A 57,671-nucleotide genomic window follows, 5' to 3' on the forward strand; every position below is an offset into this window, starting at 1 on the left:
AATTACTCGTTTGATGAAAGAAGGAAAGCTACGGGATGATGCGAAGCAGCGGCAAGTCAAATACCTGAATAATCGTATCGGGTCTGACCATGCACCCATCAAAAAATTGGTAAAAGCGGCCTGGGGGTTCAAACGGCCAAATCGAGCCTGGTCAACGCTTCAGGGATTTGAAACATTGCGACGACTGAATAAAGGTCAATTTGATATTTGGCTATGCCGTGACGAACCTGAATGTCGAGTGCGGGAAAGATCCGTCTTTATGAATCGGCTCTTTAACATTGAGACGGTTTTAGCCTAATTATTCCACCCATCAATGAGTAAAATTACCGACTCTCATTATTTGCAACAAGCCCTGTTAAACAAGGGACAGCTTCAGCATCTACGCGGGAACGGTCTGTCCCCAGCGCAACAGTTTTATTTTCTGGTTGAGTAGATTGCAATCTATACCAGGTTTTCGGGCAAACCGTCGCTGTTAATGTGACAGAGCCATAAATTCTGCCGCTACAAAAGATAAGCTTATTACCCTACATTTTTCAAACATGCATAATTTTATTATAGATAATTATTCCTGCCTTTATGGGTAAAACATCATGACGAGCATAAACAATCTTACTTATATATCATCATCCATTGCTGGCTACGGAACCTTGTCGAGCATGCATAAAGCCACATCCCCACGTGGCATACTTCAATACATTATAAACTTTTTTACCTGCGGCGGCGTTCGCAAAGATAATGAGAAAATGTATGCGAATTTGATGGAATCTATGGCTAACACTCTGGCAAGGTCTGCCAGCGAGGGCGTGCCGTCACCAGAGAAACTCATACTGGATGACATTAACGGATGCACAGTGACATTCACTATGCCGGGAATGAATAACTATACGGGCGATGTCACTTTGGAAGTCCGTCGGGGGAATGATGTTGCTCTCGAATATATCCCAAAATACACATACGTAAACGTGTGCAAGGTACTACAGTTCAGGAAGGAGTTTAACTTAATCCAGTTGGTGCCGTTAACAGAGGAAAGAAAGATGAATCTCTGTGGTTGTTACTTGAGTAATGCTGACTTGAGTGGCCTTGACCTCTCGGCTGCTGACCTGTCTGGAGCTAATCTGAAGAATGCTAATCTTTCTGGCGCTGACCTGAGTGGGTCAACCCTCTCAGATACCTATTTGTCTGGGGGTAATCTTTGTTTTGCTAAGTTAGCATGTGCTGACCTGAACGGAGCTGACTTGAGTGGTGCTAATCTGAACGGAGCTGACTTGAGTGGTGCTAATCTGAACGGAGCTAACTTGAGTGGCGCTAATCTGAACGGAGCTAACTTGAGTGGCGCTGACCTACCTGACGAATTCCGGTACCGTAAGGAATAGCGGCTCTGTCGCATTAGTGACATGAAATGATACCGTTGGCAACCAGGCGGCCACACTGGTTGCTGATCTCGATTTCAATATCGGTACGCCCCGTTAGCTCTTTCCTGCCGCCGATTTTGGCTATAGCCGAACGGAGCTGGTGATAAGATTCGACACGGTTTTGAGAAAGATGGGAATTACGCTCTATTTGAGGATCGCGCAGGTAACGCAGCGTATAAATACTGTGAATGAACCGGTTGAATTCAAACGCCCCATTCAGGCGATCTATAGAGAAAATGTGTTTTCCTGATAGAAAACTATTTCAGCCGAGATAAAAATATGTTCTGGGCAGAACATGCTGTCTGTCATCGCCCAAGATACCAGAAACCAGGGCAAAAAATGGCTCCTATTCTCGAAGGAACTGGATAAATCAATCCTGGTACTCGCGAGTTGGCGACACTGAAATGTACAAAATCATATTGGGTATCAACATGAAAATTACCTCTCTCCAGCCCAGCTTCAACTTTTCCGCTCAAGAAGGATACTCTGCTGCCGTTGCCCCTAATCATTCGGACAATGCCTATGCGGATTACGTGTTGGATATAGGCAAGCGAATACCATTTTCTACCGCCGATTTAGGCAACCTATACGAAAATGTCATTCACGCCGTCCATGACAGCCTTAGCAGGCTCATAGATCAGCATACGGCCGATATGATCGGTAACACTGTACTTGATGCTTTGAGCCGATCACAGACCTTTCGTGAAGCCGTAAGCTATGGCATTCATAATAATGAAGTGCACCTTGGTTGCATTAAATACAGAAACGAATACGAACTCAACGGAGAATCCCCCGTCGAAGTTGATGATATTCAATCACTGACGTGTACCGAATTATATGAATACGATGTCGGGCAAGAACCCGTTTTCCCCATTTGCGAGGCGGGAGAAGACGATCACGAAGAACCTTATGTCAGTTTTAGTGTGGCACCAGATGCTGACTCTTACGAGATGCCATCGTGGCAGGAAGGGCTGATTCACGAGATCATTCATCATGTTACAGGAGCCAGCGATCCATCCAGAGATAGTAATATAGAGCTAGGACCCACTGAGATTCTCGCGCGTCGTGTAGCTCAAGAGCTGGGATGGCCTATTCCCGACTTCATAGGATACGCAGATCCAGACCGTGAAGCTCATCTTAGGGCACGCAACCTGAATGCCCTTCGCCAGGCGGCAACGCGGCATGAAAGTAATGAGGGGGCTTTCTTCGAAAGGCTAGATATGATCAGCGATAAATATGAGGTGAGTCCTGATTTCACAGAGTATGCGGTTGTGTCTAACATAGAATACGGTCTGATCCAACAACATGATTTCCCCGGGTTGGCTATCGATGATAATTTACAGGATGCAAATCAGATCCAACTGTATCATGGTGCACCTTATATCTTCACGTTCGGAGGGGCGGACAGACACAACCAGCGCTGACGAGTCTTTGCAGTGACACAAGGTCACTGCTCATGCATTTTAACGGAATTCATGATGTGAAATCGTGCGACATTGTATGTAAAGGCGAAAAACCAAATTTTACGGTAATGAGTACAGATAAAGCGCTGATGGTCAGCTATTACGAGAGATGCCATAAATAAGCAGAGAAGAAATGGCAAACAGCGTACGCCAAGCTCAAAAATGCACCTCAAAACCATCTTTATGACTAATTCAGTAAGTGGTATGCATAACCGATTTATGGTTGAAATTTGGCCTTAACGTACAATAATTTTCGATATCCAAGCTGACCCCAATAACAGCGATGTCTTCCAGCAGATTTTTGACCACATTGTAGAGCAGGCTCTCAGCCGCAGTATGGCTAACGGGCGGGTTCTCTACACCGACAGCACCCACCTGAAAGCCGATGCCAACCCGCGCAAGGCGGTGAATGAAGAACACCCGGTCAGCGTCAGTGAATATCTGGAGCAGCTTAATGCTGCGGTGGAGGCTGACAGAAAGAAACACGAAACAAAGCCGCTGCCCGCGGTAAAAAAGACAGCCGAAAACGCCACCGCCGTTAAGAATACCAAGGTCAGCACCACCGACCCGGAAAGTGGCTTCATGCACCGGGATAACAAACCGAAAGGCTTCTTTTACCTAGACCATCGCACGGTGGATGGGAAATACGGCATCATAATGGATACCCATGTCACGCCGGGTAATGTGCATGACAGCCAGCCGTTCATCGGCAGGCTGGCGCGGTTCAACCTTGATACGGTCGCGGTGGGCGTGGATGCAGGCTACTTCACCCCGGCGGTCTGCCACCTGACGCAGGAGAGGGGTATCGCGTTGGTTCCCGGCTATCGCAGGCCACACAAAGGCCAGAATGACTTCCAGAAAAAGCACTTCAGGTATGACGAGGGGCGTGATGTGTATGTGTGTCCGGCGGAGGAACTACTGATATACGGCACCACGGACCGCAACGGTTATCGGCATTACCGTTCAGACCCGGGCGTGTGTCAGCGGTGCGAGCAGAGAGGGCAATGCACGCAGAACCGCTGGGCGCAGAAAACAATCACGCGGCACGTATGGGAAGCGTCGAAAGAAGAAGCCAACAGGTTGCGGCTGACGAAATGGGGCAAGAAGGTCTATGCGCGGCGCAAGGAAACGGTGGAAAGAAGCTTCGCGGATGCGAAACAGCACCATGGTCACAGGTATGCCCGGTTCCGAGGGTTGATGAAAGTGCAGATGCAATGCCTGTTGGCGGCAGCGGCGCAAAACATCAAGAAGATAGCGCTGCTGGCGCTTCTTTATCATGTTTAGGGGTTTGAGGGCCAACGGAACGAAAACGTACGCTAAGAAGATAATTCATTGTTTGTGCTGAAATACTTTCAGTCATCAGTCGGTACTCCTCCGGCGTCAGATTAGCTGGGATGTTTGCGCTAATGCGACAGAACCATCTTTAATAGATAGTTCAGCCATTTCTCTATAACCGTATTCATTATTAAAAATAACGCACATCGGCTTCCCATTTGCTCTACCTGAAAGTTCCAATAGTGCGTTTGAGTTTTCAAAAAGATACCTATTGATATCACTTTTTGAGCATTTTTCAAAACCACTTGAAAAATCAACATACATAGCTAAAGCAGAAGAGTTATAATTATTTTTTGGCAAAAACAAAATCTCACTTAAATTTGGATTGTAAGTAATAGAACTATTTATATGTGCTTGGTCTGCCAATCTTCCCTTTTCAATGTGTTTTTTAACGGCATCAAGGTCATCCTGCCCTCGTTCTCTTTTTAAAAATTCACCTTCACTGCCAATCTTAAAATGTTTATCTCTAAACAGGACATTCTCTGTAATACCTTTAGTATATGCCTTGTTTGAAATATCATGAACTTCCCTATGAGAGTGGTTTATTGTATTATGCATGCTTGGAAACGAGTTTTGGATATCAATTAACTCAGGATTAATAATACACCCAAAGGATAATTTGCTTAGCTTCATGGAGCTAATATGTTGGTTGCCAACATCTATCATTTCTTGCAACTCTTCAATCTCATATTTATCTGTACATGTATTCAACTGCTCTGAAAGATCAGCAATATATGCCTTTATGTTGTGATTGTTTCTTGGAGAAAGGTCTGTTCCGAACAATTTGTCGTTACACGAAGGGAAAATAACTGAACCAGAAAAGTTCTGGCACCCTTTTTCATCCCCTGAAAAGAGTCGACATCTCCGTTCAAGATTATCATTTTCAATGTGCTCAAAATTAAAATTAAATGCATCAATTTTTCCAGTGAAAGATACAACAAGAATCGGCTTGTTATGCAAGTTAAAATCATTTACAACCAAGCCAACATCACCGATTTGGTTTGCAGAAGCTTCAGAAGTCTGCTCAATTTTTCTAAATAGAAATGCAGGACTATGATCATTAACCTTCATTATTTATCTCATCCTAAATTCAAATTTTTCAAAAAATATACATACCAAGAAAACCCCGTAATAATATACTCACATCTTACAAAAATTCTTTCTGTTTTCAACTGAGGAAGAATACTGAATTTGGCCACCTGACTCGCTGTAATTAGCTGATTCAGCTGCTAAATGTGGCTCCGCACGCATCTTCTGGAAAAGTTTCATTTGATATTTAAAACCCTTTTTATCAAGATGTTAATCTATAAATTAAGATCTAATTAAGCTAACTTTCCATCTTCCAGAATTTTATAAACCGTGGAGCGGGCAATGTTAAGCTGGCGGGCAATTTCTGTTGCCCCACAGCCTTTCCTGTGAAGCGTCAGTACGACGCTTCTGTCCACAGTGCGCCTACGACCAAATTTGATGCCTTTCAGCTTAGCTTCCTGTCTCCCCTCATTCGTGCGTTCCAGAATCCTCGTGCGTTCAGCCTGCGCCACAGCTGACAGGATGGTGACCACCATTTTTCCCATTTCACCGTCGGTGCTTATCCCGTCGTCAATAAACCGGACGGCGATCCCTTGGGAGTCGAATTCCTTTATCAACTGGGTATTTAAAATCAAATGTCAATCGAGGTCCTGAGTGACACAGTTTCGTTGGTAGCAAATCCCGGCAACACTGGCTTTGGGATACGCAAAGGACAACTTCATCATTCTGCTGGCGACGGATTGTCACCAGCAGAACAATTTTATCTGTTGGCAGCTTGAAAAGTAGATAGTGCTATTTTGTCGACCTCGATCTGTTAATGCGACAAAACCCTGTTATCCCTCTCCCCCCCACTCTCCATCATCTATAGGGCCACAATATGTTTGACTTGTCACCTTGTCTTTAATACAGACATGTACTGTGCCCGCATAAGAAAGTGAGGAAAACATCAGACACAAAGGCAACAATAATAACGTGTATTTTTTCATGGTTAACGACTCCTAGTCATTGGGGATTTCTATTAGTCCAACAACAATATAGTCACATACTTCAATTCGGTGATTAACTATCGGAGTATTATTGAGCTTATGTTTAACAATAAGGCCCAGTTGGTGACAGAAGGTGCGACCAGACAAGACTCGGCTCAGGGTATGGCTCTCTGAGAAAGCCCCTGTTTAAGAGAAAGCCTTCTGACTTTAAGTATGGTTTGCATGCACAGCATCCAAGGAAATCTCCGTAAAAACGGAGAGTTTATCAATAATCAGGGCGGTGCACTTTTACACCATAACTCCCCGATCCCTTGGTCTACTTTTGCACAATATTTAACGGCCATCGAATCGCTGAACAGCGTGATCCGTGCGGCTATCAAAAAGTGCAAAGCGTTCCCGACAGACGACTCGGTGCGAAAAGTTATTTATCTGGCGGTCAAGGATGCTTCAAAAAAAGGAATATGCCGATCCAGGACAGGCGGTTGGCAATGAGCCGTTTTATTATCGAGTTCGGTGACCGTCTCAACGATCACCTTTAATACGCTGGCCGTTACACAGAATTACGGACAAGCTCCCACCCTCCAGCATCACACACTCTACTGCGTCCCTATAGCCTCGCAAAATTGTATGCAAATGCTCAGATAAGACAGTTATTTGTGAGTTAAGGTTTTATAGTCATTGAAGGTGTACTGACATGAGGTTTCCGTACTTTAGCTTTATGGATACCTGGCTTCTCAATGTGAGACTTTTCCACTTTAACGCCGTTGATACCGACTTTCACACTGGGTCCTGATATATGTGGTCTTGTAATATAGGGCTTTTGTACACTAAATCCATCAATACCCCCTTTGTTAACAACAAGTTCGGCTTTTGCAGTAAGGGAAATGGAACATAAACACAACAATGGGACACCGATCAATGCAATAACTTTCATATCTCACTCTTAATCTTTCCTACTATAATGGATTGCATTATATGCTCACAGATAGCAATTTACTTATAACTTTCTATGTATGTCTCATTTTTAGGATATATTCAGATGAGCTATATTGTATAACGTCAACACATATTAGTCATATTTAATGCAAGGAAAATCTCATTGTATCGATACCCAAATAAAAACATGAGTGCAAAGTAAAGAATACTTCATCACTGATGATGATATTTTATTAAATAAAAAGTTCCAAATAAATGGGGTTGTATATGAAAAAAAACATTATTAGTTCTATCATATGTGGGTGCATCTTCTCAATTTCGATAAATTCGTCAGCTTGTACACGTACCCTTTATGTCGGTGAGGATAATACTGTCATTACTGGACGAAATATGGATTGGAAAGAGGATATGTCCTCTAATATATGGGTGTTTCCAGCTGGCATACATCGAGACGGTGCCGCGGGTGAACACTCCATCAAGTGGATAGCAAAATATGGAAGTGTCGGCGTATCAGGGTATGATGCAGGCACAACTGATGGAATGAACGAAAAAGGCTTAGTCGCCAATTTACTTTACTTGGCAGAAGCTGACTACGGTGAAACAAAAGATGCGCCAATGCTCATGTCAATCTCGGTATGGCCACAGTATGTATTAGACAATTTTGCGACAGTTACAGATGCTGTAGACGCTTTGCGCAAAGAACCCTTTAAGATTGTTGCTCCGACACTGCCTAATGGCTCCAAGGCTTCACTGCATTTATCTATTTCAGATCGGTCTGGTGATTCTGCTATTTTTGAGTATATCAACGGTAAGCTAGTGATACACCATGGTAAGCAGTATACAGTAATGACCAATTCACCAACCTACGATGAACAGCTAGCATTGAATAAGTACTGGACGGAAATAGGTGGTCTAACATTCTTACCCGGAACAAATCGCGCAGCTGATCGGTATGCTAGAGCTTCATTTCTCATTAACGCAATACCGAAAAAACGTGATAACAACTACATCAAAGGAGTACCTAATCAATCGTTTAGTTATCAGGCGGTTGCTGGCGTATTAAGTGTTCAACGCGCGGTAAGTGTTCCTCTCGGAATAACAACACCAGACCAACCTAATATTTCATCTACGATATGGCGTACTGTTGCAGATCAAAAAAATCTAATGTACTACTTCGACTCGGCGACAAGACCGAATACATTTTGGGTCGATCTTAAGAAGCTAAACCTTGCTATCGGGGCAGAGGTTAAAAAGCTTACCATTGAGCATGGCGAAATATTTACCGGCGAAGTATCTGCTGATTTTAAAAATTCAAACCATTTAAATTTTTATCTCCTGAGTGACAAGAAAGTTGCGTCGCTACACTGAAGGGACGCAATTTTTTTATTATTAATATCTAACAGTTTTGTATCGAACTATGGAAGCTATGTTTCTATCATTCAAAAACATTTGAGATCCAGACTGAATTATTTATTTTATCTTTATGAAATTCGCCACAACTTATTTACAAAAATGTTTATTTTAATTTATTCGAAGGTTATTACTGCACAACTTAGTGTCGTTATAAAAGGAAGTAATGAAGTGGATGTAGTGGCACACTAAATTTGGCCACCTGAATAGAGGTGATATCATCGCCTCATAGTCAAAACAGGGGACACAATGACCAGAAGTAACAAACGTAATTTCAGCCCAGAATTCAAACTTGAAGCCGCACAATTAGTCCTCGATTATGAAGATGTATACCTTTATAGACATCAGTCAACGACGGCGATCCAGCCAGATCACTTCCGGTTCCAACGCTGGTGATTCGAGATTGAGTTTGCTCAGCTGCTTATTAATTTTGTTGCGGTTGAACCGGACTGCATCCAGGCCATCAATAAAAACCCGGATATCACCGACCGTTATTGCATCATTCGCATTAACGATGGCCTCCAGAAACACCCACGTCTTATCTGCTTCATCCTCGGGGGTTGCTCCGGGCACAAGCCATGACCGCTAATACAAAATAGTGCTTTCAGCGTTGAGTCTTCATGAATAGCCTCAACACGAACGTCATGAAGCCAGTGCTCAAAGAAGTTGTATTCGTAGGTAAAGCGATCGCCGACATTAAAACTAAAATCATCAATCACGATCCTGAACAGGTTATCCGGAAAGCCAATTCCACCGTCGTAAGAGATACAGTAATCTTTGCCGTAAATATGAAACTGATGAAGGTAGTCATCACCCCAGCCCTGCACGATCTGGAAAATGAACTGAAGCGCGGTCTGCAACGTATCAGCAGCGATTTTGATGACGTAGAACTTCATAGTTGGATAACGGGGATTGTTATGAATGCAGGTTATTCTAGCCCCAGTGGGCGACTCATTTGGTGACTGCCCCACGGTTTTTCATGCTATCTTACTACGACTGGTTACAGTATAAACTGTCGAACAGAAAACAGGGTGATGAACGTCTAATGCGGGCTGAAAATCAGGGGTAAATGCAGGTCGGATGATTTATAAACGCGGGTTACTACACATAGCCTGCGCTGGAAAGAAAAACCACTGCAACCAACGGTGGTTTTCAATATTATCTGGGCTACCAACTTATTGAACTGTGGTAACTGGCTTTAAGTCGGATAAATTCCGCCGGTTTGGGTTCAGAACCCCTTATTGCGGGCGCTTAGCCAGATGTGGGCACTGCGAAGTCCATTTTACGAATTTGGCGTTATAGACAGAGTCATCGTCACTGACGAACGAGACTTTACCCTCTTTCACGCCTTCCTTTAGCGTTCCCAGTAGGTCAGCTTGAACCGTCCGCTCATTAAACTCTTTGCCTTTTTCATCGAACGCTTTATAGCAGCCGACAAAACCGGTTAATTCAATTGGCTGTTTCATTCCATTATATACAACAACTTTAAATGTTTTTTCATACTTCGGCTGCCCTTCAACCACCACCGTACCTTCTGAGGAGGGAATGGCCTGGATGATTAGTTTATTATGTAAATCTTCTGCTGCTACGGCAGAAAATGAAAGTAAAACAAGCGAAGAAAGAAGAACCGTATATAATTTTTTCATTACAAACTCCTTTATGAACAACGGGTGATTTATCCCGCAACCAGATTACGGGATAAAACTTAAACCCAGTCTTAATGAATATTACTCAACGCTTACTGCAATTATGGGGTTCAATGCCGTAACTGCCGAAAACGTTGTCACGCTTATCACTTTTTAAATGAAAGAGGCTGGCTGGTTTCTTTACTCAGGGGCGATACAGGAACCGCCAAAACTCATAGCGCAAGAATCATCAGGCTTCTGATCTAGCATCCAGGTTGTGCCTTCGAAAAGTATGTTGCCCACAGCCTCCTCCCAAGGTTCTGTTACTACCAGTCTCGTGTTCACTGATAAAAATCGGCTTGATGGTTAGGAGACTCAATCAACTTTTTTATCTGAGCTGACATATTGTGATGACAGCCCTTGGTTTATTCAGATATCACATAGATAATCATCAGATTTGTTTATGATTCATTGAGGTCAGATGTGACGTTATATTGACGTAGGAAATTATTCCTTCTTTTGTCGCACAAGGATGTATTGATATGAAAAAGCTTTTCATGACAGCTGCATTAACCGGTTTATTAGCCAGTAATAATTCGTATGCCGGAGAAAGTTATCTGGTCTATAACCCGCAAAATATTGCTGTATTTCAGGTGAGTTTCTTTAATGTTGGCGACGGCCCGTTTATGCCGGATTGGCCACAACCTTCTGAGTCAACCTGGAATCTGGATCAGCAAAAAAAAAGAAAAAATACTCGATGCTATGCGTTACTGGGCTGAAGTTATCACCCCCAAGCTAGGGCAATTGCCCTCCATTATCAATGTCGGTACGTTTGATGATGATAATGCCGCGGGATCCAGCGATTCAGTATCCAATGGCATTATCAGCCTGACGCAGTTGCAGGGGGCTTTGAACGGCATTGATTCCGGAGAGTTGGCCTTCGGTTCTCATGCCCAGTTCATCATGGGGAAACTGGATTTTGACGACGTTCCCTATGTTCCTGCGCAATCGCCACGCACTGGAAGGGTGGATCTGGTCAGCGTCGCTGTTCATGAACTGGCCCATGGCTTGGGCATCTCCAATATGGTTTCCGATCCGCATGTGAGGGATACATTCACCCCGGTCTTCGATACTCAGCCTTTCGGTTCCTGGGCCAGCCATCTACGGGATGATCACGGCAATCCGGCCCGACCAGGGCAGGTAATACTGTGTCATGGATGCAGTAACCCATGGGATCCGCAAGGCTTTGATGTACGGTTAGATAAAGGCTATTTCACCGGTAGATACGTAGATGAAGTACTCGCTGGTGCCATGCCTGGCGTACCGGTGAAAACGTTGGTGGACGATGGCTCGGTCGATAATAACTATATGAGCCATATCGAGTTGAAGAACAGCATGATGAGCCACCAGAACTACCGCAATTACACAACTTTTATGGAAGCGGAACTGGCTTTGCTGCAGGACATGGGGTATCAGATTGACCGACGTAACTTCTTCGGTTTTTCGCTATATGGCGATGGACAAACGCTTACTAACCGAAATGGCTACTTTTTGCGTAATCAGCAGGGCGATGGCTATCTGGCGGGCCAATATAATACCGCGATGCTAGGGCTAGGGCTGCATGTTTATGGCAGCAATAACCGCATTTTTCAGCAAGCGGATCTGTTGACGCAAGGGGCTGGCGGTGCCGGTATCCGTATTGATGGGCAAAATAACACGCTGAACATAGAACCAGGAACACGCGTTTACGCCGATGGGCTTAATGGCCGTGGTATCATTTTTGCTTACGGCAAACAGCATAACCTTATTCAGCGCGGCGATATTCAGGCACTGGGAGCCAATGGCGTCGCCATCAGCTTTGATTTTGGCAATAACCTCTTAGGTAATAAGGCGGACTATCGTGGCTCCTGGATCCATACTGTGGGCTGGTATGTCGCCGCATTATTACCCGAGTTGCAGGGTGCCCTGGTAGATAATGCCGATATTAGCGGGCGGGTTGCCGGTAAAGGCGCGGCGATTTATATATCGCCAAATGCACTGGTCGGCAATATCAATATATTAAATGGTGCCCGACTGGAAGGTGATATTTACTCGGATTATAACCAGCGGGATGCCTATGGCCAGCAGCGATTGACGCAGCTTTCTTTCGGGCGGATGGCCAATGCGCAAGGGCTGGCGACGGATCAGTCGGACCCCAATTTCAGCTTGAATTACCGCGGGAATATTGAAGGTATCAATAATCTGGCGTTGAGCGCTCGCGGGGGGAAGACCTCACTTAACGGCGAACATCAGATTTACAGCATGTATATCGCTCCCGGGGCCACATTATCCGGCAACGGCGGCTACACCCTCAATCAGGAAGGTCGCTTTGTAAATGACGGCATTCTCGCGCCGGGCAATTCACTCGGGAAAATCAATGTAACAGGCGCTTATCAACAGAGCGATAACGGGCAGTTGTTGTTGGAAGTCGATGGGCGCGGTGGGCATGACACCCTGGTGGTTGACGGTCACGCACAATTCAACGGCCAACTGACGTTTGTGCCACAGTCGGATTGGTATGCGGCAAACTGGCGACTGGATTCGCAAGATTTGCTAAAAACCGCCTCGCACAGCGGTGAATTCAGTGTGGTGAACAGCTTGCTCCGCTCACCCACGTTGACGCTACAGACAACGTCTTTGGGAGAGGAGGGCTGGCAGCTCTCGATGCTGCGCGCCTCTAACGCTTACAGCCAGTATGCGCCGAATGACAATGCGCGGCAGGTGGGTCAGGCGTTGGATAAAATTGTGTCGATAGCCGATTCGGATATACAGCCGTTGTATCGTACGCTGGATTTCTCATCCGCCGATGGCGGGAGTATCAGCAATGTCTTGCAGCAACTTTCCCCAGCAGCTTACAGCGCCATGTTCGGCAGTTCCCTTAATCGTGAACAGCAGATAACGCGGATCATCAGTGGGCCTAATCCTGTCGCTACGCCGACACCGTTGGCGGAAGGCGAATGGCACAGCTTTGCCATCCCCTTTGGCGGCAGCTTCTGGCAACAGCGCCAGGGTGGCAGTGTAGGGTACGACGCTCGCAGTTATGGCATGGTGTTTGGCGCCGAAAAACAAAACGAGCAGGACCGCAACTGGGTTTATGGCCTTCATGGTGCAGTCAGCGGCCAATCGGTGACGGTGAAATCACCAGAAACCGCAAATGGGAAAACCACCGCTTTCAATCTGGGCATCCAGGCGCGTTATGGTGTTGAAAGGCCCGAAGGGATGTATTTATTCGGCAATGGTCGATTCGGCATTGAAGACAGCTGGCTGGATCGAAGCATTCATGTCGAAACCTATGGAGCAAGCCACCATGCCAGTTGGACTGGATTGACAGGCTCCCTTATGGCCGGCGGGGGCTATCGTTGGGCGCTGAATGATAATGCGAGCGCCGGGCCGGTAGCTTCATTAAATTACACCACATTACATCGCCCAGGCGTGACGGAAAGCGGCAATGAAGGTAGCCGGCTGATGCTAGGCTCGGAGACCTTCGATTCTTTGCGATCGAGTATCGGGGGGAATGGTCACTGGATTTTACCGCTCGCTTCAGGGGCTGCAATCGCAGCCGATCTGCAGATTACTTGGGATCATGAACTGCTGGATGGCGATGTGATGCAACAAGCCTCTTTTGCCAACTACCGTAGCACAGGGTTTAGTGCCAAGAATAAGGTATCTGGACGTGACTCACTGGGGATTAAGGCTGGAATGAGCTATAAAATCAACACCGATGTCGAGCTGGGCATCGGGATTGAAAGCGACGTATTTCGTTCTGGCTATGACTCGGTCGCGGGTAATCTTTCAGTCGCCTGGCGTTTCTGATATCTGAGGATTATTCGGCTGGCTGTAATTAAATCTAGTAACTCCCCGCTTTGCCGGGGTATGCCGGGGTATGCCGGAAGAATGGGGCTTTGTCGCATTAAGGTGCAGGAAGATAACATGCTGTTTTTTGATGTTGCCTACCTCTGTCTCTTATCCGAAAAGCCTTTAAGCGTCTGCATTATCCCGTCGATATTATTGCCCAGAGTGTTCACTGGTATCTCACCTATTCACTGAGTTTACGCAACCTGGAAGAGATAATGGCAGAGCGCGGGATTGTCGTTGACCATTCAACGCTGCATCGTTGGGTTATCCGTCTGGTTCCCTTGCTGGATAAGGCTTTTCGCCGACACAAGCGCACAGTAGGTCGGCGGTGGCGAATGGATGAAACCTGCATCAAAATCAAAGACCAGTGGAAATATCTCTACCGCGCGGTGGATACTTCAGGCCAAACCATCGACTTTTTGCTGACCACCAAACGGGATGCTACAGCGGCATTACGCTTCTTTCGCAAAGCCATTCGACACCACGGCAAACCTGAAGTGGTCACTATCGATAAAAGTGGTGCCAACAGAGCAGCGCTGACTACACTCAACACCGACAAACCCGATGAAGAAATCATCACCATCAGGCAGAACAAATATCTGAATAATTTGGTTGCGCAAGGTCACCGGAATATCAAACGACGGACGCGACCGATGCTGGGGTTCAAACCGTTTCGGCGGACACAGACGCTCCTGGCCAGCATCGAGCTGATCCACATGATACGCAAAAGGCAGCTTGCTCACCCAACTGGATCCGCATTGTCACCGGTGGAACAATTTTATCTGTTGGTTGCCTACGCTAATGCGACAGAATCATCACTACGGAAACAATGAACATTAACGCTGGCCATGAGCACACCTCAAAAGCCTATATTATGCATCAAATCCAACTAATTGGACGCACTACCAAAACTAGGGTGCCTTTATCGAAAAGTATATGTTCTACTAATTGGAGTCATTACCACTTATATCATAACATTTTAACTGGATATATATCTGGAAAATGGCTGATCAGATTTTACTGGAAACATGCTAAAACAGTCCTCAAGTCAGTTTGACATGCAACAGTCAGATGAAATAAAACACATAAAATACATAATATTCAAATACATATTCAACACAAGCCAATAAGGGTAATTATCAATATCGAAATGATAATTATTTGCATCAAAAAATTTATAATGCTATATATATCCCGCCTTGGACGGAATAATAATCGTTTTTCTTTTAACGTTAGCCAAATGACAAATAGGAATACCTAGAGCATGGATATTAATCCCTCAGGTATATCTGGGCTTATTATTCGCTGGAATTCTACTCTTCAATAGGGACACTATAGAGATGGCTTCAATGCGGAAATTCAATGATAACTATATCCAACATCTTAATGGCGAGAACTGGTCTCGTGCGAATACCCATTTAGTTGGGAAAATACTGCGTGAATTAAGCCATGAGAAATTGATCACACCAACCCGTCTGGAAACGCAGGCGAATGGCCTTTTTCGCTATAGTTTTTGTCCCGACAGCGTTAGTTCCAATCACAACAAAATAGAATATCGCTTCAGTGCCTACCCTTATCAGCTAGATCATCTGGATATTGAAACAGATACGTTAATCAAAACCGTGGAGGGTAAACAGCAACCGCTGGATGCGTTACAACTTATCATTGAATTAAATAGCCTGCTTTGTATTTCCGAAAAGATGCTGCCACTCTATTTAGATGAGATCTCCAGCACTCTTTATGGTCACGCATTTAAATATCACCATAATAATCTGAGTTCGACACAGTTGACTCAGGCAGACTACCAAAGCGTAGAAACAGCGATGAGCGAAGGGCATCCGGTTTTTATTGCTAATAATGGTCGCATTGGGTTTGATATTGCAGATTATGCTCACTTTGCGCCGGAAAGTGCTCATTCGATCAAACTTATCTGGATTGCGGTACACAAAAATAAAACCGTTTTTGCCAGCTTAACTGGTCTCAGTTATCAGCAGTTAATGCAGGAAGAACTGGGGAATTACCAGACAGAAGATTTCCTCCGTCAGTTAACTTCTCGTGGCCTGAACGCTAACGACTATTTCTTTATGCCATTGCATCCGTGGCAATGGTACGAAAGAATTGCCACTAGCTTTGCCGCCGATATAGCACGCAATGACATTGTTTATCTGGGTCAAGGGCAGGATAGCTACCTAGCTCAACAGTCAATTCGCACATTTTTTAATATCTCTAATCCGCAAAAAAATTAACGTTAAAACGGCGCTGTCGATTCTGAATATGGGCTTTATGCGTGGGCTTTCCCCACACAGTATGACCACCACGCCGCGAGTGAATGAATGGCTGGCAACGCTGGTTTCCCAAGACCCATTCTTTCAACAGAAAAAATTCACCATACTGCGGGAACGCGCAGCAATGGGCTATTTCAATGATTATTTTGAAACCGCGCTGATTAAAGACAATCCGCATAAGAAAATGCTTTCAGCGCTATGGCGAGAAAGCCCAATTCCCTTACTCGCCAACCATCAGCGTTTAATGACCATGGCCTCTCTGTTGCACCGAGATAATACCGGTAACTCGGTCGTGGCCGCATTAGTTCATTCTTCTGGTTTAGCCACAGATAAATGGATTGCACAATATCTGGATGCCTATCTTTCTCCATTATTGCACGCCTTCTTCACCTACGATCTGGTCTTTATGCCTCACGGGGAAAACCTGATGTTGGTACTGGAGAATAACGTTCCAGTACATGTGTTAATGAAAGATATCGGAGAAGAAATTGCCATTCTTAACGGCGATATAATACTGCCCGAGGAGATTAAAGATCTGCATGTCACTATCGAGGACGATATGAAGATCAATTATATTTTTCTGGATATTTTTGACTGTTTCTTCCGTTATCTCACGCCAATTCTACAAAAAGACCTGGGACTGCCCGAACACCAATTCTGGAAATTGATAGCGGACTGCATTTATGCCTATCAGGCCCAGTATCCGGCACTGGCCGATAAATATAACCAATTCGATCTGTTTAAAGCCGACTTTGTTCGCACCTGTCTGAATCGCCTGCAAATGGCCAATAACCAGCAAATGATCGATCTCGACGATCGGGAGAAGAATCTCAAGTTTGCCGGCACCTTAGCAAACCCGATTCATGCCTTTAAAACGGCAGGTTAATTAATTACGGCAGCGGCGTGGGTCGCAGCCCACCCCAGTGGCACAACCTTATATTTGGCGAAAAGAATAATGAAAAGAAGTGACGGCAAGAATCAGATTCACCTGCAATCTTCGCACAGAGTTAAACCCGTGGCATGGTTTTTTGTCGCTAATTTATCGCTATTGGGTAGCGCTTATGCCGCCAGCGATAATAATAATGACAGCGAGAAGTCATCGCCGAAAAACAACGCTGAAGAAACGACCATGACCGTAATTGCCTCGCCGCTAAACCACGCTGGCGTAACGGAAGACAGCGGCAGTTATAATACCTCTTCAATGTCTACGGCCACCGGCCTGAATATTTCTGCTCGCGAAACGCCACAGTCGGTCAGTATTCTGACGAAACAGCGTATGCGCGATCAAAACCTGACCAGCGTAGAAAGCGCGGTCAATAATATTACCGGCCTGAACGTTCGCCAGTTTGATAGCGATCGCTTCGGTTTTACCTCACGCGGCATGAGTGTGAATAATATTATGCGCGACGGCGTCGCAACTTTTTACGATACCCGTTTTAATTACGGCGATAATACGCTGGATACCGATATGTTCGATCGGATTGAAGTGGTACGAGGCGCGGCAGGTTTAATGACCGGGCCGGGAAACCCATCGGCTGTGATTAATCTGGTACGTAAACGCCCGACTCAGGATTTTCGCGGCAGCGTTTCTGCCAGCGCTGGCTCATGGGATAAATGGCGTACTACGCTGGATCTTTCTGGTCCGCTGAATAGCGATGGCAGCGTCCGCGGGCGTTTTGTTACGGCGTATCAGGATACCCATTCTTTCGTTGACCGATACAACCAAAGCAGCAATCCATTTTACGGCATTCTGGAAGTGGATCTGACGCCAGACACCCTGCTGACCTTGGGTGCCGATACTCAACGCAATATGACCCGAGGAGGCATGTTTGGCGGGTTGCCGCTGTTTTACAGCGACGGTGGCCGCACTCATTATGGTCGATCGGCCAGCACCGCGCCGGACTGGGCTTCTTCCGAAACTCGGACCCAGTCGCTGTTTAGCAGCCTGCAACACCAGTTCGATAACGGCTGGAACATCAAGGGCACCTTTACTTTTGATAATGATAAACTGCTGCAAAACGTGATGTGGGCCGATGGTTATCCGGATCGCACGACCAATATCGGCATGCGCCCAGGGAGTATGTCGCTTATTGACGGAACTCGCCGTCAACAAAACTATGATATTCAGGTTAACGGTCACTACAGTCTATTTGGGCGTCAGCATCAGCTTGGCTTTGGCTGGAACCACCAGCGCCAGAATTTTGATAACGACTATTACAATCCTGCCAATTGCAGCACCCGCAGTACTTGCCCCGGTCTGGGGGATTTTACTCAGCCGGGCTGGCAGTATCCTAAACCGATCTGGAGCAATACTCGCGCCTACGGTTCTAAAGGGCGCAACGATCAAACCGCGCAATATGTGGTGACTCAGCTTTCTCTGGACGATCCGTTAACGTTGATTCTCGGCGGCCGTTTGACCACTTGGGAAACCCAGGGCGATAACTTTGGCACGCCGCAAAATGCCAAATATAAAAATCAGTTCGTGCCATACAGCGGCCTGATTTACGACATCAACAGCAATTTTTCGGTTTATACCAGCTACACCGAAATCTTTAATCCGGAAAATCGCCGCAATCGCGATAACCAATTGTTGGACCCGATCAGTGGGCAAAACTACGAAGTGGGAATGAAAGGCGTCGCCTTCGACAACAGCATTGATTACTCGTTAGCGGTGTTTGAAATTCGTCAGGACAACATGCCGGTAGCGGATACCACCGCGCCGCGCCTGCCAGATAACAGCAGCCCTTACTATGCCGTAGACGGGACTAAAACCCGTGGTTTTGAAGCGGAAATCAGCGGGAAAGTCACTGAAAATTGGAACCTGTTCGCCGGTTACACCCAATATCATGTGCAACGGCCAAATGGGCAAACTTTCACTCCGATCACTCCGCAAAAAGTCCTGAAAGTTTTCACCACCTATACCCTGCCAGGGCCGATGAAAGACCTGACTCTCGGCGGCGGTGTCAACTGGCAAGGCAAGACCTACAGCGATGTAACCAGCCCGACCGGCGTGCAGCGCGTGGGTCAGGATAGTTTTGCGGTATACAGCCTGATGAGCCGCTATCAGTTCACTCCGCAACTGTCGCTTACGGTGAATCTGGATAACCTATTCAATCAGCATTATTACTCGCAAATTGGTCAGTACAGCCAATACCTGATGGGCAAGCCGCGTAATGTGGATGCCACCGTGCGTTACACCTTCTGATTATTGTTAATACCGCCAACACCACGGAGCGAGATTTTCGGCTCCGTGGCTGCTTGTGATAACGCTAAGGAAAAACTTTCGACCCAAATGTTATTAATAAATAATTCCCGAAGTCCCTATGGATTCGTCCGTCATCGCACGGGGAGAATAGTGGCTGTATTAACCGGCCTGCTTGCGCTGGTTTTTTTGCTTTCCGGCTGCGATAACGCTTCTGCGCCAGACGGCGTAACAGCGGCTCGTGAAAAAGGCTTCCCACGGCAGGTAGCGACCGCTCTCGGTACTGCGGTGATTGAGCGTCCGCCGGTGCGCATCGTGACTCTGGGAGCCGGATCGGAGGATATTGTGCTGGCGCTGGGGCAGGTTCCGATTGGCATTGAATCCCATCGCTGGGGCGGCGACGAGCAGGGTTATCTGCCCTGGTTTCGTCAGGCGCTGGAACAGCAAGGACAAACTCTACCGACAATTCTGCACATGTATCCCGAATTGGATATTGAGCAGCTAATTAACCTGAAGCCCGATGTGATTATTGCCACTCAGTCAGGTATTAGCCAAAGCCTATACGATCAGCTGTCGCGCTTCGCGCCGGTGGTCGCCTATCCCGGCTTGCCCTGGCTGACATCTACTCGCCAGCAGATTGAATTGATCGGTCATACTTTGGGTAAAGAAGCACAGGCTCAGGATTTACTACAGCAATTAGAAAGCACTCTGGCCGATGCGGGAAAAACGGTGCCGGGCATAGCGAGACTGCGCTTCGCTTACATTAAAGCGGCGGCTAACAATGCCAATCTATCGGTATATGTCGCGGGCGATCCTCGCGTGGATACGCTCTCTGCAACCGGCCTGCAATTGGCTCCCTCAATTAAAAACCTGACCGCGTCCCGAGGCAGTTTCGCCTCAAATCTTGGGCTGGAAAATGCTGACCGACTGAATGATGTAGATATTCTAGTGACCTGGTACAACAGCGAACAGGAGCGCCAGCGAGTAGAACAGCAGCCATTATTTAATGCAATTGCGGCAGTGCGCCACGGTGGCTACATCCCGATGACCGATCAGGCAATAGTGATGGCAATGTCCTACGGCACGCCTTTAAGCGTCGACTGGGGATTGCAACGCTTTATGCCACTGATCGCTAAGAAAGCGCGCCATTTGGCTGCCGTTTCGGAGACTCCGCCATGACTCAGCAGATTCATCGGCGGCAGCGAGCATGCCGCATTTGGGGCTGGATAGGACTCTTGCTGCTCGCCCTACTCTGCATTTTTGCCAGCCTGACGTTAGGAGCCAAACCCTTACCTCTCAGCGCGGTCTGGCACTATTTCAGCGCCGATGACCGTAACTATAACGATTTGGTGATAGATGCCAGATTGCCCCGAACCTTAATTGGTCTGATGGCCGGTGCGGCGCTGGCATTGTCCGGAGCCGTTACGCAAGGACTGCTACGTAATCCACTCGGCGATCCCGGTTTATTGGGCGTCAACGCGGGCGCATCGGCTATCATCGTCAGCTTTGCCTTTTTTCCTGCGCTGGCCGCTATTCCTCGCTTTTGGCCTGCATTGATCGGTGCTGCGCTGGCAACCCTGCTGTTTTATCTGTTAGGCGGTGGCAGAAATAATAGCAATCCAACCCGTCTGGTACTGATTGGTGCGGCGATCAATGCCTGCCTGTTCGCCTATGTGCAAGGCGTGGTGTTACTCCATCCCGCCGTGTTAGAGAACTATCGCTTCTGGGTGCTTGGCTCACTGTCGGGTATGTCGATGACGGCTATGCTGCCGGTAGTGCCCTATTTTATCGGCGGATTAGCCCTCGTTCTCGCTATTGCGCCGTCCCTTAACATCATGGTTTTCGGTGAGAATATCGCCACTACGCTGGGTGCCAATACGATACAAACCCGGTGGATGGCCTTAATTGGCGCGACCATGCTGGCCGCAGGGGCAACGGCACTGGCAGGCCCAATCACCTTTATCGGTCTGGCCGCACCTCATTTGGTTCGTGCGATGATTGGCAGTGATTTCCGTTGGCTGTTGCCCTACAGCCTGTTGGTCGGGCCAATTCTACTGTTAACTGCCGATATCATCGCCAGAGTGATTATTGCTCCAGGCGAAGTGATGGTCGGCGTGATTACCGCCGCAGTGGGAGGCCCATTGCTTTATGCGGTCGCCAATCGTAAAAAAGGATTTGCCGATGCCTCCCACTAATTCTTGTAAAACGCTAACGCTGGGATCTTGGGTGTTTTTGGCTCCGGTTCCCGCTACGCAGCGTTATCTGCTGCTGATGTTACCTACTCTATTGTTATGCCTGCTTGTCGCCATGGTATTGAGCCATAACGGGTTTGAATGGGTAAAAACGCTCAATGTCCTCTCCGGACAAGGCAGTCAATTTGAGCATTTTATTTTGCTGCAATTGCGGCTTCCCCGCGCTTTAGTCGCATTAGGAGCCGGAGCCGCACTGGCAATTTCTGGCGCTATTTTCCAGACCACTACCCGTAATGCATTAGGCAGCCCGGATATTATTGGCATTACCGCCGGTGCCTCCGCTGGCGTAGTGGCAACCCTGTTGCTCTGGCCGGGCGTCATTCCTGTCCCCGTAGGTGCCTTCCTCGGTGCCTGTTGCGCCGTCGCATTGGTCTACGCAGGCAGTATTAACAACCTATCTCATTCAGGGAAAATTGTTATTTCAGGTATTGCCGTCGGTGCGCTTTGCATGGCTTTCGTCAACTTCGCCATTTCGCAAGTACGGCTGGAACAGGCAAACCAGATGGCCGCATTGCTCAGCGGCAGCCTGGCGGAGAAAAACTGGTGCGACGTATGGATTATCGGCCTAACGTTAAGCGTAGTAACGCCGGGGTTGGTGTATCTCAGTCGTCAACTTAACTTTCTGAGTCTGGGGAGCGGGGTTGCCCAGTCATTGGGCGTCAACGTTGGTCTGACACATCTGTTGAGTCTGTTACTGGCAATAGCTTTGGCTACCGCAGCGGTATTGGTGGTTGGCCCGGTTGCATTTATCGCTTTATCTGCGCCGCAAATTACCCGCCATCTGCTCCGTTCCAAAGGAATCACGCTGCTGTGCACCGCGTTGATGGGCGCGCTACTGCTGCTGGCGTCAGATATTATCACTCTGCTGCTGCCCACGCCCTCCCGGCTTCCGGTCGGCGTAATCACCGCAGCCGTTGGCGGTATCTATTTGATGTATTTGCTGTACGCTGAAGTCAGGAGAATAAAATGACGTCCCCACGCGAGTTAGACTTCCTTTCTACGCCGTTATCTTCGGAGTCATTGGCCGCAACGCAGTACCACACCGATGAGCCACGTTTAACGACTCACTTATTGTCCTTAAGCTACGGCCCGCGGACTATCGTCGATAAACTCAGCGTTGGCATTAAAAACGGGTCTTTTAGCGTAATTATTGGGCCAAATGGTTGTGGGAAATCGACGCTATTGCACGCTTTAAGTCGCGGTTTATCGCCACAAAGTGGCTGTATCAAACTGGATCGGGAAAATATTCAGCATATCAGAGCTAAAACCTTAGCCTGCCAGCTATCGCTACTTTCCCAAGGTGCTGGCGTCTCCGAAGCCCTGACGGTCTTCGATTTGGTTTCACGGGGCCGCTATGCCCACCAATCCTTTTTCCATCAATGGTCTGCCGCAGACGATAATATCGTTCGCGCAGCTATTAAGGCGGTCAACCTGGAGCCATTAGCGCAACAGATGGTCAGTGAATTATCCGGTGGGCAGCGGCAGCGTGCGTGGTTTGCCATGACTTTGGCGCAGCATACTCCAATAATGTTACTGGATGAGCCGACTACCTATCTGGATATCGCCCATCAGATTGAAATACTGGATTTATGTCAACAATTGCATCAGCAGGGCAAAACGCTGGTGCTGGTCTTGCACGACATTAATCAGGCGCTACGCTATGCCACTCACCTTATCATGCTAAAAGAAGGGAAGATTTTTGCCGAAGGATTGCCAGAAACCATAGTGACTGAAGAAAGTATTGAGGCAGTATTCGGCCTAAGTTGCCGAATTATTACCGACCCTGAATCAGGTAAACACTTAGTTATTCCTCGCTATCGCCCTCGCTAGTCCGGCCCTCAGCCAAGAGTTAACGCCCCGGAAAATTGCCTCCGGGGCACAGTAGTATTGATGTCCCCGATAACTAAACGGCAGGTATGCCAAAAGTAACTAATGGATTGATCAAATCGTCGGCAAATTTCAGACTCTGTGCCGGATCGGCTAAATCCAGCATTTGGCGATTATTGGCTAACTGTAACCGATTGAGGCAACAACGCTTAATTTCGGGAGTAAACAGTTCATAACGTGCAAATTGCCCGGCCAGTTCAGGATGCTGCCGTTGATATTCCCAAATGCAGTTCGCCACCGCAGACCAGAAACGCCCTTCTGAATAATTCCCCTGCTGATCGAGGATCGCCGCCAGATAGCGAAATACGCCGTCAAACACATCGGAAAGAATTGTCAGGGTTCTCATATCCACCGGCATATCCACTTTGATCCGCTGCGCCTTTTCCGGTAAATCTGCGGCAGGATTCATCACCAGAATTTCCTCTGCCAAGTCTTTCATAAAGATATGCTGAGGTGCGGCGTTCTCCAGCACTAGAATGATATTTTCCCCATGGGGCATAAACATCAGATCGTAGGCATACAAACAGTGCAATAGCGGTGATAAATAACATTGTAAATAACGAGCTATCCATTGCTCTGTGGACAATCCGGAGGCAGTAATGAGCTCAGGCAAAAACGCCTTGCCCTGCTGATCCAGATGCAGCAATGCCGCCATAGTCATCACCTGCTGACCCGGCTGAATCAATTGCAGCGGGTTTTCTCGCCATAAGGCTGCGGCCATTTTTTTGTACGGCGTATCCCCGCTCACCGCCTGTTCGTAATAACTGTTGCGGAAACCCACGCTGGCGACTTCACGTAAAATCTTAAAACCGTAGCTGCGCAGCGTCTCATCCTTTTCCACCAGCTCAAACAGCCATTCATTAATGCCCGGAGTGGTAGCCATATAATAAGGTGACAATCCGCGCATAAAGCCCATATTCAGGATAGATAGCGCCATTTTTACGTAATATCGTAGCGGTTCGCTTCGATTGAAAAAAGTCCGAATCGATTGCTGAGCCTGATAGACATCTTTCCCCGCCCCTAAGAACACCAGCATTTGGTTAGCAATATCCGCAGCAAATACCGAAGACACTTTGCTCAGCCACTGCCATGGGTGCACCGGCATCAGCAGATAATCCTGCGGATTGAGATCTTTGGCGATCAACTGTTGCTCAAATTCTGCCAGCGCTTCCTCGCCCAACTCTTGCAGCATCAGTTGCCGATAATCTAGCTGTTCGATGCTGGCAAAATGCGCTTTGCTTTTATGCGCGGCCAGCCAGACCAAATGAACGTCCGAAGCGGCCTCCGGGCTGAACTGCTGGAAATCCTGCCCATTAAAACCAATACGCCCATTATTGGCGACAAAGGAAGGATGACCTTCCATCATTTCCTGCTCTAATAGCTGGAAGCTGGCGTTGACCAGTTCAGACGCACTAATACCCACCCGACTGTGTTTATACGCACTGCTGTATAAGGTACTGGTAATCTCCTCCAGATAAGTCGGTAACACTGCGTCGCTAATGCCAAGTTCATCTTTGAATTCAATGATAAATAACAGCGAATCCAAATCGACCAGTCGCCCATCAACGGTTTTCTGCAAAGACGAAGGATCCAGTAGCCAGTGATCCAGCGCCAACCGGCGGGCGCGGAAAACGTAACGAAGCCGGTTATCTGACGTAACCAGTTGGTAAGGATGGTAACCCTCACCGTCCTGTCGACTCATCAATGCCTGAGGAGCGAATAAGCGCTCGTGGGAAAACTCGGAAATAGCTTTACACAAGTGCAAACGATTCACTTTTTGCCATAGTGACGGCTGCAAATGCGCCACGGCTAATCCGTGGGGCTGAACGGCAGCGACGGAATTGGCTATCATAATTGACGCTCCAGTTGACGCGCAGACTGAAGCGCAAGTTGATGTTGTTCTCTGGTGCAAAAAGCCAGCCATGCCGTCTTGTGAGGCATTTCTAACCGTTGCTGATAAACAAAACCGGCGAGCCTATTCAGGCGATGAATTTTCTCATTTCGTACATCCGGCTCCACCACAATACGCGCCACCAGTGGATCACTGAAAATAAACGCCATAATGCTTTGAAATACGCGCCAAGTGAAACCTGCCACTTTATTTATCGGTGGAGCGACCAAAATATGCATGCCAACATCGTCCGGCTGCGCCGGATAATATTCAGCAATTACATCTTCTTTGGCGAGATAACGTTCCAGCAAAAAGGCAGGTTGCTGATGTTTCATCCCAACAAATACGCTGCCCGGCTTCCGGTCGAGTAATTCCTGATAAAACGCCAGTACCTGTGACTCGCGATGATTTTGCATTCCCCAGTACTGGGCATATTCGCGACTGACCCAATTACTCAGCCAGCCAATATCCTGCATCAAATCTAAAGGTCGCAGTGTGAACCCGCCGATTTCCACTGGCGTCAGTGGGTTAATTTTCGCCGTCGCCTGCGTCATTGTGTGATTCCCTGTGCTGGCACGCTGAAACGCTGGAAAGCAATGCTTTCTTCAATAGGATAATGTTCAACCCCGGTTATTTCGCGGATCAAACAAGAATTACGGTAGCAGGCCATTCCCAAATCCGGCGTAACAAAACCGTGGGTATGCAGCTCGACGTTTTGCACAAAAATACTGTTGTGGCGATCAATACTGTAATTGCGCTGAACGTCGTATCGGCCTTTATTATCCCAACGGATTAACTGGCGAATACCTTCGATAAACGACGGCGGCTGATATTGATACCCAGTAGCCAATACCATGCCTTCGGACGCCAAAGTGAACGGCTGATTCTGTTCATGCTGTAATAAAGACAGACTCAGTCCTTTGCCATTACGATTTTCCTCCACCTGCTGTAATTCGCTGTTGGTATACAAATTCACATTTAGGACACCGTCCAAACGCTTGGTGTACAGCAGATCGAAAATGTCGTTGACCAACGAGCTATTAATACCTTTGTACAATTGTTTGTGGGTTAGATTCAGCTCATCGCGCTTTTCTGCCGGGAGGTTATAAAAGTAATCGACGTATTCCGGTGATGTCATTTCCAACGTCAGCTTGGTGTATTCCAGTGGAAAGAAACGGGGGGAACGCGTGAGCCAGTTGAGTTGATAACCAAAGCGATCTATATCACTGAGTAGATCGTAAAAAATCTCCGCCGCACTCTGTCCGCTGCCTAACAAGGTAATAGAGGCCTTCTTCTGCAAGGCCGCTTTGTTATCCAGATAATTGCCAGAAGTCACCATTTTCGCGGTGAACGGTCGGCAGCATTCCGGAATACACGGCGATGGCCCAGTCCCTAACACTAATTTTTTACATTGACATTCGTGATAATCGCCGGTGCGCAAGTCCAGACAACGCAGCTTATACAGTGCGGTTTCCTCATCATACTCCAGGGTTTCAACCCGAGTATTGAAACGCAGGTTAGGCAATTGCGCGGCGGCCCATTGGCAATATTGGTTATATTCCTTACGCATCAGAAAGAAATTTTCCCGAATATAGAAGGAATAAATTCTGCCCTGCTGTTTGATGTAATTTAAAAAGCTCAACGGGTGCGTTGGCGACGCTAAAGTTACCAGATCCGACATAAAGGGTGTTTGCAGAGTAGCACTTTCCAGCATCATCCCTGGATGCCAGTCAAAACCTGGATTTTGATCGATGAATAAACTATGAACATCGTTCAGCGGTTGGGTTAAACATGCCAATCCAAGATTAAAAGGACCAATGCCGATGGCAATAAAATCATAAGGTCGCATGGACATAATTATTCCTTGTTTGGCGCGGCGACATGATGCTGACTCGCATAGTTCTGCCCGTGGGTTATAATGGCATCAATAATTTCATTTAAATGCTGAATCCCAGTAGTCGGGTTCAGAAAGGTAAATTTTAAATACTGGTGGCCATTTACTTTGGTTCCGGCAATCACCGAATTTCCCTCTCGGAATAACGCCTTACGAATATAAGCATTGGTGAGATCAGTTTCCGCATCACTGTGGAAATCCAGCGGTATAAAGCGGAATACCAGCGTGCTCAACGTGGGTCGATGCAACAATTCAAAATATGGGTTCGGCCGCATTAATTGATAAGCGACCTGCGCGGTCTCCATTAATCGCTCGAAAGCCAGGCCCAATTGCTTTGCGCCCATAATACGCAGCGTCAGCCACATCTTTAGGGCATCAAATCGCCGCGTGGTCTGGATACTTTTATTCACCAGATTGGGCGTTCCTTCCTGTAATGCGCTTAACGGATTGAGATACTCGGCGTGATAGGTCAAATAGGAAAAATGCTGTTTATCTTTGACAAAGAAGGCGCTACAGCTCACCGGCTGGAAAAAGGATTTATGGTAATCCACGGTCACAGAGTTCGCCATCTCAATACCGGCGAGCAGTTGCCGATGCTGGGAAGAAACCAGCAAACCACAACCGTAGGCCGCGTCAACATGCAGCCAAAGGCCATATTGCTGAGCTAAAGCTGCAATAGGACGTAAAGGATCTATACTGCCAAAATCAGTGGTTCCCGTGGTCGCCACCACCGCTAAAGGGATATTTCCCTGCGCCAGACAGCTTTCGATACTTAACATCAAGGCGTGAGTATCCATTATAAATTCACTGTCGTAGGGAATAGGAACCACTGCGTTGTAACCCAAGCCTAATAATGCGGCCGCTTTTTGCGTGCTGAAGTGGCTAACCGCCGATGTGAAAATACGGAATTTGTGAAAATCGGCTGGGAGTCCCTGTAATTGATTTTTATGGGCGGGATCTCGCTGATGGCAAAAATGATCGCGAGCCAGTAGCATAGCCATTAAATTAGATTGAGTTCCGCCGCTGGTGAAAATCCCATCTCCCTCTTCACCTAACCCTATTTTATCTCGGGTCCAATCCAGCACTTTCTGTTCAATCAGCGTGCCACCTGCGCTCTGATCCCAGGTATCTAAAGAGGAGTTAATCGCACCAATAATGCTTTCCCCCAGCACCGCCGGCAGCACTACAGGGCAATTCAAATGCGCTACATATTTAGGATGATGAAAATAAACAGCATCTTTAATATACAACTGTTGTAATTCATCCAGCGCAGAATCCAGTGAGGTCAGTGGATTATCCAGGTTTATTCCAGAAATATGCGGTGACAATTCATTCGGTAATATCCCGCTAAAGGGTTTATCAACAACCTTTAATATACCCTTAATTCTTTCAGTGACATTATTGATTTCTTCCTGATAATTGTCGGCACTTTGTTTATTTAGGAAGCTTCCTAAATAAAGCACTTCACTTATATCATCACTCCCTGATAAAAAAGGGGTTTCAGTATGGGCTACTTCGTACATGATATATCCTTATAATATATATAGATGCGCTCAGATTACTGTTCCATGATATTTTTATTATAAGCAATGATTACTGGATATATAGACGACAACTCTAAGAGAGAGTTAAATAGTCACTACAAAAAACCACCAGCCAGAAGCAAGAGGTTATTTCAGAATAAATAATGCCTTTATAGCATTATTTCTAGCGGACAATCATGACAATTACCCACACCCGGTAGCTTATTACGCTGGCAACAGCTACGGCGCTGCAGGGTGCCATTACGTAGTATAACTGTGCGATAAAGTGGATTTTCGCGACCATCAGGCAGGATCATAGTCATAAAAAGACCTTGAATAACAGCCTGATAAACATCTTCTTTCATGCGTTTTTTAAACTCACTCAGATACCAGTACATCAGGTATCCGATGTTATTCCACAGTAATCGCCCGTTTATACCTTGATAGGACTCAATTTTATTAGCTATTGGAATAACATGGTTGTTAATCAGTGCATAATAACGTTCTAGTAAATTTTCCGCGCCCTGATCTTTCCATTTTAGCTGATAGTAAATAATATCTGGCCTGCCGCTATCATGAAATGCCACTTTAAAGTTTCGACAGTCGGAGTCAATTTCCTGCGGATATTCCATTAATAACAACATCATTGGAGGAATAACCAGGCCGAAATACCATTGTGTCCATAGCGAATAAAGTGCCTTCTGATTCGGTTTTATATTATTACTGCCGTAATACTCATTTTTATAAATTTCCATCAGTGACGGAAATTTATCATCATTTGACCAATGATTGAAACTCATACTTTTGGAAGGGATATTATAGGAATCCACTTTAAACGTTACAGAAAAATGAGCGAAGGTTTGCTCAAAGAGCTGCGCTATATCCGCTCTTACCCCTACAGGTGAAGGTGTAATTAAATTATCTGTATTTGACACCTTCTACCTCCAACCTAATAGATGTTGAATGCATTATTATACATAACGGTAATGATTATCAATACAATTCTCATTTGAAATGAAATGCCGTTTATAGGTAGTGCATCCAATTAGTTGGATCTGATGTATAATATAGGCCTTTGAGTGGTTGTGTCGCCTTAAGGCGTCGTCAGGTAACATGCTGTTTTTTTTCTGATGTTACCTGACCATGTCTCTAATAAGAAAAGCCTTCCGTCGCCTGCATTATCCCGTCGTTGTTATCGCACAGTGTGTTCGCTGGTATCTGGCTTACGCCCTGAGTCTGCGCAATCTCGAAGAGATGATGGCTGAACGCGGTATTGCCGTTGACCATTCCACGTTACACCGCTGGGTTATCCGCTTGGTACCTTTGCTGGATAAGGCTTTCCGTCGGCATAAACGCAGCGTGGGACGTCGGTAGTGTATGGATGAGACCTACATCAAAATCAAAGGCCAGTGGAAATATCTGTACCGCGCGGTGGGTACTTCAGGCCAGACCATCGACTTTTTGCTGACCGCCAAACGGGATGCTACAGCGGCATTACGCTTCTTTCGCAAAGCCATTCGACACCACGGCAAACCTGAAGTGGTCACTATCGATAAAAATAGTGCTGTAGTCCCGCCTTAATTTAGTCTTACAGCTTAATGGAGTTCTCTGGTTAAAATACAACCAACGGAGGCTCATCATGAAGAAAGCGCGTTTCACTGAAACTCAAATCTTACGGGTTCTTAAAGAAGTTGAAGGGACTCGGCATGTGAAGGATGTCTGCCGCGAAAGCGGTGTGTCCGAAGCCAGCTATTACAACTGGAAATATAAATACGGCGGCATAATATCCTCTGATATTAAACGAATGAAGGAGCTGGAAGAGGAAAATCGCCGGTTAAAGCAGATGTATGCCTCTCTAAGCTTAGATCATGAAATTCTTAAGGATGTTGTAGCAAAAAAACTTTAACGGTGCCTGAAAAACGTGAGCTGGTGCGTTACGTTATGACGGAACATCAGACCAGCGAACGACGCGGGTACCGGATTATGGGTATCAGTCGAAGCCTGTTGCATTATCGCCCGAACACGGCGCGGGATATGCCCGTGGTTGAGGCATTACAAAAACTGACGCCCTGACGGTGTTTCCGCACTTTCAGGGCTTTGCAATTACAGCGGTTATTACCATCAATAATTTCAACGTACTATTTTTGTGGCTGATGGTAACCACAATTGTTCTGATTCGAGTTATTTTCCTAACCAATTGTCGACAATCAGTCCAGGCACGCGATCAAATTCTTTGCGGTTATTTGTGACTAATATCAATCCGGTGCTTCGGGCATGACCTGCGATATGCAAATCATTAACACCTATGGGTGTGCCTTTTTGCTCCAGACTCGCACGTATCGAACCATAGTGAATTGCGGCTTTATCGTCATAATCCAGTACAGTAAGACGTGAAATAAAGTCCTCTACAACACTCAAATTGCGTTCAGGCGCCGCGCTTTTCTCTACGCCATGCAATAACTCAGCAAGTGTGATGGAAGAAATAACCATTCTGCCCGCATTAGCGTTAAACCGACCTAACACTTCTATAGGCCGGCGTTTAATGACGTATATAACGATATTCGTATCAAGCATGTACTTATGCATTAAAATAATTCACGCTCTGATTGATGCTGTTCTGCACGTTCCGTCAGAAAATCGTCTGAAACACGCGGACTATTGAAGAAGAAACTATCCCAAGAGTTTTCAACGGGTGACAAGATACGCTCATTCCCTACAGCTCTGACCGTCACTGATTTAACATTCTCTGGAAAGCGCATATCCACCGGTAAACGTACATTTTGAGTACGATTGTTTGTAAAAATGGTGCCCTGTGACATGTTGAGCCTCCTCTATATAAATTATGACTAAAGTATATACAATGCCTAGCTATAGAGCAATGCTATATAGCGTATGTGTAAGCAAAAAAATGGAATTTAAGAGAACGCATTGATATATAAATTGCGAGAGTTTTATTGATTCAACTTAGTTATTTTAACCGATAACACACTCGGAAAGAGGCGGCGTTCTGATGGAGTTTCACTTTCCACACCGATCATAGTGAATGATTAATGGTGGATCTGCGTTAGATCTTTATCACTCAGCCCCGTCATTTTCATTACTGTGGCACGGTCAAGACCATTGACCAGCATAGTACGGGCAACTTCCAACTTGCCTTTCTTAAGCCCGTTAGCCTCACCGATCTGTATTCCTTCCACTCGGCCTTCTTGCCTACCTTCTTGGCGGCCTTCTTGTTTCAGTTTTTGCGCAATCGTCATAAGTAGCTCCTTGTGCTGTGGCGAACGACGGGCCAGTTCCCAGATAAAAGTTTTCGGGGTAGCAGCGTCGCCATCTTGTAGCATGTAATTTATCAATGATTTTCCCATGGAGTAACTGCACTAACATAGACAATATTGCCGCCCTTAGAAATCACACTGCGGGCTAAAGAGCCAAGTGAAGGATCATTTGTCAACTACCAGATAAATACATGGGTATCAATCAGGAGGCGTTTTATTCACCGGCCTCAAACATCCGTTGGATTTCTACATCTGCTTCACTAAAGCGCTGATCAATAATGATTCTATTCTCATATCCACCTGGTACCCGATCTCTTTGCATTATGGGAACCAGTTGAACATAGGGCTTACCTGCCTTGGTGATAATGGCTGTTTCGCCATCTGCGGCTTTGTCAGCAAGCTGACTCAAGCGAGATGTTGCTTCATGCATGTTTGCCTGGACTGTCATAAAACACCTCCTTAGCTAACCAAGTATATTGTAAAAAAAGCACCCGTAAGAAAAGAACACCACATCAATACTATTCAGGATAAAAGTCACTATCCATGATTTGATCAAATGTCCACGGGCAGGATTTAGGGAATACCTTGTCATCCATGCCGGTTTCTCTGGCTGCCGATAAAATGGCATCGCCATAAGCATCCGTTGTCATTTCATCAAGCTCTCGTTTAATACTTGGATTTTTCGAGAACCGACGAGCAACTTTACGTCGCTGTTCAGCGATGGTGAGTTGCCAACTACGACCACGGTGCGAAGGTTGAAATACCCACTTCAGGAGGTGGAGGAACAATACCTCAAGAAGGGATTCCAGCTCGCTTCGTTGGCTATTCCTCATGCTCTCTATTTCCGCCAAAAGGTTTTGGGTGTCTAACTGATTTAGACTACCAGAGCGCAGCAAATCAGCCTGATCCTGAGTCCAACCATAGAAATCCGTATCATAACGGTTAGTCATAGTGTTCTCCGCTAACATTGCACCTACCTTAATAAAACGAGTCTGTCAGAGAAAATAACGTCAGTCAAAACTGGCAGGTTAATTGGCTGTAATTAAAGAAAAATTCCCGCAATACCAGCGATGATCGTTAAGCTATCGCATAGAACACGGCACGGCAGCACCCTACCCGAGTCCGCTGGGCTGGTGTATATCCCTCTGGGCTTGAAATGAATTTTCGGCGTAACTTTGATGCTGAAATTAATTATGCGCTGGCGGCATTGGTCACCGCACAGGTGAATTCATCATTATTGCCTGAGGCAGGCTACTGTCCAAAATCAGGTTCAGGTGTAAAACCTATCACTTCAGCTGAAACATCAATCCAAGCCTGACAGCTACGGCTAACAAAACTCCCCGAGCGACGGATCAGGGCTAAATCATACAATAAGGGGGGTTGAATAACAGGAATAGTAGTAAAAACAGACGCTGTATTATCTTTCCAAATTGAACCAGGAAGTAAAGAGACACCCATACCCGAATGTATCATAGCGGTGACTAAGTCAAAGTTACTGCTGCGTCCGACAACTTTAGGGGTTAATCCATATAAGCCAAATGCGCATAATATCAACTCATTGATTTTGAATGATTCAGTGAATTGTATAAAGGGCTCATTAGCAAACTCAGGCAAGGTGACACTACTCTTATTAGCTAATAAGTGTGTATTAGGGACGACTAAAACCAGAGAATCTGTTGCAAATAACTGCGTTTTGTAATTCTGCGACTCAAGTGGCAATATGCCTGCCGCAATATCAACTTTGCCTTCTTGTAGCGCTCTTTCCAATTCAGTCGTCGGAATTTCGATGATCTCTAATTCAACCAGTGGACAGCGATTGCGGAAGTAAAGTATGACTTGTGGAAAATAGGTAGAGCTGATGACCGGTGGTAACCCTACACGTAGTGTTCCGCTGATTTCTTCTCCGATGTCGAGCAGTTCTCTATGCAAATTGCGCTCTTGCTGGAGCATATTTTCCGCATGGCGGAATAAGATACGCCCTCTTTCTGTTAAACGCACCCCTTTGGGGTCACGTATCAATAACTCCCCTCCTAATTCCCCCTCCAGTTGCTTAATCGCACGGCTGATTGCTGGTTGTGTCACATACAGTTTATCGGTTGCCCGACCAAATCCATTATTACGAACAACTTCGACGAAGTAATGCAGTTCTCGTAACTTCATACATCCTCGCTTGGATAACAATTTGTTATGAGTTGCATAATTATAAGGCATTTCCATTATCAGGGTAAGAGAGGAATACTACAAAAACACCCACACTACTTATCAGTAAGTTAGGAAAAGATCATGACTAAGACAGTTGTTCAACATGTACTTTCACGTTTGTATGATTTAGGTATCAGCGATATTTTTGGTGTTCCAGGCGATTTTGCCTTCCCTATTCAGGATGCGGTGTGTGAAGATTCACGACTGCGTTGGATTGGGAACTGTAACGAATTAAATGCCGCTTATGCTGCCGACGGTTATGCTCGTATCCGCGGTATGGCTGCACTAAATACGACCTTTGCTGTTGGTGAGCTGAGCGCTCTCAACGGTGTCGCAGGGGCATTTGCCGAGTCTTTACCTGTTTTTCATTTGGTCGGTATGCCATCAAGCACGGTTCAGGCATCAGGTGTGATTGTTCACCATACGCTGGGTGATGGTAATTTCACCGCATTTTATGAAGCAACCAAACACTTTGTTTGTGCTCACGCCATCATGACACCGGAAAACTGTGTGGCTGAAACAGAGCGCCTTATCGCAGCGGCTCTCCGTTACCGTAAGCCTGTGTATATGGGCTTTCCGAGTGATTATGCTGAGATGCCAATTATCGAGTCTGACGTACCACAAGCCACGGCAGCACAAAGTAACCCGGCGGCTTTGAGCTTGGCTGTAGAGGCTATCGCAGAGCGTATAAACCGCAGCCAGAAAACCTGTATCTTGCCGGGGATATCGATTGCGCGCCATAACTTGCGCCAAGAGGCATTGGAATTAGTGAACAGCACCAATCTCCCGTTTGCAACCATGTTTATGGATAAGAGCGTCCTGGATGAATCACACCCTAATTATGTCGGGATCTACAATGGCCACTTGCTGAATGATGATGTGAGTGAGTTTGTTGAAGGGTGTGACTGTATCCTGAAGATAGGTGCCATGTTATCTGATTTTAATACCGGTGCTTTTACCGCAGATTTTTCCCGTGCCGATACCCTTAACATCGAACCCGAATTTGTGCAGATCGGCGAGACGCGTTATAACAACGTGATGATGCGAGATGTGTTGACTTCTCTGGTCGGAAAAGTGGTAAGAAGAACAGAAACAACCTCCATGCCTCACGCTACCGCGATACCATTGGTTTCAGAGACAGGAAAAATAACCGCTGATTACCTCTATTCTCGCTGGCAGGAAATGCTGAAACCTGACGATATCCTCGTTGCAGAGACTGGCACTGTGTCTATGGGGATGGGCTTTGCGCTGCTACCACAAGGTGCAACATTCCATAATCAAACGTTATGGGGTTCCATTGGCTGGGCCACACCCGCAGCATTAGGTGCAGCCATCGCAGCACCAGAAAAGCGAACCGTTCTGGTCACAGGAGAAGGCTCCCACCAGTTAACAGCTCAAGAGATCAGCCAGTTCCATCGTTATGGCCTCAAACCTACTATTATCGTGCTTAACAATGACGGTTATTTGATCGAACGTTTACTCTGTAAAGACAGTGATATTTATTACAACGATTTGGCTCAATGGAAATACAGTAAATTACCAGAGGCAATGGGTTGTGAAGGTTGGTTCAGCATTCGTGTCACGACATGCGAAGAATTGAATGACGCCATTGAGTATGCAGAAACATGTGATTGTGGTGTCTATATTGAGGTGGTGACGGAGAAATATGTCACTTCAGCATTAGCTGCTAAGTTACACGACTCAATTGACACATTATATTCGATGTAAGGCTCTGTCGTATTAAGGCGCCGCCAGGTAACGCATTGTTTTTTTTTGATGTTACCTGCCCATATCGCTGATCAGAAACTGACGTGGTCAACAAAAGTTGGCCACGGTTTTAAAGTTTTCCCAATACAAACGCTCTGATTCCTTAGGTGTTAATCCAGCATTATATTGGCGGAGTCTGAGCTGACATTAATAACCGATGATATAATTCATTATGGTTCTATTTACTTCATTAAGATTCGCGTATCCACAGTTGGGTGCCCACTCCGACTTTAGACTGCGGAAAAACGCTCCATTGGGCTATTTCCCCTGCAATTCCCACGACGACTTATGCTCTATTTGAGCCGATACATCCACACTAACCATCTGAATTATCTACTGGTAGTAGTGACTCCGTTGGTCAGAGTGATACATCACTCCCGCCGGTTTACCCCTAACGTCTCAAGCCATCGTTAATACTTTCCCCATCAGCACTGAGTCAGGTAAAAACGACATGACCCAGCCTATTGGCTTACGGGAAAATAAATCCAGAACCACTGCCAGCCCCCTACGTTTACGGTTAGATGCAATGGCTGCGTCACTCATCCAAACACATACCTGAAAGACAAATTTAGCCAGATCGATACCGATGACTTTATCGCGTTCATGCTGCTGTACCGTTGAAAAGAGAATCACTCAGCATAAGTGTGGCTGGGTTTACGATGAAGAGGGACGTCCATTACATCATAACGACCTATCAGTCACACTGAGCGTTCAATGGGTATGTCACTCAGAAACTCGGTTGACATCAGGGTACTGACCAACTGACTATAACTGAACAGCCTTCCCTGGCTGTTGTAAAGCGTTACAGTGTGGCCACTTGCGGCCTGTTTACCTGTTGCAAATAATCCAGCACGTCCTGTACTCGCTGCCATTTCATCCAGGTTTGATCATCCAGAGGCTGTTCCGTATATTTTTCCACTGCGGATACCAACTCCAACATCTCCAGCGAATCGAGGTGGAGATCGATAATCAGGCGCGATTGCAAATCCCAACTTTGTATCGCGCCTGCATAGGCGCGAATCTGCGTTAACTCTGACTTAAGCCAGCATTCTTGAGGGTTTTCTGGTTGCATCACTTAGCCTCTTGCGGGTTATTGGGTGAACTACTATTGGTGAATTTACCCGCGCGATATCGATCTTTCTCAGTAAGACCGCGAGTCCCTGCGCCCTCTTGAGTCAGTACCACATTAGCACCCTTGTTATTGCTCCAGGATTGCGTCAACTCAGGGATCGGAGTATTTTTTCCAACTCCAACAAACTGATTACCAAACGCATTGACCGAAGAGACATTTTTTTGCGACGAGTCCCCCAACTGGTAACGTTTTTTCCCAGCGAGATCGCGAGTCTGCCCACCAGAAGTCGTTATCACATCAGAACTGGTGTATAGCTTGGATGGTGCTGGCTTATTAGTACTCAACTCAGCCCCCCACGGATTAACACGCTTGTCAGCCGTTACTTTAGTCGCGGAAACCACTGGATTAATACCATCAGCGTGATTGGCTGTTGTGTTTGAATTTAATTCAATATCCAGCGTAGTAATAAAGTTAGTTTTTTTTGCTGGTACGTTTAAATCCACCTTATAACTCACGGGCGGCACATTCTGCTGAATCTTAGTCGCATCGGAGGCGGCTGTTGTCGCAGGGTTCGGTTTTGCCGTATCCTTATTAAGCTGGCTCTCAGCCTCGACCATAGCGGGAACCGTATGATAAATACCATCCGCAGTTTGTTGCAATGTTCCGTCTGAATTCACTTGAATATCCAGCGTAGTAATAAAGTTAGGTTTATTTACTGGTACGAGTGAATCCGCTTTATAACTCACTTGTGGCACCTCCTGCTCAGTCTTACCCGTACCGCGTAATGCTGTGGCCGCAGGACTTTTTGGCATCATCCCTTGAAATGCAGTCCCAAATTTATTGACTACATTGGGCTGTTTTCCCTCAATATTCTCCTTGGCATAACGCTGTTTTCCAGCAAGATCGGAAACCTGCCCGCCAGAAGTCGTTATCACATCAGAACTTGTGTGTAGATTGGATGGTGCCAATGCATCCATACCGAATAAAGTCCCCTGAGCATTATAAGACTTCCCCGTCACCAGCTTAGCCGGAGGCATCTGTTTAGTATCGCCAGCGTCTCCCGACACCTCCTCTGAGTTCAACACATTATCCGACACAGGAATATCTTTTGCTGCGGATAAACCCTGTGTATCACTCACTTGAGACGCATCTTGCTTGACCTGCTCAATCTTACCCGTACCGCCAGTGGTAAATTCTGATGACGGCATTGGCGAGCTATCAACTACATCGAATAATTGAGTAGAAGAGTGCGCCATATCTGCTTGTGTTTGATTGGTCGCTGTACTCTGAGGCTTGCCATTCTCAGGTTTAGTGGTGGCCGTCGTGCCTGACAAATTAATATTAATGGTCGAAACATTATTTGAGGTCGGTGGCGGCGCATTATAAGTAATATAATAATTATTAGTAATATTAGTAATATTAGACGCGGCAGGCCCAGGACTAGCCGCTTTATTACCATCAACTGGGTGTGACTGCCCTATATCATTGTCGGCGGCAAGCTCGGCAGGAGGTGATGTTTCCTGGGCCTCAGCGTTTGTAATAAGCCCCGCAATCATTTGCGTTTTTTGCTCCAATGCCTGGATCAGTGAAGACATTACCACCATTTGATCGCCTGTATTTTTGTGCCCAAAAAACTCTTTCTTCAACTCCTTAATTATAGAGTCATTAGATCTATTTTGGTCAACATAAAGATGCTCAACGACCTTCTCTGGATTATTTTTTAACTCTTCCAGACGCTCAGGTGACAATACACTCGCCAGCTTAGCAATAACATCCGAATAAACAGAGCGATCAAGATAGTCTGAGCAAAACTTTTCCAAGTTAGCTTCCTGTCCGGTTTTCTCAGAGAAACCCATCTCGTTATAAATATCAGAAGTGAATATTTTTAACGCATTATATGCTAAATTTTTATTTGCGGTGGAATCAGGTTTTTGGGATAACTTATCCATCGCATTATAGAAGCTCTGTGCCTTATCCATCAATGCATCATTTTGCTTTCCTGTAGGCAAAGCATTAAATAATGTTAGCGCCACTTTGGTGCCATATTTTAATGTTGATTTTTTAAACCACTATCGCCACCTTGATTCATCACCTTGGTGAATTCATCTAAATTATCGATTTTGACACCCTTTTCTTGCAAGCTATTGAAAAAGGTCTCTATATGGATGGCACTATTCACGTCCCTTAATGGTTGACCATTAACAGAGTTTGATTCGAAATAGAAAACTCTACCACTAACCCCCCCTTCTTCGAAGGAAACTGGGCAAAGTTGTGAATTGGTCACTGAAATCCCAGAGAGGTTTCTCGCCACAGTATTCTGATTCGGAGCAGAAGATTTACCAAGACCAATTCGTGGCATACAGGATTGAGAGCGTTGTAAAGTCGGCTGCGCAATCATAAATAACCTACCTTTTATAAACAGTTTAAAAAATTTGCAATACAACAGTGCGCACCGGTTTCAAAAAAAATATCCAGCACTCTGCGGCATACCGCTGTCTAAATATTTTAAGACGATTATATTATTACGGGTTTGCGTCACGCTGCCTGAATAAGTAGCAGGCCATAAACCCTGCCACCATTTATTTATTGTATATAACCTAGATTATACTGATGTAAATCTTTCGTCATTTGTACCAGCAACTGAATAAATGTTTCAAAGGTACTATTATCCTGACGAAATCGCTCTAGCAATTGTGACACACTGCTATTTACGGTGTTTTTCTGACTATCGATAGAGGCTTGCAAACTCTGAAACGCTTGAGAAGACATATTTACATCCCCCCATTCATATCCGTTAGAAGTGTTATTTTTCGCACTCTCAATGACACTATTAAATATGTTTCTGATAGGTTTTAAATCGGGCAATATCTCGATATCCCCAGAGGAGCCTCGTTGTACAATAAAACCATCTCCTAGTTTCTCGTGCCAAAAGCCTAGCGCACTATCATCACCAGCGAAAGTATGAATGGGTAAAGATGGACTATTGCTATTTGCCCAATTTACAAAGTGTGGGTTATCACTAGCCGTATCGAAACCCGTATATTTTTCAAGTGTAACTCTCATCTCATCTAAATAATTATAAGCGTGTAACTTTATTTTACCCTCACTACCTGATTTTATAAGGTCGCTTATTTTCCCGATGGCGGTATTAACATCTTTCATATACTCCGCGGCTTTCTGGTTAATTTTGGCATAAGTCTTCTGATAATTATCATGAATATTGCCAATCATGTCTTCCAGCGCCTTGATATGGGCTGGCGTCCCTTGATCATTTTTTTTTGCACGCAGTCCTTTTGCTTCGGCCAGATCCATTTCCGCGGCAAATTTTTTAAAATTAGCTTGGTAGTCGTCGCTACTGATTTTTTCCATACGGGTATTCTCCCGCGCCTTCATTTCCATCTCTGCCGGTAACTTAGGAAACGCATGGGGAACAGGCGACGCGGGCGGTTTGAACGCTTTAGGATTGCTGTCTATAACCTGTTGTGCTTGTATATAAGGATCGTCCCCAAGTTGATACAAGGCAGAGAGATTCATATCTTTCACGGGTATCTCCTGGGTGCTCGTTTCGGGGGCACTAGCCCCCATACTATTCATAGCGAGCCAGGGTTCCGCAGCATGATGCATGGATGAAATATCAAGTCCCATATTGATTCCTCCTTAACCCCGCATAACAATGTTGCGAAGGGTAGATCCGGTATCATTAACCAGGCCACTCAAAATCCCCAGAATCTCTTTCAGATCCTGCAATAACTTATCAATCTGTTTGTCTTTATCATTAGCAACACCACGGGCCGCATCTGACGCGGAGCTCTCCATCATTTTATCCGCTTCAGCCCGTTTGACTTCCTGCGTATTAGAAGCACTGGCCATCTGCCCCATGTTATCTGACAAGCGCGTGCTTTGATCCGCCACACTTTTTGCAGTGCTAAGGTCAGCGTTTTTCTGATCAAATTTCTGTCGCTGCAAATTACCCGTGCTCTCTGCTTCATTCACTCTTTGCTGCTGTTGCTGCTTAAATCGCGCCTGTTCGGTTTTGCTCGGTGTCGCAACTTGTGTCAAGGTTTTCCCATCCGCGCCAGTGTGGCTGACGGTACTCTTGGCTGACGCGCCAGTTTGATGCATCGCAAGTTTGAGTTCATTTGCATTTGCATGGTGCTGATTGGCGGGCTTCAGATGTTTATTAACTGCCTGATGTTGCTTAACGGTGATCCCGGTCTGCACGGCAGATCCTGCCAGAGTAACCCCAAAGCTGGTACAGAAACCGATGACGGCACTTCGGTAAATCTCTTTGCCTTCACGAATAGTTGAATCCGCGGCCATCTGAGTCATCTCAGCATTCAACGTATTGAACATAGTATGAATGTTACGTTCAGCAATATTCAGTTCCGCCATTACCTGACGTAACATACTCAGCAAAAAGTGCATCATGTCGCTGGACTGGATACCGATAAATTTAAGTTGTTTTGCCGAGTCCGCAGATTCAATTTTATTGATCCCCCCCTCCTGTCCGGTGCCGACTTTTTTGACTTCTTCTTGTAAGAAATCGGCCAGCATCGCCTGAGCAAATACCGCCAACTGACGCTGTTGCTCAGGATCTGCTACCAGTGCATCAAACTGGATGCGGTCACTGGCACTCATATCGACTTTAGCGTTTTCTCGTTGCAGCACCGCCGTCAGTACTTGTTGCTGTCGCGATAGTACGGAAGAATTATCCGAACGGCTGGTTTTTACATCCGTGAGCAGTTCACCAATCTGTGTCGACATCTGGTCAAGATTTATCGCCACAGTAGGAAGCGGCAATTGCGGTTTACCACCAGCACTGCCAAATTCTCTGGTTGCCATCTCGACATCTTGCAGGGCCAGCTTGCCGGTAGCATTTTGCTCTGGTCCCTGTAACTGAGACAGCAGTTCTTGATTGGGGTCAATATTGATGGCAGAACGATGTAGAGTTGGGTTATTAATTTGTACATTCATAAATAGTTTCTCCTAAAATTAAACAAAGCTGCTGCTTTTCATCATATTGGCTTTCGCCGCGCCGGACTCATTTAATGCTGTCATCATGCCCTCAAACATCTCATTGAGCTGTTCATGGCTTTTAGACATTGACTTAATTAACGCCTTTAATAATTCATCGAGCGCCTGGATAAAAGCAGTGTTCAGCATCATGCCCGCCAGCATCTCTTTCATATCACGGATAAAAGAATTAGCATGTAAACTCAGCCCGCCACTGACCGCCGCATTAGTCACCCCAAGCACCATATTGGTACTGTTAAGGCCTATTTCTATTTTACGTGCGGTTACATCACTGACTTTAACCATGTTGCCAGCTTTGCCAGCCATATTTGTCAATGGCTTGCTGAGGTTAGCCACCTTGCTCCCCATTTTGCCTGCGGCATTAATGAAATCACGCGGCAGCGCTTTCACCGCGCTTTTCATCAGGCCGGCCACTTGTTTGCCGACATTTTTCGTGACATTGGCCACGGTCTGCCCGATATTTTTGGCAAAAGATGACATCGAAAATAGAGAAATCGCGAGGAAAACAATGGCCGCCAAGACCATTCCTATAATGCCACCAATCTCTTTAGCCTTTTCTGCCGGTACACCACAGGCAATCAGCATGTTGGTAATACCCTTGGAGATTTCTGCCGATAGCATCTGCATCAGACCACTTTGTCCAGTCTCTTCCAGCACGATATCGGCCACCGTCATGGCAATACCAATCGCAGCGACAGCCAACATCAGCGGCCCGGCGGTACCAAAGGAGGCGATGGTTGCCACAACTGACACTGCCAGCATGATGTAACCAAAAATCTTACTGGCACAAGAAGCCGCTTTATTTCCTTCTTCTGCTTTGGCCTGAGCCTCTTCTGCTTCTTTAGCTTTTTTCTCTGAATCTTTACGTGTGGCTTCATTGATGGTTGCCATCACTTCCTGCTGTTGACGCATATTTTTAATTGAGTCGTCGTTCAACGCCTTCTTCAGTTGCGCGGTCAACAGCGTCAGTAGCGCCAGTGAACTCTCCCAACGCTCACCGTCAACTTCTGGCGGTCGGGACGCATTTTCAATAAAGTTATTGATTTCTTTTCGATTATTGTCTGCCTTTAGACCGACAACCGTCGACTGCTGTAGGGCCTGCTCATAAGTATCCTGAAGCTGCGCTGTGTCAGATTCGGCCAGGCTCAGCTTACCATTCAGTGCCGTGAGGCTGTTGGACACCTGCGTGACTGTTGTTTGTAATGTACGTTGTCCGCTGCTCAGTAAGGTTATCTCAGCCGTCAGCGACTCAAATTGCGCCTGCTGGGCCGGGGTTTGCGGTGGTGTAGGAAGTGCCTTCAGTTCCGACCTAGCCTGAGCCAACTTCTGCTGAGTTTTGCTTAATTTATCTTCAGCGCTAACAAGTTGTGTTTTCATCCCTTGCTGCTGTTGCTTCAGCTCTGTCACCGTCTCTTTGCTTTGTTGCCAGGCCTGATTGCCTTTTTCAACCTTATCGGTGGCAATTTGTAACTCATTGACCCCGTTTTCCAGTGCCGACAACAGCACCTCTCCCTGTGCGCGCAGGGCAGAGGATTCGGCATTAATCACTTGTAGACGACCGCGCAACTCTGCCAGATTGCCACTACTTAATATCTGTCGCAGTGTTGCTATTGAGCCTATCAGCGATGCTGTAGCATTAAAGCCAGAAGCCTTGCTGCTTGCCTCTGAGCCAAGCATCCCTGCGGCACCCGCAGCAGCGGAGGCACCTGCTTCTTCTGCTGGCTGCTGATAAGTTGAAGCCTCAGCTTTAGCCTGCGCCAAGGTCATCTTAGGTGCCGTAAGTCGTGGCGCGCCCTCTTTGGCAGAACGCCGCTCTTGTTCAGTGGAAGCCAGCTCGCGGCAAGCATCCTCCAGTGCCAGAAGATTTTTGGTGCTATCATTACGTATCGCATTAATATTCACGCCTTGAGTAAAGGCGCGAATATTATTAATTCGATCACTGTTAATCTGCGTTATATCGGCCATATTATATATTTACCTTATTCAATCAGAGTTATTCTTCTGCTGGCTCATTCTCTGTCAGGTTTTTCTTTAATGCGGTTAGATATACGGAGGATTTTTGTTGCAACTCCGAATCATTACTCTTATTAAAGGTACTTTCAAAACAATGCAACGCAGCACTACTTTTTTTCAGCATTAAATTACATTGTCCGGCATGGAATAATGGGCGGTAATCATCTTTTGCCAAAACAAAAGCCAGTGAATAAAGTTCTGCCGCTTTTTCATAACGTTTCATCAGCTGGTAAACTGCTGCCAGCCCCATAACATAATCAGTATTATAAAAATCATAAATACTGAGAAAACGGAAAAACGTTTCGGCTTCACTCAATTTACCTTGTTGATAAAACTCATAGGCATAAGCATAAAGCCCATCCATAGTATTTTGTGGGATACCATGAATATCTTTATAACTGGTTCCGTCCATTAATGCCTGGCAAAGTTCATCAAAAACAATATCCATATTTTCTGTCTGATTTTGTTCTGCATCATGCTTCTTGTTCATATATTTTCCTAATTAATAATATTCAAATATGATGCAATGCTGATGTTTGCATCATAAATAGTTAGAACGGTTAGTTCTTATAAAAAACGATTCAATTTAACTTGGTGTACTGCCGTTAGTTTCTTGCTGTGCCTGCTTACTGGCAGCACTGTTTTCCTCAAGCAGCTCCAGCGCGGCATCCACATCAATGCCCATTTTTTCCAACTCCACTCGTATCAGCCAGTTAATGACATGCATCACATCATCCAGCCCCTGCTCATCAATAAAGCTGTCTTTACGATAATGTCGCCATAGCTGCCGTGCTAAAGGAATATCCCTCACCACCGGTACACCCTGGCTTTCGGCATAGGCAACCACTGCTTTTGCCTGTAACCCCTTAGTTTTCATCATAATAAACGGCAGCGGTGCAATATCCGTATTAAAATAGATTGCCATCGCGATATGCGTGGGGTTCGCCATAATAAAGGTTGAGTCACGAACATTCGCTTTCACCTCTTCTGACAATAATTCCTGATGCAACCCTCTACGGGCACTCTTAATATGCGGATCGCCATCGTTATCTTTGTGTTCCTTTTTCACTTCTTGTTTTTCCATTTTCAAATCTTTCATAAACAGGAAAAACTCAGTCAAGGTATCAATTAACAAAATCAACAATGCCACAGCCAAAAACACGATAATAAAAGTAATACACAAGTGCCCCCACTGGCCGATCATCCCATTAATTGTCGTGCGGTAGAGCATAAATATCTCTTGCCGCCAGAAAATAAAGAATAACGCCGCCGAAGCACCGAACACCAATAAATAAAGAAACGCTTTCACCAACTCTTTTAATGAGCGCAGTGAAAAGATCTTTTTAAATCCAGAAATCGGATTTAAGTGAGAAAAGTCAATTTTTAGTGCTTCAGTCGCTAAACGAAAGCGGCTCTGTAGCAACGAAATAATGGCACCCGGTAAAAACAGGCCAACAGTACCGGAACAACCGCCAATAAAAACAAGCTGTAAAGCTTATCCAGTAATGCCTCGACACCAATTGCTGAGGGTGAAAGCAAAATCTTTTGCAGTAAACTGCCCAAGCCCATCAAACTGGAAAAACCCGATACCGCAAAAGCCCCGGCAACCAGCACCACTGCGGCAACCATATCCTTACTTTTAAAACTTTGCCCTTTCTTCGCCGAGTCACGAATCTTTTTGTCTGTGGGCTTCTCTGTTTTTTCAGCCATAACGTCTCCCCACGATTATTACTGCGTCACACCAAAGATGTCGTGCAACGGACTCAGGGAGATCATATTAGCCAGAATAGAGGGAACCTCATTCTGGAAATAGAGCAGGAAGACCATAAATGCAACAGCAGATTTAATCGTTAATGATAATGAAAAGGCATTAAGCTGCGGGCAAAAACGGGAATATAGCCCCAGTGCTACCTCAGTAATAAATAACGTCACCAGAATAGGGGCGGCTAATATAATGCCCTGCACCACTAACTGGTTAAGCCAACGCCCCAATGGCAGGCTGTCAAAATGAGTGAATCCACCCGCAAACGGCAGCAGTCGGTAACTCTCGGCAAGGGTCTGCGCCAATTGATACATCCCCCCCTGCGCCAGGAAAATCATGACTACAATATGGCTGACTAACACCGACATCTCTGAGGATTCCACACCATTAGCAGGGTCGATGGTATCGCTAATGGTCGCTCCACGCTGGTTATCGATCAGTTCACCGATAATATTTGCAATAAGAAACGGCAGGCTCAGGATAAAAGCCAATACCAAACCGATTGCCAGTTCATAAATAATTATTTCGCCAAGGCTGGTCTCTTCCCAGTTAATTTCACGGGCGGAGAAAAAAGGCCACAGCCCCAGAGCCAGAAAGATGGCAACACAGTTTTTGATCATGCCGCTGTTAAGTAACTTGCTACTGAGAAAAGGCAAGAAAAAGAATACCGGCGCAATCCGCACCCAAGCCAACGCTAACTTCATCAGCCCAGTCTGAAATGTAGAATAGAGCGATACATAAAAAGTCAGCATATCCTGATTCATCACCCCACTCCTGCTGGCGACAACGCGATGGCCAGCACTTCTGTGGCGTAGTTCATTATCTTGTCCGACAACCAACCTGAAATCATAAAGAGCGTGCCAAATACCGCGAGTAATTTGATACCAAAAGGCAGTGTCTGCTCTTGTAGCTGGGTCACGGTCTGAATCAGTCCGATAAGCAGGCCCACTGCCGTCGCTACCATCACCGGAATCGCCGACAGCAGCACAATGAGAAGCATGGCTTTATTACTGGCGTAAATAATTTCTTCCATAAGTTTGTTACCTGGCTAATGCTGCGCCAGCTCCATGTATTGCATAATCAGCCCCTTGGAAATCAGCGACCAACCGTCGATTGCCACGAACAAGATCAGTTTTACCGGAACAGAAATAGTCACCGGACTCATCATCATCATCCCCAATGCAAGCAGAATGCTGGAGATAATCAGGTCTATCACCACAAAGGGCAGATAAATATAAAACCCAATTTCAAACGCCGATTTAATTTCACTCAGCGCGTAAGCCGGTAGTAGGGAAAACAATGTTGGCTCACGAGTATCTGCCTCGTCCATCGCCTGTTCTTCACTACGCCCTTGTTGCAACGACTCGAAAAAATTGAGCAATTCTGGATCGGAGTACTTCTTTAAGTAGGCTTTGTAACTCCCCAGCCCGCCTTCGACGAAGTTATCCACCGAATCAACATTGCTGAAATCAACCTGTTCGGTGCGCATATATTGATTCACATCCTGGATCACTGGCATCATTACAAACAGTGACAATAATAGTGCGATCCCGTTGAGTGTCAGGCTGGATGGCACCTGTTGCACCCCCATAGCATTGCGCACCATGATGAGCACGATTGAGATTTTCAGGTAACAGGTTCCCGCCGCGATGATAAAAGGCAGTAACGTCGAAAATGCGATAATCGCCAGTAACGGGATATCCCCTGGTATCGTTGGCATAATACTTATGCCCCCAAGCTGCCCTGGCACGCCAACCTTGTGACCTCCAGACCCAGTTCTTCGTCATCACCGATATAGACCAACTCCCCTTCAGCCACCAATTGTTTATTGGCGTAAACCTTCACTTCCCGGTCTTTATCCGCCCCCAGTGAGTACACCGCTCCCGGCTGGATATGCGCCAACTCTTCCAGCGGAATCTCACTGTGGCCCAGTACAAAGGTCAACTTCACGGTCAGTTTGGTCACATCGAAGTGACTTGGTAAGTTTTCAGGCAGCACCTCATCTAGTGTGGGTACCGTTTCTTCCACTTCCTCTATATTGTCAATATTCTCTTCTATCACAAACGCGCCCTCTTGCTGTTTTTGAAAGCGGGCCACCGGGCGACCCGTTACTATTAAGTGCAATTGCAACTGTTGGATACGGAGCACATCGCGCAACGCTAATGATTGTAATAATCCGGCGCTGATGTGGCTGTATCCCAACACCCAGTCAATCTGCTGAGTGACACCTTTCCATACCTGCTGCCCGGCGGGCAGTGCCGTAAGTTGGCTGAAAGGAGAAGCTGTTAGTACCGTACCCAGTGTGGGTTCTACCACGGTTAACCAAGGCTGATTGACCTCTTCGCCATCGACAATCCCAAAGCTTGCTATGCGAAATGTGTCAGAGAAAAAAGTACGCTTACTGTTTTCTTGAGTAAAAATGTCAACCAGGCTTTGGTTATCCAGCCCCTGCCAGGCACAACTGTTCAGTTCGGGCCAGTAGAAGCGGCACCAATCTTCAACCGCAACCAGGGCTGAAATGTTTTCAGTGACACTGCTCAGTTCCAGTCGGAAATAACGCTCTCCCGCTTGGGGAGTGATGGCGTTTCTGTCTGGTTGATAGCGTTGCTGCCAGCGCGTAACCTGAACCTGACGCGTACTGAGTCGACGGATATTCAGCATAATTATGTTTCATCCTCCTGCTCTGACTGTTGCTGACCACGGCGTTCTTCATCATGGCGCTCATCGCGAAAATGCAGCGGATTCTCCGACTCCAATAAATGGTGATGACTCTCTAAAGTCTGCTGAACTTCAGCACTGTTGGTCATTGCGGTCAGTTCGCCGGCTTTGGATAATTCAAATGTCACCACCGGGCTGTTCTTCCACTGAGTAAAGGTGTAACTCAGGGTTCGACGCCCTACGGTAGTTTCACCCTCTGGCGCGGCAGACTCAGGTAACGCCGCCGTCAATGCCGAAGGCGCTGTTTTCACCTCTTCAGGCTGAGTGATGGTGGCTGCCTGAGCCGCCCATTGCGGCGTAGTCAGCACTTGTGTTCGGTTATCGTTTAGCGTGCTTTCCTTTTTCTCCGCCAGCGGCAAAGAAGATGTTAATTCAGGTGCAGACTCAGATGAGGCCACCATCGGCTGTTCAACTGCAAAACGAGGCATCTCCTGCGAAACAGAGGTGTAAGACATCTCTTCTTTCTGCTCCACCCCTGGAACAGAAGCGACAGAGACTGTCGACATCTCCGGCTTCTCTCTGCTTGCTGAAACCAAACGAGGCTGTGGCTGCTCGCCGTTATCTCTCGGGACAACAGGCGACTGCGTCAATGTTTCTGTCAGTTTGGTCAATACTTCTGTCGCCACCGCACCACTCGCTTTATCCACAACAGGTTTCGTCCGCGTTTCCTCTAAAACCGGTGGCCGTTCTGCCCCCTTATGTCCTGGCACCCAAACACCCTGTTTTTGTACTGGCATCGCGTCTGGTTGTTGCGCAATATTCGGTAACGCCATCTGTTTACTTAACGGCATACTTTTTGTTGTCATCATCGGCGTAAACTGGGAGGCCGATAACTGCTCCTCGGCCTGCTTTTTGCGCTGCTTTGCTTTAGCCAGCAACTCCGCCATTTTTTTTTTGTCGCCTCCTGCTGAACTGATTTCACTGCCTGCCCATTATCGCCACGCAATGTTTCTGGCCGGGATACAGCGGCAGGTTCATCTTTTCGGATATCAGGAAGGGCGTTATTCGCTACCTGTTTTATCGCCACCATATGTTGATAATTCCTCAATTTCGTATTGCTGTTGAAGCTCTCTATTTAAACGTCTTCTGGTACTTTCCCGCTTCAGATAAGTTCGGAATTTCTCGCACCGATTGTTGGTATCTCGTAATTGGCGCTGCATCTGCCTTTGCCTCTGCTCTTGCGCCTTCTGTTCCGTCTGGACGTTTACCAAGTCATATAACTGACGGGCAATTTCAGACAATAAGGTCGCCTTATGACGCTGGCGTTCAAAAAAAGCTTCACGGGTTAGTTCCGCAGCCTGGTCATACAGGCTGCTTTGAGCTTCCATAACCTGGATGCGCGTGCGGATATCATGCTGCTGCTGCTGTAGCGCCAAGATTGAGCGCCGTAACATCTGCTGATCGTGTTTGATCCGCTCCAGCCGCCGTTGTGTGAGGCTCAGCAGATTCTTTACCATCAGTCTGCCAACTCACTGAGTTGATTGAGAGTAGCTAAAAACTCGCCGGGTTCTTCCATCTGCTGCTGCAAGAAAGACTCGATCACTTCTCTGTTGTCCAATGCATGGTCGTTGTCGGTATTCTCACCGCGCTGGTACTCCCCAAGATCGAGATAGAGCTGAATTTGTGCCAGTCGTGCGAGCATATCGCGCGTTTTGGCCGCATCCTGACGATGTTGTGGTGTGGTAACCTTTGAGAAAACACGACTGATACTGTGTAGAACATCAATCGCTGGGTAGTGACCGCGCCCGGCAAGTTGTGCGCTAAGGTAGATGTGGCCATCGATTATCGAGCGAATCTCATCACCAATCGGATCGGATTCTTCTTCGCTCTCCAGCAGTACGGTATAAAAAGCCGTAATGGAACCCTGTTGCAATGCGCCGGGCCGTTCCAGTAGCAGTGGAAGTTGCTCGAAGACCGATGCCGGATAACCGCGCCGTGCTGGAAGTTCCCCCGCCGCCAATGCCACATCTCGCAAGGCGCGGGCGTACCGGGTCATGGAATCGACAAACAGCAGCACATCTTTGCCCTGATCGCGAAAATATTCCGCCATCGCCGTCGCCAGTAGAGCCGCATTACAACGCTCAACCGCAGGGCTGTCTGACGTGGCGTACACCAAAATGGTTTGCGCTGCACGCGGGGAAGCCTGCAATTCATGAATGAATTCCGTCACCTCACGGCCACGTTCGCCAATTAGCGCAATGACACAAATATCGGCCACCGCATGGTTCATTATCATGCTCATCAGGGAGGTTTTGCCGCTACCCGCCGCTGCAAAAATCCCCATACGCTGCCCCTGACCACAGGTGAGCAAGCCATCAATAGCTCTGACCCCCGTCACCAGCGGAGTAGTAACCGGGCGGCGTAAATTGACGCTGACTGGCGGGCTATCAACTCGACACAGAGTAGTGAGTGGTGGTTCTGACGATGCAGTAACATTGCTCAGCACCCCCACTTCTTCTCCTGCGGCATTGTAAATTTTGCCCGCCAAGTGCTCTCCCATCACAAAGACAAAAGGTTGACCAGTGGGACGGATCACCACTTCACGCGTCAGCCCTTGTGCTCGCCCGATCAGACTGAGAATGGTAAGCCCTCCCCTAAAACCCACCACCTGAGCTTTAGCAATCACTTCCGGCTGACACAAATCACGCTCGATCAGACAAATTTCGCCAATAAAGACTCCGTGTAGCGGAGCCTCGATCAAGCAACCATGGATACGCGATGGGTGCGCGCAGATATCAAAGAGATTCATAAATCAGGCAGTCAGCAGCGTGGTTAGTCGATGACTGCGCTCATAAAACTCATTTAGACTGTCAGCAAATAACTGTGAATCATTCATCGCTTCCTCACGCATCACGGCGGAAAGCACCAAAGTGTTATCCATGAAACTCAATGCGGGCTGCCCGACCTGAAAATTACGTGGGGTATATTCCAGTAACTCACTCAATAATGTGTGGCCAAGCGCTTCAAGATGCCCCATTTGGCATTCAGACAAGTTGCTCCATAAAATAATATCGTTAGTTAACAGATCAACATTAATAGGTGGTGCCTCATTCAGCTCTAACTGAATAGTGGAATGACAGTCGAGTTGCGAGTTAATGAGATCCTGACGCCCTTCGGTGGATAAAAAAGAATTCAATGCATCAACAAAACGGTATTTCATGGTAGTTCTCCTTACACGGTTTTAATTACATTCACTTTCACTGTCTCGGAGATCTCGTTAAATGAGAGCACCTCCAGTTCAGGAAAACGACTTTCAAGAATTTTTTTCACAAAACGACGAATATCTACAGGCACCAGTACATTCATATCTCGAACAGAGAGATAACTGTTTTCCACTGCCTGAGCGAATGCCTGAATAATGTCATCGGTTTTTTCTGGCGCAAGGCTGAGGAAACCACCGCCAGAGGCCTGACGAATCCCTTGGCGAACCATGTCTTCAAATTGGTCATTAATCATCAGGACATTCAATCGACCGTCGGTCGCAAAACGAGATGAGATATAACGGGCCATCGCACCACGTACATATTCCACCAGCATCATGCTGTCCTTCTCTTTTGGCACCCACTGCACAAGAGTTTCCAAAATCAGTTTCATATTACGGATGGAGATTTTTTCCATCAGCAGACGTTGAAATACTTCAGTAATCTTTTGTACCGTCGCGTGGCGATAACACTCTTTTAATAATTCAGGGTATTTCTTTTCCAGATCGTCAAGCAGATTTTTAGTTTCCTGAATCCCGAAAAACTCATTAATATGATGCAATAATAAAGTTCCGATACAGTCGATAATTTCACTAATATCATCACGCACCATTAAGCCTAGTTGTTTAATCTCTTCCTTATGTTTACTGGCAATCCAGGTACTGATGGCACCATGCTCATCAGTAAAACGGGTTAAATCCAGCCCCAGATATTCCAGCTCATCATTTATAGTAAGAAGACGTAAACCACCAAAGCAAATGTTATAATCTCCCGCACGAATTTCATTAATCAGAACAATAATTTTGTCGTTTGGCACCACTGGCGAATAGTTAATAGCAATATCAGGAATGCGGTAGCCATAGCGCACAAAAATATCTTTCTTAATACGTGAGAGAAAACTATTTTCCTCCAGCAATGACTTATGTACCTGGCTCACCGAAATAATAATGGGCAGCGTTTCCGGTACATATTCATCTTCGGATACCTGACTTTCTCGTCGCGTTTCGCCTTCCGCCACTTCAGAGCTGACTTCAGCGTCACTGTGTTCTTCACCGGAGACACGTTTTTTATCCTTACGCTTCTGATGATGGCGATACCACAACAGCGCCACCATTAAACCGGATAAGAACAAGAAAATGGATGTAGGAAACCCTGGCAGGAAACCGATACTACAGACGATAATAGCGGTAACCAAGATAGTGAAATCCTTGGCAAATAACTCAGAGACAATATTTTCACCGAGGTTTTTATCATTGCCGCCCACACGAGTCACAATAAAACCCGCACTAATAGAAATAAGCAGCGCTGGTATTTGCGCTACCAAGCCATCACCAATGGTCAGCAAAGTAAAAGTATTCAGTGCCGTAGACATATCCATGCCTAATTGCGCCATTCCGACGGAGATACCACCAATCAGATTGACAAAAATAATGATAATCCCAGCGATAGCATCGCCTTTAATGAATTTCATCGCACCATCAAAAGAACCGTACAGTTGGCTCTCATTTTCCATATCACTGCGTTTCTGTTTTACGGTTTCCTCATCGATCACACCGGCACGCAGATCAGCATCAATGCTCATCTGTTTACCCGGCATGGCATCAAGTGAGAAACGCGCAGCCACTTCAGCAATACGTTCTGAGCCTTTGGTAATAACAATAAACTGCACGATAGTTACGATGGCAAATACCACCATCCCAACCACCAAGTTATCCTGAATAACAAACTCGCCAAAGGTGGCTATAATGTCACCGGCATCAGCTTCCAGTAAAATAAGGCGGCTGGTACTGATCGATAATGCTAATCGGAATAAGGTTGTAATCAATAAAATTGAGGGAAATGAACGAAAGTCCAGTGCTCTGGTAATATAAAAAGATCCCATAAAAATTAGCACTGAAATCATAATATTCAGGCCAATCAACAGATCTACTAAAATCGTCGGTAACGGTATAATCAACATGGCAATGACCATGACCATGATGACCAATACTAATAATTCAGGACGATTTCGAATATTTAATAATAGCCCGCTAATCTTATTCATGGAATATTCTCTTCTTTGTCATTTAATACCCGTCGAGCCATAGCAAACTCTTGATCCATAAGATGGCTCATACTTTCCTTCAATCCGTCAATAAGATGTTCGCGCTCTTCTAACGATGGGAAAATACCTATCGGCAATACGGAAAAGGCAATAATTAAAATCTGCAAAAAACGTGCGCGCATATCCGTGCTTAATGCACCAAGTTGCTGTGAATAAAATGTGAGCAAGTTATCGTTAAAACTCTCTTGACCACGAATGCCACTGGTAAATAATTTGCTGAGCAGTTTCTCATCGCTCAAACCAATAAAGGCAAAATCAGTCTGCGCAAAGCGTTGGCGGAAGATTCCTTCCAGTGACTGCATCTCTCTTAATCGACTGATACGATTAAACAGAGCACCAAATTCACTGACATTAATGCTCCCCAACGGTAATACTTGTAAGTCACAAGCTAAGGCTCGTGCCAGGTAACATATGATATTTTCACGCTCGTGGGCCACCAGCTCCTCTACCCATTGCTCATAGAGATAAACTGCCGGGCCGTCATAGCTGAGAAACTCTCGATACAGCATTCTCAAATTGCCCGCTGATTGCTGCATTTTCTGCGCAAATGCTTTTGCCACCAGAGCAATATTGATACCGGCCTGGGCACGGCGATCGAGGTCTTCCGCCTCTAGCTGCTCGCGTAATGCCTCCAGTTGTTCGAGCTGCTTACGCTTTAAGCGGCTGCGGTGAATCAATGCAGCCAACGCCATCAGCATATCGCTGGTATCAGTAAAATACTGGAGCAAAAAAGTGCGTAGCTGCTGTGGCGTCATCAACTTGCCGTTAAGCGCACCCTCAACTCGCAGGATTTTTTCATCCGCCTCACTATCCAGAATACGTTCAGAAAAACGCATCCATTCTTCTTTGTGGTCAGTCGTCGGCCCTCGGCGGCGCACATGGCTGGCCGCCAACATAGACATCGAGGCATATTCGCTACTGTTATCAATGACTCCCTGCCCACGCGCCGCTTCATCAGCATCATCATTGGCCTGTGCTGCCGAGGTACTTTTGTCACGTTGCCCCACTAAAAAGCGTGAGTTACCGCCAACAGGCCCTATTGCCACGGCTGACTCGCATACTTTTTCAGAAACTCAACGGTGCCACGTAACTGGCCATCGTGTCGGGTCAAACGTTCATTATCAGAGAACTGGCGACCATCCCAGGCTTCATTTTCATCCAGCAAACGTGGCTGAATCAGGAAGATACGGATCATTTTCTGCTGGTTATGCGAACGATACTTAAATAAGTTACCCAGCAATGGAATATCGCTTAACAGAGGAATACGCGTTTCACCCTCTTCAACTTGATCTCGGGTATATCCACCAATCAGCAGACTTTTGTCGCGACCGATGCGGGCTACAGTATTAATATTGGTGCGATTAACTTCCGGCAGCCCGCCGATATCAGCAACCTTACCGGTGTTATCGCGGTTTAATCCACCGTCTTCAATATTGACTTCCATTTCAACACCGCTCCCCCCGGAGAGGCGCGGCAGTACACTGATCATGGTGCCATAGGTTACCTGTTCTAGTGTCGCGACCCGATCCCCTTCCACCCGAGCATAAAAGCTGGTGTTGTTATCAAATAACGCGGGAACATTCTCCTGTGTCAAGATGACCGGGCGAGACACAATGCGGGCATTACCGGTTTTACTGATAGCGTCTATCTGAGCCAGAAACGTTTTGCTATCACTTAACGTACTGCGGTTAAAGGTGACTGAACCGCCAGCCACACCGATATTCCCCGCTTCCCAGCGCACCCCCAGATCGTCCACTTTGCTTTGCGTCACATCGATAATCCACAGTGATAGCTCCACTTGGCTACGACTGTTATCTAGGGTATGTACTAACTGACGAACATAGCGAATCTGTTCTGCACTGCCTTTCACTACCAAACTATTGCTGTCAGGATACGCCACCAGTGAAAACGGGCTGCTACGTTTAGAGTAAGTCGCGGGCTTCACTGCACTATTGAGTGGCCCGGTAACTGATGGTGGTACTGGAAACCCTGACTCAATATTGGGTTCTCCCTCTCTCGGCTGTATCGTCAAGGTACTTTCCGCCGTACCATTGTTGTCTTTGAACAGCGCATTCAGTGCCGTTAACATGCCGGGAATAGTAATGCTCTGCCCACGTTGGTTATAGGTACGGTCAGTAACTGATGAGTGTTTTAGCGGGATCACCGCGACTTCACCGCCGCTGGCCAAATCCTCTTGCTTAATGCGCTCATCAAGATACGCCGCAGCGGCACTAATCAACTCCACATAAAGCGGTGGCCCTGAGACAAACAGTAAACGGTTATCGCCTTGGGTACGTACTGGAAAACGCTTATCATAAATTCCAGTTTTCTGAATATAATTAAGCACCTGCCCACTGCCAGCAGCCTGGGTGTGAACAATGGCACTGCGCATCTCACTGTTGTCATAAACATAAATTCCAGCGCCATCGTCGTACCACACCAGTGCCATACGTCGGGACAATGCTTTAAACATTTCATCAGCATTCGCCAGATTAAAGTTCCCGGTAACGCGCTTTTGTGCCGCCAACTTACTGAGAATAATCGGCTTATCCAGCCGCTCGGCTACGGCATCAAACAGCTTACCGACCATGACATTATTGGCGACAAAGGAGTCATTCACTTTTTCCTGCCCAACGGGTAATGCCGTGATTACCTCTGCATTAAGAGGACTCATATTGCCCGCTAACAAAAAGAGTGAGAAATAGATCACTCCTCTAAATTTAACTTTCATATAAAATAGACTCCAAACGTCTTATTTCTGAGGGTGTTAACCCCAACTCTTTCTTGAGATCATTAGTAAAATGCGAAGCTGAGCAATATCCGGCGTCAAGGCCCACATCAAGGATTGAACCTTCACTTTCGATAAGTTGTAATACGGCAGATGCCATACGCACACTCATCATTTTTTTCTTGGCTGTTGCCTTAAAATTTTCTCTATACAATTGCCTGAAATAGGCCGCAGAGACGCCATATCGCTGACTTAAATAATTAATACTGACATTATCTTTTTGTTCCGAAGACGATAATAGAAAGCACATCATTCCGTAGGCTTCATATTTCCTTAATAGATCGCACCAAGTATTGAATTCCATTTGGTTACGCAGAATTAAATCAATCACTGTATTATTCACTGACATTTTGGTCGTACAATTTGTTGTATCGATGGAAATCACCTCTGGCCACGGTCGTGCCGCTACAGATGCTTTTTCTCCAGTATCCAAAAATGATTTACCCAATGCAGAATCAATCGTTGCGAGAGTCTCGGTGAGGTTGGCTAACGTGATACTGTGTAAAAACCAGTGAGTTTTATCTCCCTCAATCTTGTCGGGGTTGTTGCAAATAAACAGTGAAGGTTGAGTAATTACGACGTTTTTACCCGAATAAACAGAGCGAAACGTCAACGCCAGCGCCTGATCATCAGGTACAGCCAACACCAGGCTATCCTCCAAGGATAAACAATGGGCCGATTGCGTTACCGGCTTAGAATCATTATTTATTGC

47 protein-coding genes and 11 pseudogenes (1 of these 58 running past the window's edge) are annotated in these 57,671 nt (G+C 46.3%); 19 read left to right on the plus strand and 39 right to left on the minus strand.

The genetic code is table 11. From position 1 onward, the window contains the following. The coding region (locus YALDO0001_RS12035; protein WP_042839921.1) for a DDE-type integrase/transposase/recombinase at positions 1 to 298 on the plus strand (298 nt) is incomplete at its 5' end. A 358-nt stretch (positions 299 to 656) separates the two neighbouring features. Beyond that, on the plus strand, positions 657 to 1,373 hold the full coding sequence (locus tag YALDO0001_RS12040) for a pentapeptide repeat-containing protein (protein ID WP_049596222.1): 717 nt from the start codon (positions 657 to 659) through the stop codon (positions 1,371 to 1,373). Positions 1,374 to 1,398: 25 nt separating this feature from the next. On the opposite strand, the pseudogene YALDO0001_RS20210 reads toward YALDO0001_RS12040, so the two are convergent. Then, positions 1,399 to 1,620, minus strand: a pseudogene (locus YALDO0001_RS20210) (Tn3 family transposase); the annotation flags it as partial. 196 nt (positions 1,621 to 1,816) lie between these two features. Between YALDO0001_RS20210 and YALDO0001_RS12045 the strand changes: the two are divergent. Together YALDO0001_RS12045 and YALDO0001_RS12050 are read left to right on the plus strand one after the other, a co-directional pair. After that, positions 1,817 to 2,836 carry a M85 family metallopeptidase gene (locus YALDO0001_RS12045; RefSeq protein WP_004703541.1) on the plus strand — a complete coding sequence of 340 codons (1,020 nt, stop codon included), beginning with the start codon at positions 1,817 to 1,819 and terminating at the stop codon, positions 2,834 to 2,836. Positions 2,837 to 3,148: 312 nt separating this feature from the next. Beyond that, positions 3,149 to 4,159, plus strand: a pseudogene (locus YALDO0001_RS12050) (IS1182 family transposase); the annotation flags it as partial. 96 nt (positions 4,160 to 4,255) lie between these two features. Here YALDO0001_RS12050 and YALDO0001_RS12055 read toward each other — a convergent pair. Continuing rightward, entirely contained in the window at positions 4,256 to 5,281 is a 1,026-nt protein-coding gene (locus tag YALDO0001_RS12055) for a hypothetical protein (protein ID WP_004703547.1), read from the minus strand. A gap of 251 nt (positions 5,282 to 5,532) precedes the next feature. Then, a pseudogene (locus YALDO0001_RS12060) lies at positions 5,533 to 5,859 on the minus strand (recombinase family protein); the annotation flags it as partial. An 81-nt stretch (positions 5,860 to 5,940) separates the two neighbouring features. Here YALDO0001_RS12060 and YALDO0001_RS21490 point away from each other — a divergent pair. Together YALDO0001_RS21490 and YALDO0001_RS20215 are read left to right on the plus strand one after the other, a co-directional pair. Continuing rightward, positions 5,941 to 6,018 (plus strand): annotated as a pseudogene (locus YALDO0001_RS21490) (IS6 family transposase); the annotation flags it as partial. 546 nt (positions 6,019 to 6,564) lie between these two features. Further along, positions 6,565 to 6,764, plus strand: a pseudogene (locus YALDO0001_RS20215) (IS256 family transposase); the annotation flags it as partial. Between the two features lie 122 nt (positions 6,765 to 6,886). On the opposite strand, the gene YALDO0001_RS12070 reads toward YALDO0001_RS20215, so the two are convergent. After that, on the minus strand, positions 6,887 to 7,159 hold the full coding sequence (locus YALDO0001_RS12070; protein ID WP_042839923.1) for a hypothetical protein: 273 nt from the start codon (positions 7,157 to 7,159) through the stop codon (positions 6,887 to 6,889). Between the two features lie 269 nt (positions 7,160 to 7,428). On the opposite strand from YALDO0001_RS12070, the gene YALDO0001_RS12075 reads away from it, so the two are divergent. Continuing rightward, positions 7,429 to 8,529 carry a linear amide C-N hydrolase gene (locus tag YALDO0001_RS12075; RefSeq protein WP_084742738.1) on the plus strand — a complete coding sequence of 367 codons (1,101 nt, stop codon included), beginning with the start codon at positions 7,429 to 7,431 and terminating at the stop codon, positions 8,527 to 8,529. A gap of 390 nt (positions 8,530 to 8,919) precedes the next feature. On the opposite strand, the gene YALDO0001_RS21960 is transcribed toward YALDO0001_RS12075, so the two are convergent. The 3 genes from YALDO0001_RS21960 to YALDO0001_RS12090 all read right to left on the minus strand — a co-directional run bounded on the left by YALDO0001_RS21960 (position 8,920) and on the right by YALDO0001_RS12090 (position 10,217). Next, complete coding sequence (locus tag YALDO0001_RS21960; protein WP_042839925.1) at positions 8,920 to 9,144, minus strand: hypothetical protein; 225 nt, start codon at positions 9,142 to 9,144, stop codon at positions 8,920 to 8,922. Continuing rightward, on the minus strand, positions 9,063 to 9,467 hold the full coding sequence (locus tag YALDO0001_RS20220; RefSeq protein ID WP_004703551.1) for an IS1096 element passenger TnpR family protein: 405 nt from the start codon (positions 9,465 to 9,467) through the stop codon (positions 9,063 to 9,065). The genes YALDO0001_RS21960 and YALDO0001_RS20220 overlap by 82 nt, the downstream gene beginning before the upstream one ends. A 342-nt stretch (positions 9,468 to 9,809) precedes the next feature. After that, a complete protein-coding gene (locus YALDO0001_RS12090; RefSeq protein ID WP_004703553.1) occupies positions 9,810 to 10,217 on the minus strand; it encodes a DUF4354 family protein in 408 nt (135 codons plus the stop codon). 521 nt (positions 10,218 to 10,738) lie between these two features. On the opposite strand from YALDO0001_RS12090, the gene YALDO0001_RS21965 reads away from it, so the two are divergent. The 9 genes and pseudogenes from YALDO0001_RS21965 (at position 10,739) to YALDO0001_RS12135 (ending at position 23,659) form a co-directional block, all read left to right on the plus strand. Beyond that, the gene (locus YALDO0001_RS21965; RefSeq protein WP_252830395.1) at positions 10,739 to 10,975 is read left to right on the plus strand and encodes a hypothetical protein; all 237 of its coding nucleotides are present in this window, start codon (positions 10,739 to 10,741) and stop codon (positions 10,973 to 10,975) included. After that, entirely contained in the window at positions 10,959 to 14,048 is a 3,090-nt protein-coding gene (locus YALDO0001_RS12095; RefSeq protein WP_252830396.1) for an autotransporter domain-containing protein, read from the plus strand. Before YALDO0001_RS21965 ends, YALDO0001_RS12095 begins: the two co-directional genes overlap by 17 nt. Positions 14,049 to 14,191: 143 nt before the next feature. After that, on the plus strand, positions 14,192 to 14,923 hold the full coding sequence (locus YALDO0001_RS12100; protein ID WP_049596219.1) for an IS6 family transposase: 732 nt from the start codon (positions 14,192 to 14,194) through the stop codon (positions 14,921 to 14,923). A 507-nt stretch (positions 14,924 to 15,430) separates the two neighbouring features. After that, positions 15,431 to 17,261, plus strand: a pseudogene (locus tag YALDO0001_RS22385) (IucA/IucC family protein). Positions 17,262 to 17,330: 69 nt separating this feature from the next. Next, on the plus strand, positions 17,331 to 19,580 hold the full coding sequence (locus tag YALDO0001_RS12115; protein WP_042839927.1) for a TonB-dependent siderophore receptor: 2,250 nt from the start codon (positions 17,331 to 17,333) through the stop codon (positions 19,578 to 19,580). Between the two features lie 150 nt (positions 19,581 to 19,730). Beyond that, entirely contained in the window at positions 19,731 to 20,756 is a 1,026-nt protein-coding gene (locus YALDO0001_RS12120) for an iron-siderophore ABC transporter substrate-binding protein (RefSeq protein ID WP_004703565.1), read from the plus strand. Next, complete coding sequence (locus YALDO0001_RS12125) at positions 20,753 to 21,772, plus strand: FecCD family ABC transporter permease (protein ID WP_042839929.1); 1,020 nt, start codon at positions 20,753 to 20,755, stop codon at positions 21,770 to 21,772. The genes YALDO0001_RS12120 and YALDO0001_RS12125 overlap by 4 nt, the downstream gene beginning before the upstream one ends. Next, positions 21,759 to 22,799, plus strand: coding sequence for a FecCD family ABC transporter permease (locus YALDO0001_RS12130; RefSeq protein WP_042839930.1), 1,041 nt, complete (start codon positions 21,759 to 21,761; stop codon positions 22,797 to 22,799). Before YALDO0001_RS12125 ends, YALDO0001_RS12130 begins: the two co-directional genes overlap by 14 nt. Next, entirely contained in the window at positions 22,796 to 23,659 is an 864-nt protein-coding gene (locus YALDO0001_RS12135) for an ABC transporter ATP-binding protein (RefSeq protein ID WP_082167981.1), read from the plus strand. The genes YALDO0001_RS12130 and YALDO0001_RS12135 overlap by 4 nt, the downstream gene beginning before the upstream one ends. Before the next feature lie 73 nt (positions 23,660 to 23,732). Here the strand turns inward: YALDO0001_RS12135 and YALDO0001_RS12140 are convergent, their stop codons facing one another. The 5 genes from YALDO0001_RS12140 to fhuF form a co-directional block, all read right to left on the minus strand. Further along, positions 23,733 to 25,568: an IucA/IucC family protein gene (locus YALDO0001_RS12140; RefSeq protein ID WP_042839931.1), complete on the minus strand. Its 1,836-nt coding sequence runs from the start codon at positions 25,566 to 25,568 to the stop codon at positions 23,733 to 23,735. After that, positions 25,565 to 26,161, minus strand: a complete 597-nt coding sequence (locus YALDO0001_RS12145; protein WP_049596217.1) for a GNAT family N-acetyltransferase — start codon at positions 26,159 to 26,161, stop codon at positions 25,565 to 25,567. The genes YALDO0001_RS12140 and YALDO0001_RS12145 overlap by 4 nt, the downstream gene beginning before the upstream one ends. Continuing rightward, on the minus strand, positions 26,158 to 27,456 hold the full coding sequence (locus YALDO0001_RS12150; protein WP_004703578.1) for a lysine N(6)-hydroxylase/L-ornithine N(5)-oxygenase family protein: 1,299 nt from the start codon (positions 27,454 to 27,456) through the stop codon (positions 26,158 to 26,160). The genes YALDO0001_RS12145 and YALDO0001_RS12150 overlap by 4 nt, the downstream gene beginning before the upstream one ends. A gap of 8 nt (positions 27,457 to 27,464) precedes the next feature. After that, the gene (locus YALDO0001_RS12155) at positions 27,465 to 29,024 is read right to left on the minus strand and encodes a pyridoxal phosphate-dependent decarboxylase family protein (protein ID WP_004703579.1); all 1,560 of its coding nucleotides are present in this window, start codon (positions 29,022 to 29,024) and stop codon (positions 27,465 to 27,467) included. A gap of 170 nt (positions 29,025 to 29,194) precedes the next feature. Further along, complete coding sequence (gene fhuF / locus YALDO0001_RS12160; protein ID WP_042839934.1) at positions 29,195 to 29,959, minus strand: siderophore-iron reductase FhuF; 765 nt, start codon at positions 29,957 to 29,959, stop codon at positions 29,195 to 29,197. Positions 29,960 to 30,167: 208 nt separating this feature from the next. Between fhuF and YALDO0001_RS20225 the strand changes: the two are divergent. Both YALDO0001_RS20225 and YALDO0001_RS20790 read left to right on the plus strand, forming a co-directional pair. Further along, positions 30,168 to 30,590: pseudogene (locus YALDO0001_RS20225) on the plus strand (IS6 family transposase); the annotation flags it as partial. Positions 30,591 to 30,663: 73 nt separating this feature from the next. Beyond that, positions 30,664 to 31,088, plus strand: a pseudogene (locus YALDO0001_RS20790) (transposase); the annotation flags it as partial. 117 nt (positions 31,089 to 31,205) lie between these two features. Here the strand turns inward: YALDO0001_RS20790 and vapC are convergent. The 6 genes and pseudogenes from vapC to YALDO0001_RS12210 form a co-directional block, all read right to left on the minus strand. Continuing rightward, complete coding sequence (gene vapC / locus YALDO0001_RS12185; protein ID WP_042839936.1) at positions 31,206 to 31,610, minus strand: type II toxin-antitoxin system tRNA(fMet)-specific endonuclease VapC; 405 nt, start codon at positions 31,608 to 31,610, stop codon at positions 31,206 to 31,208. After that, the gene (gene vapB, locus YALDO0001_RS12190; RefSeq protein WP_042546888.1) at positions 31,610 to 31,843 is read right to left on the minus strand and encodes a type II toxin-antitoxin system VapB family antitoxin; all 234 of its coding nucleotides are present in this window, start codon (positions 31,841 to 31,843) and stop codon (positions 31,610 to 31,612) included. The genes vapC and vapB overlap by 1 nt, the downstream gene beginning before the upstream one ends. Positions 31,844 to 32,071: 228 nt before the next feature. Further along, positions 32,072 to 32,383 (minus strand): annotated as a pseudogene (locus YALDO0001_RS12195) (Rpn family recombination-promoting nuclease/putative transposase); the annotation flags it as partial. A gap of 130 nt (positions 32,384 to 32,513) precedes the next feature. Continuing rightward, complete coding sequence (locus YALDO0001_RS12200; protein WP_086016813.1) at positions 32,514 to 32,747, minus strand: type II toxin-antitoxin system Phd/YefM family antitoxin; 234 nt, start codon at positions 32,745 to 32,747, stop codon at positions 32,514 to 32,516. 70 nt (positions 32,748 to 32,817) lie between these two features. Beyond that, positions 32,818 to 33,249, minus strand: coding sequence for a DUF29 domain-containing protein (locus YALDO0001_RS12205; protein WP_042839973.1), 432 nt, complete (start codon positions 33,247 to 33,249; stop codon positions 32,818 to 32,820). A 301-nt stretch (positions 33,250 to 33,550) separates the two neighbouring features. Next, positions 33,551 to 34,459, minus strand: a complete 909-nt coding sequence (locus YALDO0001_RS12210; RefSeq protein ID WP_004703601.1) for a LysR substrate-binding domain-containing protein — start codon at positions 34,457 to 34,459, stop codon at positions 33,551 to 33,553. Positions 34,460 to 34,582: 123 nt separating this feature from the next. Between YALDO0001_RS12210 and YALDO0001_RS12215 the strand changes: the two genes are divergently transcribed. Beyond that, positions 34,583 to 36,229, plus strand: coding sequence for an alpha-keto acid decarboxylase family protein (locus YALDO0001_RS12215; RefSeq protein ID WP_004703603.1), 1,647 nt, complete (start codon positions 34,583 to 34,585; stop codon positions 36,227 to 36,229). A gap of 87 nt (positions 36,230 to 36,316) precedes the next feature. On the opposite strand, the pseudogene YALDO0001_RS21980 reads toward YALDO0001_RS12215, so the two are convergent. The 21 genes and pseudogenes from YALDO0001_RS21980 to YALDO0001_RS12320 form a co-directional block, all read right to left on the minus strand. Next, positions 36,317 to 36,817 (minus strand): annotated as a pseudogene (locus YALDO0001_RS21980) (DDE-type integrase/transposase/recombinase); the annotation flags it as partial. 253 nt (positions 36,818 to 37,070) lie between these two features. Further along, positions 37,071 to 37,340 carry an acyl carrier protein gene (locus YALDO0001_RS12225; protein WP_042839939.1) on the minus strand — a complete coding sequence of 90 codons (270 nt, stop codon included), beginning with the start codon at positions 37,338 to 37,340 and terminating at the stop codon, positions 37,071 to 37,073. After that, positions 37,340 to 39,373 carry a hypothetical protein gene (locus tag YALDO0001_RS12230; RefSeq protein ID WP_004703607.1) on the minus strand — a complete coding sequence of 678 codons (2,034 nt, stop codon included), beginning with the start codon at positions 39,371 to 39,373 and terminating at the stop codon, positions 37,340 to 37,342. Before YALDO0001_RS12230 ends, YALDO0001_RS12225 begins: the two co-directional genes overlap by 1 nt. Before the next feature lie 14 nt (positions 39,374 to 39,387). Continuing rightward, positions 39,388 to 39,738: a hypothetical protein gene (locus YALDO0001_RS12235; protein ID WP_042839941.1), complete on the minus strand. Its 351-nt coding sequence runs from the start codon at positions 39,736 to 39,738 to the stop codon at positions 39,388 to 39,390. A 185-nt stretch (positions 39,739 to 39,923) separates the two neighbouring features. Then, on the minus strand, positions 39,924 to 40,985 hold the full coding sequence (locus YALDO0001_RS12240; protein ID WP_042839943.1) for an IpaD/SipD/SspD family type III secretion system needle tip protein: 1,062 nt from the start codon (positions 40,983 to 40,985) through the stop codon (positions 39,924 to 39,926). Positions 40,986 to 40,997: 12 nt separating this feature from the next. After that, positions 40,998 to 42,314 carry an IpaC/SipC family type III secretion system effector gene (locus tag YALDO0001_RS12245; protein ID WP_004703611.1) on the minus strand — a complete coding sequence of 439 codons (1,317 nt, stop codon included), beginning with the start codon at positions 42,312 to 42,314 and terminating at the stop codon, positions 40,998 to 41,000. Between the two features lie 18 nt (positions 42,315 to 42,332). After that, the gene (sctE, locus tag YALDO0001_RS12250) at positions 42,333 to 44,339 is read right to left on the minus strand and encodes a type III secretion system translocon subunit SseC family protein (RefSeq protein WP_004703612.1); all 2,007 of its coding nucleotides are present in this window, start codon (positions 44,337 to 44,339) and stop codon (positions 42,333 to 42,335) included. A gap of 28 nt (positions 44,340 to 44,367) precedes the next feature. Then, a complete protein-coding gene (sicA, locus tag YALDO0001_RS12255; RefSeq protein WP_004703613.1) occupies positions 44,368 to 44,877 on the minus strand; it encodes a type III secretion system translocator chaperone SicA in 510 nt (169 codons plus the stop codon). A 96-nt stretch (positions 44,878 to 44,973) separates the two neighbouring features. Beyond that, positions 44,974 to 46,097, minus strand: a pseudogene (locus YALDO0001_RS12260) (EscU/YscU/HrcU family type III secretion system export apparatus switch protein). An 18-nt stretch (positions 46,098 to 46,115) separates the two neighbouring features. Further along, positions 46,116 to 46,913, minus strand: a complete 798-nt coding sequence (gene sctT / locus YALDO0001_RS12265; protein WP_004703616.1) for a type III secretion system export apparatus subunit SctT — start codon at positions 46,911 to 46,913, stop codon at positions 46,116 to 46,118. Further along, positions 46,913 to 47,182: a type III secretion system export apparatus subunit SctS gene (sctS, locus tag YALDO0001_RS12270; protein WP_042546901.1), complete on the minus strand. Its 270-nt coding sequence runs from the start codon at positions 47,180 to 47,182 to the stop codon at positions 46,913 to 46,915. Before sctS ends, sctT begins: the two co-directional genes overlap by 1 nt. Before the next feature lie 15 nt (positions 47,183 to 47,197). Then, positions 47,198 to 47,860, minus strand: coding sequence for an EscR/YscR/HrcR family type III secretion system export apparatus protein (locus tag YALDO0001_RS12275; RefSeq protein ID WP_186367104.1), 663 nt, complete (start codon positions 47,858 to 47,860; stop codon positions 47,198 to 47,200). Positions 47,861 to 47,874: 14 nt separating this feature from the next. Further along, entirely contained in the window at positions 47,875 to 48,810 is a 936-nt protein-coding gene (locus YALDO0001_RS12280; RefSeq protein WP_004703621.1) for a FliM/FliN family flagellar motor switch protein, read from the minus strand. Between the two features lie 2 nt (positions 48,811 to 48,812). Beyond that, positions 48,813 to 49,754, minus strand: a complete 942-nt coding sequence (locus YALDO0001_RS12285; RefSeq protein ID WP_004703622.1) for a SpaN/EivJ family type III secretion system needle length determinant — start codon at positions 49,752 to 49,754, stop codon at positions 48,813 to 48,815. 114 nt (positions 49,755 to 49,868) lie between these two features. Beyond that, positions 49,869 to 50,324, minus strand: coding sequence for a SpaM family type III secretion system protein (locus YALDO0001_RS12290; RefSeq protein ID WP_042839945.1), 456 nt, complete (start codon positions 50,322 to 50,324; stop codon positions 49,869 to 49,871). Further along, positions 50,324 to 51,616 carry a type III secretion system ATPase SctN gene (sctN, locus tag YALDO0001_RS12295; protein ID WP_042839946.1) on the minus strand — a complete coding sequence of 431 codons (1,293 nt, stop codon included), beginning with the start codon at positions 51,614 to 51,616 and terminating at the stop codon, positions 50,324 to 50,326. The genes YALDO0001_RS12290 and sctN overlap by 1 nt, the downstream gene beginning before the upstream one ends. A gap of 3 nt (positions 51,617 to 51,619) precedes the next feature. Beyond that, positions 51,620 to 52,027 (minus strand): InvB/SpaK family type III secretion system chaperone, encoded by a 408-nt coding sequence (locus YALDO0001_RS12300; RefSeq protein WP_004703626.1) that lies wholly within the window; start codon positions 52,025 to 52,027, stop codon positions 51,620 to 51,622. 11 nt (positions 52,028 to 52,038) lie between these two features. Beyond that, a complete protein-coding gene (locus YALDO0001_RS12305) occupies positions 52,039 to 54,111 on the minus strand; it encodes an EscV/YscV/HrcV family type III secretion system export apparatus protein (RefSeq protein ID WP_042839948.1) in 2,073 nt (690 codons plus the stop codon). Continuing rightward, the gene (sctW, locus tag YALDO0001_RS12310) at positions 54,108 to 55,217 is read right to left on the minus strand and encodes a type III secretion system gatekeeper subunit SctW (RefSeq protein ID WP_042839949.1); all 1,110 of its coding nucleotides are present in this window, start codon (positions 55,215 to 55,217) and stop codon (positions 54,108 to 54,110) included. The genes YALDO0001_RS12305 and sctW overlap by 4 nt, the downstream gene beginning before the upstream one ends. Then, positions 55,208 to 56,902, minus strand: a complete 1,695-nt coding sequence (sctC, locus tag YALDO0001_RS12315) for a type III secretion system outer membrane ring subunit SctC (RefSeq protein WP_042839951.1) — start codon at positions 56,900 to 56,902, stop codon at positions 55,208 to 55,210. Before sctC ends, sctW begins: the two co-directional genes overlap by 10 nt. Further along, positions 56,892 to 57,671: the 3' portion of a helix-turn-helix domain-containing protein gene (locus YALDO0001_RS12320; RefSeq protein WP_004703637.1), read on the minus strand. Its footprint extends 6 nt past the window's final position; only the last 780 of its 786 coding nucleotides appear in the window; its start codon lies beyond the right edge, outside the window; the stop codon is at positions 56,892 to 56,894. The genes sctC and YALDO0001_RS12320 overlap by 11 nt, the downstream gene beginning before the upstream one ends.

Source organism: Yersinia aldovae ATCC 35236 (assembly GCF_000173735.1).
GTDB lineage: Bacteria > Pseudomonadota > Gammaproteobacteria > Enterobacterales > Enterobacteriaceae > Yersinia > Yersinia aldovae.

What these genes read in the sequence shown, in the direction of transcription:
- YALDO0001_RS12040 (WP_049596222.1), top strand. Translation starts at nt 657, where the DNA reads ATGCATAAAGCCACATCCCCACGTGGCATACTTCAATACATTATAAAC.
- YALDO0001_RS12045 (WP_004703541.1), top strand. Translation starts at nt 1,817, where the DNA reads ATGTACAAAATCATATTGGGTATCAACATGAAAATTACCTCTCTCCAG.
- YALDO0001_RS12055 (WP_004703547.1), bottom strand. Translation starts at nt 5,281, where the DNA reads ATGAAGGTTAATGATCATAGTCCTGCATTTCTATTTAGAAAAATTGAG.
- YALDO0001_RS12070 (WP_042839923.1), bottom strand. Translation starts at nt 7,159, where the DNA reads ATGAAAGTTATTGCATTGATCGGTGTCCCATTGTTGTGTTTATGTTCC.
- YALDO0001_RS12075 (WP_084742738.1), top strand. Translation starts at nt 7,429, where the DNA reads ATGAAAAAAAACATTATTAGTTCTATCATATGTGGGTGCATCTTCTCA.
- YALDO0001_RS20220 (WP_004703551.1), bottom strand. Translation starts at nt 9,467, where the DNA reads ATGAAGTTCTACGTCATCAAAATCGCTGCTGATACGTTGCAGACCGCG.
- YALDO0001_RS12090 (WP_004703553.1), bottom strand. Translation starts at nt 10,217, where the DNA reads ATGAAAAAATTATATACGGTTCTTCTTTCTTCGCTTGTTTTACTTTCA.
- YALDO0001_RS21965 (WP_252830395.1), top strand. Translation starts at nt 10,739, where the DNA reads ATGAAAAAGCTTTTCATGACAGCTGCATTAACCGGTTTATTAGCCAGT.
- YALDO0001_RS12095 (WP_252830396.1), top strand. Translation starts at nt 10,959, where the DNA reads ATGCGTTACTGGGCTGAAGTTATCACCCCCAAGCTAGGGCAATTGCCC.
- YALDO0001_RS12115 (WP_042839927.1), top strand. Translation starts at nt 17,331, where the DNA reads ATGAAAAGAAGTGACGGCAAGAATCAGATTCACCTGCAATCTTCGCAC.
- YALDO0001_RS12125 (WP_042839929.1), top strand. Translation starts at nt 20,753, where the DNA reads ATGACTCAGCAGATTCATCGGCGGCAGCGAGCATGCCGCATTTGGGGC.
- YALDO0001_RS12130 (WP_042839930.1), top strand. Translation starts at nt 21,759, where the DNA reads ATGCCTCCCACTAATTCTTGTAAAACGCTAACGCTGGGATCTTGGGTG.
- YALDO0001_RS12135 (WP_082167981.1), top strand. Translation starts at nt 22,796, where the DNA reads ATGACGTCCCCACGCGAGTTAGACTTCCTTTCTACGCCGTTATCTTCG.
- YALDO0001_RS12140 (WP_042839931.1), bottom strand. Translation starts at nt 25,568, where the DNA reads ATGATAGCCAATTCCGTCGCTGCCGTTCAGCCCCACGGATTAGCCGTG.
- YALDO0001_RS12145 (WP_049596217.1), bottom strand. Translation starts at nt 26,161, where the DNA reads ATGACGCAGGCGACGGCGAAAATTAACCCACTGACGCCAGTGGAAATC.
- YALDO0001_RS12150 (WP_004703578.1), bottom strand. Translation starts at nt 27,456, where the DNA reads ATGCGACCTTATGATTTTATTGCCATCGGCATTGGTCCTTTTAATCTT.
- YALDO0001_RS12155 (WP_004703579.1), bottom strand. Translation starts at nt 29,024, where the DNA reads ATGTACGAAGTAGCCCATACTGAAACCCCTTTTTTATCAGGGAGTGAT.
- vapC (WP_042839936.1), bottom strand. Translation starts at nt 31,610, where the DNA reads ATGCATAAGTACATGCTTGATACGAATATCGTTATATACGTCATTAAA.
- vapB (WP_042546888.1), bottom strand. Translation starts at nt 31,843, where the DNA reads ATGTCACAGGGCACCATTTTTACAAACAATCGTACTCAAAATGTACGT.
- YALDO0001_RS12200 (WP_086016813.1), bottom strand. Translation starts at nt 32,747, where the DNA reads ATGACAGTCCAGGCAAACATGCATGAAGCAACATCTCGCTTGAGTCAG.
- YALDO0001_RS12205 (WP_042839973.1), bottom strand. Translation starts at nt 33,249, where the DNA reads ATGACTAACCGTTATGATACGGATTTCTATGGTTGGACTCAGGATCAG.
- YALDO0001_RS12210 (WP_004703601.1), bottom strand. Translation starts at nt 34,459, where the DNA reads ATGAAGTTACGAGAACTGCATTACTTCGTCGAAGTTGTTCGTAATAAT.
- YALDO0001_RS12215 (WP_004703603.1), top strand. Translation starts at nt 34,583, where the DNA reads ATGACTAAGACAGTTGTTCAACATGTACTTTCACGTTTGTATGATTTA.
- YALDO0001_RS12225 (WP_042839939.1), bottom strand. Translation starts at nt 37,340, where the DNA reads ATGCAACCAGAAAACCCTCAAGAATGCTGGCTTAAGTCAGAGTTAACG.
- YALDO0001_RS12235 (WP_042839941.1), bottom strand. Translation starts at nt 39,738, where the DNA reads ATGATTGCGCAGCCGACTTTACAACGCTCTCAATCCTGTATGCCACGA.
- YALDO0001_RS12240 (WP_042839943.1), bottom strand. Translation starts at nt 40,985, where the DNA reads ATGGGACTTGATATTTCATCCATGCATCATGCTGCGGAACCCTGGCTC.
- YALDO0001_RS12245 (WP_004703611.1), bottom strand. Translation starts at nt 42,314, where the DNA reads ATGAATGTACAAATTAATAACCCAACTCTACATCGTTCTGCCATCAAT.
- sctE (WP_004703612.1), bottom strand. Translation starts at nt 44,339, where the DNA reads ATGGCCGATATAACGCAGATTAACAGTGATCGAATTAATAATATTCGC.
- sicA (WP_004703613.1), bottom strand. Translation starts at nt 44,877, where the DNA reads ATGAACAAGAAGCATGATGCAGAACAAAATCAGACAGAAAATATGGAT.
- sctT (WP_004703616.1), bottom strand. Translation starts at nt 46,913, where the DNA reads ATGAATCAGGATATGCTGACTTTTTATGTATCGCTCTATTCTACATTT.
- sctS (WP_042546901.1), bottom strand. Translation starts at nt 47,182, where the DNA reads ATGGAAGAAATTATTTACGCCAGTAATAAAGCCATGCTTCTCATTGTG.
- YALDO0001_RS12280 (WP_004703621.1), bottom strand. Translation starts at nt 48,810, where the DNA reads ATGCTGAATATCCGTCGACTCAGTACGCGTCAGGTTCAGGTTACGCGC.
- YALDO0001_RS12285 (WP_004703622.1), bottom strand. Translation starts at nt 49,754, where the DNA reads ATGGCGGAGTTGCTGGCTAAAGCAAAGCAGCGCAAAAAGCAGGCCGAG.
- YALDO0001_RS12290 (WP_042839945.1), bottom strand. Translation starts at nt 50,324, where the DNA reads ATGGTAAAGAATCTGCTGAGCCTCACACAACGGCGGCTGGAGCGGATC.
- sctN (WP_042839946.1), bottom strand. Translation starts at nt 51,616, where the DNA reads ATGAATCTCTTTGATATCTGCGCGCACCCATCGCGTATCCATGGTTGC.
- YALDO0001_RS12300 (WP_004703626.1), bottom strand. Translation starts at nt 52,027, where the DNA reads ATGAAATACCGTTTTGTTGATGCATTGAATTCTTTTTTATCCACCGAA.
- YALDO0001_RS12305 (WP_042839948.1), bottom strand. Translation starts at nt 54,111, where the DNA reads ATGAATAAGATTAGCGGGCTATTATTAAATATTCGAAATCGTCCTGAA.
- sctC (WP_042839951.1), bottom strand. Translation starts at nt 56,902, where the DNA reads ATGAAAGTTAAATTTAGAGGAGTGATCTATTTCTCACTCTTTTTGTTA.